Annotated in this window: 60 protein-coding genes, 2 tRNA genes and 1 riboswitch (1 of these 63 running past the window's edge); of the genes, 28 read left to right on the plus strand and 34 right to left on the minus strand. The window is 63.1% G+C overall.

Annotation, left to right across the window (positions count from 1 at the left end; all coding sequences use genetic code 11):
- Both QMG83_RS09960 and QMG83_RS09965 read left to right on the plus strand, forming a co-directional pair.
- Positions 1 to 1,732, plus strand: partial view of a glycoside hydrolase family 38 N-terminal domain-containing protein gene (locus QMG83_RS09960; protein WP_283505207.1) — the 3' portion only. 1,388 nt of this gene lie to the left of the window's left edge; the window shows 1,732 of its 3,120 coding nt (coding positions 1,389-3,120); the start codon falls outside the window, past its left edge; it ends in the stop codon at positions 1,730 to 1,732.
- 91 nt (positions 1,733 to 1,823) lie between these two features.
- Positions 1,824 to 3,026 (plus strand): ROK family transcriptional regulator, encoded by a 1,203-nt coding sequence (locus QMG83_RS09965; RefSeq protein WP_283505557.1) that lies wholly within the window; start codon positions 1,824 to 1,826, stop codon positions 3,024 to 3,026.
- 39 nt (positions 3,027 to 3,065) lie between these two features.
- On the opposite strand, the gene QMG83_RS09970 is transcribed toward QMG83_RS09965, so the two are convergent.
- The 5 genes from QMG83_RS09970 to QMG83_RS09990 all read right to left on the minus strand — a co-directional run bounded on the left by QMG83_RS09970 (position 3,066) and on the right by QMG83_RS09990 (position 10,226).
- Positions 3,066 to 6,065, minus strand: a complete 3,000-nt coding sequence (locus QMG83_RS09970) for an alpha-mannosidase (RefSeq protein ID WP_283505208.1) — start codon at positions 6,063 to 6,065, stop codon at positions 3,066 to 3,068.
- Positions 6,066 to 6,137: 72 nt separating this feature from the next.
- On the minus strand, positions 6,138 to 7,034 hold the full coding sequence (locus QMG83_RS09975) for a carbohydrate ABC transporter permease (protein ID WP_283505209.1): 897 nt from the start codon (positions 7,032 to 7,034) through the stop codon (positions 6,138 to 6,140).
- 4 nt (positions 7,035 to 7,038) lie between these two features.
- The gene (locus tag QMG83_RS09980) at positions 7,039 to 7,989 is read right to left on the minus strand and encodes a carbohydrate ABC transporter permease (protein ID WP_502949024.1); all 951 of its coding nucleotides are present in this window, start codon (positions 7,987 to 7,989) and stop codon (positions 7,039 to 7,041) included.
- Positions 7,990 to 8,048: 59 nt separating this feature from the next.
- Positions 8,049 to 9,407, minus strand: a complete 1,359-nt coding sequence (locus tag QMG83_RS09985; protein ID WP_283505210.1) for an extracellular solute-binding protein — start codon at positions 9,405 to 9,407, stop codon at positions 8,049 to 8,051.
- Between the two features lie 138 nt (positions 9,408 to 9,545).
- Entirely contained in the window at positions 9,546 to 10,226 is a 681-nt protein-coding gene (locus QMG83_RS09990; RefSeq protein WP_283505211.1) for a DUF8185 domain-containing protein, read from the minus strand.
- A gap of 21 nt (positions 10,227 to 10,247) precedes the next feature.
- On the opposite strand from QMG83_RS09990, the gene QMG83_RS09995 reads away from it, so the two are divergent.
- The 4 genes from QMG83_RS09995 to QMG83_RS10010 all read left to right on the plus strand — a co-directional run bounded on the left by QMG83_RS09995 (position 10,248) and on the right by QMG83_RS10010 (position 14,741).
- Positions 10,248 to 11,111 carry an acyl-CoA thioesterase gene (locus QMG83_RS09995; protein WP_283505212.1) on the plus strand — a complete coding sequence of 288 codons (864 nt, stop codon included), beginning with the start codon at positions 10,248 to 10,250 and terminating at the stop codon, positions 11,109 to 11,111.
- 378 nt (positions 11,112 to 11,489) lie between these two features.
- On the plus strand, positions 11,490 to 12,788 hold the full coding sequence (locus QMG83_RS10000; RefSeq protein WP_283505213.1) for a quaternary amine ABC transporter ATP-binding protein: 1,299 nt from the start codon (positions 11,490 to 11,492) through the stop codon (positions 12,786 to 12,788).
- A complete protein-coding gene (locus QMG83_RS10005) occupies positions 12,785 to 13,747 on the plus strand; it encodes an ABC transporter permease (RefSeq protein WP_283505214.1) in 963 nt (320 codons plus the stop codon). The genes QMG83_RS10000 and QMG83_RS10005 overlap by 4 nt, the downstream gene beginning before the upstream one ends.
- Positions 13,748 to 13,868: 121 nt before the next feature.
- Complete coding sequence (locus QMG83_RS10010) at positions 13,869 to 14,741, plus strand: glycine betaine ABC transporter substrate-binding protein (RefSeq protein ID WP_283505215.1); 873 nt, start codon at positions 13,869 to 13,871, stop codon at positions 14,739 to 14,741.
- Between the two features lie 33 nt (positions 14,742 to 14,774).
- On the opposite strand, the gene QMG83_RS10015 is transcribed toward QMG83_RS10010, so the two are convergent.
- The 5 genes from QMG83_RS10015 to QMG83_RS10035 form a co-directional block, all read right to left on the minus strand.
- On the minus strand, positions 14,775 to 15,209 hold the full coding sequence (locus QMG83_RS10015) for an acyl-CoA thioesterase (RefSeq protein WP_283505216.1): 435 nt from the start codon (positions 15,207 to 15,209) through the stop codon (positions 14,775 to 14,777).
- Between the two features lie 44 nt (positions 15,210 to 15,253).
- Positions 15,254 to 16,936 (minus strand): energy-dependent translational throttle protein EttA, encoded by a 1,683-nt coding sequence (gene ettA, locus QMG83_RS10020; RefSeq protein ID WP_283505217.1) that lies wholly within the window; start codon positions 16,934 to 16,936, stop codon positions 15,254 to 15,256.
- A 35-nt stretch (positions 16,937 to 16,971) separates the two neighbouring features.
- Positions 16,972 to 17,472 (minus strand): DUF6993 domain-containing protein, encoded by a 501-nt coding sequence (locus QMG83_RS10025; RefSeq protein WP_283505218.1) that lies wholly within the window; start codon positions 17,470 to 17,472, stop codon positions 16,972 to 16,974.
- A gap of 104 nt (positions 17,473 to 17,576) precedes the next feature.
- Positions 17,577 to 18,089, minus strand: coding sequence for a single-stranded DNA-binding protein (locus QMG83_RS10030; protein ID WP_283505219.1), 513 nt, complete (start codon positions 18,087 to 18,089; stop codon positions 17,577 to 17,579).
- 197 nt (positions 18,090 to 18,286) lie between these two features.
- Positions 18,287 to 18,499 (minus strand): methyltransferase, encoded by a 213-nt coding sequence (locus tag QMG83_RS10035; RefSeq protein WP_283505220.1) that lies wholly within the window; start codon positions 18,497 to 18,499, stop codon positions 18,287 to 18,289.
- A 118-nt stretch (positions 18,500 to 18,617) separates the two neighbouring features.
- Between QMG83_RS10035 and QMG83_RS10040 the strand changes: the two genes are divergently transcribed.
- From QMG83_RS10040 to QMG83_RS10055, 4 genes are all read left to right on the plus strand, one after another.
- A complete protein-coding gene (locus QMG83_RS10040) occupies positions 18,618 to 19,625 on the plus strand; it encodes an aldo/keto reductase (RefSeq protein WP_283505221.1) in 1,008 nt (335 codons plus the stop codon).
- A 76-nt stretch (positions 19,626 to 19,701) separates the two neighbouring features.
- Entirely contained in the window at positions 19,702 to 19,959 is a 258-nt protein-coding gene (locus QMG83_RS10045; RefSeq protein ID WP_283505222.1) for a hypothetical protein, read from the plus strand.
- 65 nt (positions 19,960 to 20,024) lie between these two features.
- Positions 20,025 to 20,642 carry a hypothetical protein gene (locus QMG83_RS10050; protein WP_283505223.1) on the plus strand — a complete coding sequence of 206 codons (618 nt, stop codon included), beginning with the start codon at positions 20,025 to 20,027 and terminating at the stop codon, positions 20,640 to 20,642.
- A 406-nt stretch (positions 20,643 to 21,048) separates the two neighbouring features.
- Positions 21,049 to 21,357, plus strand: a complete 309-nt coding sequence (locus QMG83_RS10055) for a potassium channel family protein (RefSeq protein WP_283505224.1) — start codon at positions 21,049 to 21,051, stop codon at positions 21,355 to 21,357.
- Positions 21,358 to 21,397: 40 nt separating this feature from the next.
- On the opposite strand, the gene QMG83_RS10060 is transcribed toward QMG83_RS10055, so the two are convergent.
- The 7 genes from QMG83_RS10060 to QMG83_RS10090 form a co-directional block, all read right to left on the minus strand.
- Positions 21,398 to 21,473 (minus strand) — tRNA-Arg (locus QMG83_RS10060).
- A 38-nt stretch (positions 21,474 to 21,511) separates the two neighbouring features.
- Positions 21,512 to 21,838, minus strand: a complete 327-nt coding sequence (locus QMG83_RS10065) for a thioredoxin domain-containing protein (protein ID WP_283505225.1) — start codon at positions 21,836 to 21,838, stop codon at positions 21,512 to 21,514.
- Positions 21,807 to 22,082 (minus strand): oligoribonuclease, encoded by a 276-nt coding sequence (locus QMG83_RS10070; RefSeq protein WP_283505226.1) that lies wholly within the window; start codon positions 22,080 to 22,082, stop codon positions 21,807 to 21,809. Before QMG83_RS10070 ends, QMG83_RS10065 begins: the two co-directional genes overlap by 32 nt.
- A 40-nt stretch (positions 22,083 to 22,122) precedes the next feature.
- The gene (locus tag QMG83_RS10075) at positions 22,123 to 23,256 is read right to left on the minus strand and encodes a PP2C family protein-serine/threonine phosphatase (protein WP_283505227.1); all 1,134 of its coding nucleotides are present in this window, start codon (positions 23,254 to 23,256) and stop codon (positions 22,123 to 22,125) included.
- Positions 23,257 to 23,342: 86 nt separating this feature from the next.
- Positions 23,343 to 23,759 carry an ATP-binding protein gene (locus QMG83_RS10080; protein ID WP_283505228.1) on the minus strand — a complete coding sequence of 139 codons (417 nt, stop codon included), beginning with the start codon at positions 23,757 to 23,759 and terminating at the stop codon, positions 23,343 to 23,345.
- The gene (locus tag QMG83_RS10085; protein WP_283505229.1) at positions 23,752 to 24,087 is read right to left on the minus strand and encodes an STAS domain-containing protein; all 336 of its coding nucleotides are present in this window, start codon (positions 24,085 to 24,087) and stop codon (positions 23,752 to 23,754) included. Before QMG83_RS10085 ends, QMG83_RS10080 begins: the two co-directional genes overlap by 8 nt.
- A complete protein-coding gene (locus QMG83_RS10090) occupies positions 24,087 to 26,012 on the minus strand; it encodes a glycosyltransferase family 2 protein (RefSeq protein WP_283505559.1) in 1,926 nt (641 codons plus the stop codon). The genes QMG83_RS10085 and QMG83_RS10090 overlap by 1 nt, the downstream gene beginning before the upstream one ends.
- A gap of 266 nt (positions 26,013 to 26,278) precedes the next feature.
- Here QMG83_RS10090 and orn point away from each other — a divergent pair, with 266 nt between their 5' ends.
- The 6 genes from orn (at position 26,279) to QMG83_RS10120 (ending at position 28,949) form a co-directional block, all read left to right on the plus strand.
- Positions 26,279 to 26,899, plus strand: coding sequence for an oligoribonuclease (gene orn / locus QMG83_RS10095; RefSeq protein WP_283505230.1), 621 nt, complete (start codon positions 26,279 to 26,281; stop codon positions 26,897 to 26,899).
- 74 nt (positions 26,900 to 26,973) lie between these two features.
- Positions 26,974 to 27,049, plus strand: a tRNA-His gene (locus QMG83_RS10100).
- A gap of 54 nt (positions 27,050 to 27,103) precedes the next feature.
- Entirely contained in the window at positions 27,104 to 27,394 is a 291-nt protein-coding gene (gene clpS, locus QMG83_RS10105) for an ATP-dependent Clp protease adapter ClpS (RefSeq protein ID WP_283505231.1), read from the plus strand.
- Positions 27,391 to 27,945: a DUF2017 domain-containing protein gene (locus QMG83_RS10110; protein ID WP_283505232.1), complete on the plus strand. Its 555-nt coding sequence runs from the start codon at positions 27,391 to 27,393 to the stop codon at positions 27,943 to 27,945. Before clpS ends, QMG83_RS10110 begins: the two co-directional genes overlap by 4 nt.
- A complete protein-coding gene (locus QMG83_RS10115) occupies positions 27,932 to 28,291 on the plus strand; it encodes a metallopeptidase family protein (RefSeq protein WP_283505233.1) in 360 nt (119 codons plus the stop codon). Before QMG83_RS10110 ends, QMG83_RS10115 begins: the two co-directional genes overlap by 14 nt.
- Positions 28,292 to 28,364: 73 nt before the next feature.
- Positions 28,365 to 28,949: a hypothetical protein gene (locus QMG83_RS10120; protein WP_283505234.1), complete on the plus strand. Its 585-nt coding sequence runs from the start codon at positions 28,365 to 28,367 to the stop codon at positions 28,947 to 28,949.
- 6 nt (positions 28,950 to 28,955) lie between these two features.
- On the opposite strand, the gene QMG83_RS10125 is transcribed toward QMG83_RS10120, so the two are convergent.
- From QMG83_RS10125 to QMG83_RS10160, 8 genes are all read right to left on the minus strand, one after another.
- On the minus strand, positions 28,956 to 29,501 hold the full coding sequence (locus QMG83_RS10125; RefSeq protein WP_283505235.1) for a nucleoside/nucleotide kinase family protein: 546 nt from the start codon (positions 29,499 to 29,501) through the stop codon (positions 28,956 to 28,958).
- Positions 29,488 to 30,237 (minus strand): energy-coupling factor transporter transmembrane component T family protein, encoded by a 750-nt coding sequence (locus QMG83_RS10130; protein WP_283505236.1) that lies wholly within the window; start codon positions 30,235 to 30,237, stop codon positions 29,488 to 29,490. The genes QMG83_RS10125 and QMG83_RS10130 overlap by 14 nt, the downstream gene beginning before the upstream one ends.
- Positions 30,234 to 31,700, minus strand: coding sequence for an ABC transporter ATP-binding protein (locus QMG83_RS10135; protein ID WP_502949032.1), 1,467 nt, complete (start codon positions 31,698 to 31,700; stop codon positions 30,234 to 30,236). Before QMG83_RS10135 ends, QMG83_RS10130 begins: the two co-directional genes overlap by 4 nt.
- Entirely contained in the window at positions 31,664 to 32,287 is a 624-nt protein-coding gene (locus QMG83_RS10140) for an ECF transporter S component (RefSeq protein ID WP_283505237.1), read from the minus strand. Before QMG83_RS10140 ends, QMG83_RS10135 begins: the two co-directional genes overlap by 37 nt.
- 25 nt (positions 32,288 to 32,312) lie before the next feature.
- A riboswitch (TPP riboswitch) is annotated at positions 32,313 to 32,423 on the minus strand.
- A 32-nt stretch (positions 32,424 to 32,455) separates the two neighbouring features.
- The gene (locus QMG83_RS10145; RefSeq protein ID WP_283505238.1) at positions 32,456 to 33,256 is read right to left on the minus strand and encodes an ABC transporter permease; all 801 of its coding nucleotides are present in this window, start codon (positions 33,254 to 33,256) and stop codon (positions 32,456 to 32,458) included.
- A gap of 8 nt (positions 33,257 to 33,264) precedes the next feature.
- Positions 33,265 to 34,191, minus strand: a complete 927-nt coding sequence (locus tag QMG83_RS10150; RefSeq protein WP_283505239.1) for an ABC transporter permease — start codon at positions 34,189 to 34,191, stop codon at positions 33,265 to 33,267.
- A 7-nt stretch (positions 34,192 to 34,198) separates the two neighbouring features.
- Positions 34,199 to 35,365, minus strand: coding sequence for an extracellular solute-binding protein (locus QMG83_RS10155; protein ID WP_283505240.1), 1,167 nt, complete (start codon positions 35,363 to 35,365; stop codon positions 34,199 to 34,201).
- Between the two features lie 31 nt (positions 35,366 to 35,396).
- A complete protein-coding gene (locus tag QMG83_RS10160) occupies positions 35,397 to 36,434 on the minus strand; it encodes an ABC transporter ATP-binding protein (protein WP_283505241.1) in 1,038 nt (345 codons plus the stop codon).
- Positions 36,435 to 36,536: 102 nt separating this feature from the next.
- On the opposite strand from QMG83_RS10160, the gene QMG83_RS10165 reads away from it, so the two are divergent.
- Together QMG83_RS10165 and QMG83_RS10170 are read left to right on the plus strand one after the other, a co-directional pair.
- Positions 36,537 to 37,268 carry a FadR/GntR family transcriptional regulator gene (locus tag QMG83_RS10165; protein WP_283505242.1) on the plus strand — a complete coding sequence of 244 codons (732 nt, stop codon included), beginning with the start codon at positions 36,537 to 36,539 and terminating at the stop codon, positions 37,266 to 37,268.
- A 2-nt stretch (positions 37,269 to 37,270) separates the two neighbouring features.
- Entirely contained in the window at positions 37,271 to 37,981 is a 711-nt protein-coding gene (locus QMG83_RS10170) for a cache domain-containing protein (protein ID WP_283505243.1), read from the plus strand.
- 19 nt (positions 37,982 to 38,000) lie between these two features.
- On the opposite strand, the gene QMG83_RS10175 is transcribed toward QMG83_RS10170, so the two are convergent.
- Together QMG83_RS10175 and QMG83_RS10180 are read right to left on the minus strand one after the other, a co-directional pair.
- On the minus strand, positions 38,001 to 38,507 hold the full coding sequence (locus QMG83_RS10175; RefSeq protein WP_283505244.1) for a DUF1697 domain-containing protein: 507 nt from the start codon (positions 38,505 to 38,507) through the stop codon (positions 38,001 to 38,003).
- The gene (locus QMG83_RS10180; protein WP_283505245.1) at positions 38,504 to 39,352 is read right to left on the minus strand and encodes a glycosyltransferase family 2 protein; all 849 of its coding nucleotides are present in this window, start codon (positions 39,350 to 39,352) and stop codon (positions 38,504 to 38,506) included. Before QMG83_RS10180 ends, QMG83_RS10175 begins: the two co-directional genes overlap by 4 nt.
- Before the next feature lie 215 nt (positions 39,353 to 39,567).
- Here QMG83_RS10180 and glgX point away from each other — a divergent pair, with 215 nt between their 5' ends.
- The 4 genes from glgX to QMG83_RS10200 all read left to right on the plus strand — a co-directional run bounded on the left by glgX (position 39,568) and on the right by QMG83_RS10200 (position 46,103).
- Positions 39,568 to 41,682, plus strand: coding sequence for a glycogen debranching protein GlgX (gene glgX / locus QMG83_RS10185; RefSeq protein ID WP_283505246.1), 2,115 nt, complete (start codon positions 39,568 to 39,570; stop codon positions 41,680 to 41,682).
- Positions 41,679 to 43,985, plus strand: coding sequence for a malto-oligosyltrehalose synthase (gene treY / locus QMG83_RS10190; RefSeq protein WP_283505561.1), 2,307 nt, complete (start codon positions 41,679 to 41,681; stop codon positions 43,983 to 43,985). The genes glgX and treY overlap by 4 nt, the downstream gene beginning before the upstream one ends.
- Positions 43,986 to 45,710 (plus strand): malto-oligosyltrehalose trehalohydrolase, encoded by a 1,725-nt coding sequence (gene treZ, locus QMG83_RS10195; RefSeq protein ID WP_283505247.1) that lies wholly within the window; start codon positions 43,986 to 43,988, stop codon positions 45,708 to 45,710.
- Positions 45,711 to 45,821: 111 nt separating this feature from the next.
- Positions 45,822 to 46,103, plus strand: coding sequence for a hypothetical protein (locus tag QMG83_RS10200; RefSeq protein ID WP_283505248.1), 282 nt, complete (start codon positions 45,822 to 45,824; stop codon positions 46,101 to 46,103).
- Between the two features lie 26 nt (positions 46,104 to 46,129).
- Here QMG83_RS10200 and QMG83_RS10205 read toward each other — a convergent pair whose 3' ends face one another.
- The 3 genes from QMG83_RS10205 to QMG83_RS10215 form a co-directional block, all read right to left on the minus strand.
- Positions 46,130 to 46,963, minus strand: a complete 834-nt coding sequence (locus QMG83_RS10205; RefSeq protein ID WP_283505249.1) for a DUF3097 domain-containing protein — start codon at positions 46,961 to 46,963, stop codon at positions 46,130 to 46,132.
- 54 nt (positions 46,964 to 47,017) lie between these two features.
- Positions 47,018 to 47,704 (minus strand): M23 family metallopeptidase, encoded by a 687-nt coding sequence (locus QMG83_RS10210; protein ID WP_283505250.1) that lies wholly within the window; start codon positions 47,702 to 47,704, stop codon positions 47,018 to 47,020.
- Positions 47,705 to 47,851: 147 nt separating this feature from the next.
- Entirely contained in the window at positions 47,852 to 48,259 is a 408-nt protein-coding gene (locus QMG83_RS10215; RefSeq protein ID WP_283505251.1) for a VanZ family protein, read from the minus strand.
- 134 nt (positions 48,260 to 48,393) lie between these two features.
- Between QMG83_RS10215 and QMG83_RS10220 the strand changes: the two genes are divergently transcribed.
- A complete protein-coding gene (locus QMG83_RS10220) occupies positions 48,394 to 48,966 on the plus strand; it encodes a TIGR03086 family metal-binding protein (RefSeq protein ID WP_283505252.1) in 573 nt (190 codons plus the stop codon).
- Here QMG83_RS10220 and QMG83_RS10225 read toward each other — a convergent pair.
- Complete coding sequence (locus tag QMG83_RS10225) at positions 48,956 to 50,431, minus strand: DUF7059 domain-containing protein (RefSeq protein WP_283505253.1); 1,476 nt, start codon at positions 50,429 to 50,431, stop codon at positions 48,956 to 48,958. The genes QMG83_RS10220 and QMG83_RS10225 overlap by 11 nt on opposite strands.
- A 36-nt stretch (positions 50,432 to 50,467) precedes the next feature.
- Positions 50,468 to 50,848 carry a VOC family protein gene (locus QMG83_RS10230; protein WP_283505254.1) on the minus strand — a complete coding sequence of 127 codons (381 nt, stop codon included), beginning with the start codon at positions 50,846 to 50,848 and terminating at the stop codon, positions 50,468 to 50,470.
- A gap of 193 nt (positions 50,849 to 51,041) precedes the next feature.
- Between QMG83_RS10230 and QMG83_RS10235 the strand changes: the two genes are divergently transcribed.
- From QMG83_RS10235 to QMG83_RS10245, 3 genes are all read left to right on the plus strand, one after another.
- A complete protein-coding gene (locus QMG83_RS10235; RefSeq protein ID WP_502949025.1) occupies positions 51,042 to 51,578 on the plus strand; it encodes a TetR/AcrR family transcriptional regulator in 537 nt (178 codons plus the stop codon).
- Positions 51,579 to 51,608: 30 nt separating this feature from the next.
- Positions 51,609 to 52,103 carry an FBP domain-containing protein gene (locus tag QMG83_RS10240; RefSeq protein WP_283505255.1) on the plus strand — a complete coding sequence of 165 codons (495 nt, stop codon included), beginning with the start codon at positions 51,609 to 51,611 and terminating at the stop codon, positions 52,101 to 52,103.
- A 76-nt stretch (positions 52,104 to 52,179) separates the two neighbouring features.
- The gene (locus QMG83_RS10245) at positions 52,180 to 52,662 is read left to right on the plus strand and encodes a pyridoxamine 5'-phosphate oxidase family protein (protein ID WP_283505256.1); all 483 of its coding nucleotides are present in this window, start codon (positions 52,180 to 52,182) and stop codon (positions 52,660 to 52,662) included.
- 28 nt (positions 52,663 to 52,690) lie between these two features.
- Here QMG83_RS10245 and QMG83_RS10250 read toward each other — a convergent pair whose 3' ends face one another.
- Positions 52,691 to 53,179 carry an SRPBCC family protein gene (locus tag QMG83_RS10250; RefSeq protein WP_283505257.1) on the minus strand — a complete coding sequence of 163 codons (489 nt, stop codon included), beginning with the start codon at positions 53,177 to 53,179 and terminating at the stop codon, positions 52,691 to 52,693.
- Positions 53,180 to 53,269: 90 nt separating this feature from the next.
- On the minus strand, positions 53,270 to 54,625 hold the full coding sequence (locus tag QMG83_RS10255) for a glucose-6-phosphate dehydrogenase (RefSeq protein ID WP_283505258.1): 1,356 nt from the start codon (positions 54,623 to 54,625) through the stop codon (positions 53,270 to 53,272).
- A 36-nt stretch (positions 54,626 to 54,661) separates the two neighbouring features.
- On the opposite strand from QMG83_RS10255, the gene QMG83_RS10260 reads away from it, so the two are divergent.
- Together QMG83_RS10260 and QMG83_RS10265 are read left to right on the plus strand one after the other, a co-directional pair.
- A complete protein-coding gene (locus QMG83_RS10260; RefSeq protein WP_283505259.1) occupies positions 54,662 to 55,423 on the plus strand; it encodes an alpha/beta hydrolase in 762 nt (253 codons plus the stop codon).
- Positions 55,424 to 55,488: 65 nt separating this feature from the next.
- Positions 55,489 to 55,929 carry a hypothetical protein gene (locus QMG83_RS10265; protein WP_283505260.1) on the plus strand — a complete coding sequence of 147 codons (441 nt, stop codon included), beginning with the start codon at positions 55,489 to 55,491 and terminating at the stop codon, positions 55,927 to 55,929.
- Positions 55,930 to 55,943 lie beyond the last annotated feature (14 nt).

The following is a 55,943-nucleotide window of genomic DNA, read 5'->3' on the forward strand; positions in this document are numbered from 1 at the left end:
CGACCTGGACACCATCAGGTTGTTGAATGAATCCACCGGCTTTCCCTCCGTCGGCTGCTCCACCATGTCTGAGTATGCGACGCAGCTACTCGCCAGCGGAGCGGCGCTGCCGGAGCACCACGGCGAATCCGATCACGTGTTTGAGGGATGCTACGTCAGCCAGTCCGGGGCCAAGCAGATGAATCGCACCAGCGAGAATCTGCTGACGTCGGCAGAGACGCTCGCCGCCCTGGCCGGGCTTGCGGCGGGGACTGAACTGGATGCCGCCTGGCGCACCGTGCTGCATCACCAGTTTCACGACATTCTGGGCGGATCAGCGGTCGCGGGCGCCTATCTCGACCAGTCCGTGGATGCCGACGCCACTGCCAGCGTCGCAGCTCGACTCTCCGCTGACTCGATCGCCGTGCTCGCGTCGGGCATCGCCGAGGATCAGATCGCACTCACCAATGCGCTGGGCTCGCCGCGAGTCGAGGTCGTCGAGATCCCCGCCGGCCTCGCGGGCGACGCCACCTCCGCGACGAGCGGCGGGGCTGAGCTTCCCGCCCAGCGCACCGCGGATGGCGGACTCGTGGTTCTCGCGGAGCTGGGAGCTTTCGAAACCCTGGCCGTCGAGCTTGGCGGGGAGGTCAGCTCTCTCGCTCCGGTGCGGGTCGATGAGGTCGCTGGCGGGTTCTCCGTCACGACGTCGACGTGGCGAGCACGAGTGGATGGGGCATCCGGAATCGTCGTGTCCCTGGTCGACGTGGCTACCGGCGAGTTGCTCGTCGGTCGCGGTGAGGTGCTCAGCCCGGAAAGCATCCGACAGCACCGCCATGATCTGGGCCTCGGAGCCCTCGTCGTCACCCACGAACTGCCGCACGAGATGTCATCGTGGGTCACCGACCGGGCCGACAGCGAGCGCACCCTCATGTCGGGTGCGACCACCACGGTGGTCGAGGTCGGGCCTGTGCGCGCGGTGCTGGAGACCGGGCACAGTTTCGGCGCATCCCGTGCGATCGTGCGCACCACGTTCACAGAGGGTGTTCCGTGGATCGGCTTTGACGTCGAAGTGCATTGGGAAGAGCCGGGCGGGGCGGAGTTCGGAGTGCCCGGACTCTCGGTGTCGTTCGGCAGCCGCATCCCTGCCACCGAGCTGTGGACTGAGTCGCCATTTGCTGCGGCGAGATCGCGGCCGGACGGCTACCTGCGTCCCATGCTGCGCTGGGCCGACCTTGGGTCGGCCGACGGTGGTCTGGCTGTGGCCAACGACTCGAAATACGGAGTCGAGGCGCTGGGCCCACGCATGCGCGTACCCCTCGTGCGAAGCGCTTACGATCCAGACCCGACAAGCGAAGTAGGCCACGTCACCACCAGCAGCTTCAGGGTCATGCCCCATCTGGCCGGGTGGCGTGAGGTCGATGTCGTCGGGCTCGGCGCGGGGCTCAATCAGCCCGTACACGTCTCGGCCGGACCCGGCGGAACTGCCGCAGACATCACCCTCCCTCGTCTCGAAGGTGATTCCGGAGTTGTCATCGCCGGAATGCTTCAGACGGCAGCTGGCACACTGATCCGACTGGCGGAAACCACCGGTCGCCCGTGTGGCGCGACACTGTCCGGCCTTGGCCGTCGCCGCGTCTGGGCGAGCGATCTCCTGGGGGAGCGCACCGATCCGGTCGACTCCCCCGACGGTGAAGCTTTCCTGCAGTTCGGCGCCTTTCAGGTGCGCACCCTCCTGCTGGAGACCGGCGCATAGACAACCACTAGTGTTCTGACAGATGCATCGGAAAGGCACGACCGTGGACAAGAAAGACCCAGTGGGCCGCAGGGGCACGAACCTGCCCGCGATGGGCGACTTCAACCAGTCCGTCATCCTCGACGCGATCCGCAGGGCGCCCACCGGGCTCAGCCGCGTCGAGCTGTCCAAATCCACCGGACTCGCGCCCCAGACAATTTCGAACATCTGCCGCAGACTGCTCGACACCGAACTCATCGTCGAGGCTGGACGGGAGAGCACCGGGCCGGGAAAGCCTCGCACGATGCTGCGGCTCAACCCGGAAGGCCGTTACGCGCTCGGAGTTCACCTCGATCCGACCTTCATCACCATCGTCATGCTCGACCTGACGGGCTCAGTGGTTGCTCGCGAACGCAGGAGAACGCCCACCGTCACCAATCCCGAGAAAATAATCTCTCAGATCAGCTCATCCCTGAACAAGATCATCGACCGTTCCGGCGTGCCACGCGACAAGATCGGTGGACTGGGAATCGCGGCTCCCGGGCCGATCGATCGGGACAAGGGCACCGTCATCGATCCCCCGCAGCTCATCGGGTGGCACCGTGTTCCGCTTCGCGACGCGCTCGCCGAGGCGACCGGTCTTCCTGCCTTCCTCGACAAGGATGTCACCGCCGCCGCTATCGCCGAGATGTGGGCAGGCGGGTTCAACGGCGTCGGAAGCTTCATCTTCTTCTACATGGGAACCGGCATCGGTGCAGGGCTCGTCGTCCATGACGAAGTGGTGCGCGGAAGCTCCAACAACGCGGGCGAGATCGGACACATCGTGACCGACCCTGCTGGGCCGCCCTGCTTCTGTGGTCTCCGTGGCTGCATCGCCGTGTCGTGCCTTCCACAGTCTCTCGTGCAGGAGGCCGAACTTCTGGGCGTGCTGGATGACACCTCGATGGGTAGCGATACCCACACGATCGACGCACGTTTCACCGAGCTGTGCAACGCCGCGGCAGACGGAAACGCCGTCGCACTCGAGATCATCGAACGCTCAGCCGTGCGCATCTCCCGGGCCGTGGCCGTGGTGGCGAATGTGCTGGACGTCGATCGCATCGTCTTCGGCGGTCCGTTCTGGAAGCGTCTCAGCGAGCTCTATCTTCGCCGGGTGCCCGAGTTGCTCGAGGAGGCCCGTGTCACGCGCAGCATCCATCGCATCACCGTCACCGGCAGCGAGCTGGGCGAGGATGTCGCGGCCATCGGTGCCGCATGCCTCATCCTGAACCACACTCTGACCCCACACCCTGAGGCGCTGCTTCTCTCGGGGTAACGCCGGCAATCCGGCCGACGCCACCCGCGATCAGCAGGCCTACCGCGAGAAACGTAGGGTCACTAGCTGGAACGGCCGGAGTGACAGTGACACCGTCGACTCGGTGTTTGAGCTCACCGCACTCTGGTCGATCGCACGCTCGAGAAGGTCCGTTTCCGTCACCGACGTCCATCCGAATTCTGTCGACAGAGTCGTCGAGGTTCGCGACCCATGTGCCTCATACAGCCGCACGATGACGTCACCGGATCGGTCGTCGGCAAGCTTCACCGCTTCAACGACGACGCCTGGTTTGTCCACCGCGATGAGCGGAGCTGGAGCACCCGAGCCGCGGATCGTCCGCAGCGGCAGGTTCAGACGGTACCCCTCCTCCACAGCTTCGGGGATTCCTGCCCCCGCGCGGATCGACACGACGAACGTGTGCACGCCCTGATCGCACTCGGGATCCGGGAAGAGAGGCGCCCTCAGCAACGAGAGGCGCACCACGGTTGCCGTCGCTCCATCAGCCATCTCTGAACGACGGATGTCGTGACCGTAGATGGAATCGTTCGCGACGGAGACCCCGTAGCCGGGCTCGCCGACCTGCACCCAACGATGCGCAACAGTCTCGAATCGAGCCGAGTCCCACGACGTGTTGGCATGGGTGGGGCGATAGAGGTGGCCGAACTGGATCTCGGATGCGGCGCGATCCGCGTGGACATCGAGAGGGAACGACAGCTTGAGCAGCTTCTCACGCTCGTGCCAGTCCACGGTGGTGGTGATGTCAACCGACGCCGTCGTCGCGCTGAGCGTGATGAGTTGCACCACTCGCGAGGTCCCGAATTCCCGTTCGACCCGAACAGCGTCGCCCTGGCTCGTGACACTCACGACATCAAGAAGATCCTGGCCATCCTGCTTGTAGCTCTCATCGATGTCCCAGGCGTCCCACTGGTTGGGCAGATCCCGGAAGAGCTGAAGCACGTTGGCTGCGGCACCGGCAGGCACCAGTTCGCGCCCGGCGACGATGTCAAAGAGCGACACGATCACCCCCCGTGAATCGACACGGACGCGAACCAGAGTGTTCTCGAGAACGACATCGTCGCCGTCACGTCTGGACTCGCACGCGACAGTCGCAGTGGCCGAAGCGCCGCCCAGCGCGGGAACACCATCGAGCGGGAACGGGCCAGCGTTGAAAGCGAACTCGACGTCGCCCGCTCCTGCGATCGACGAGAGTGACGCGCCGATCAGCCCATTCAGTGTCTCTGCGACCTCGGCGTACTGGCGCTCCGCTTCCTGATGCACCCAGGCAATGGATGATCCGGGCAGGATGTCGTGGAATTGCTGCAGGAGCACAGTGCGCCATGCGGTTTCGAGCGCAGCGTATGGATACTCGTCATCACCGAGCACGGATGCTGTAGTGGCCCACAGCTCGGCCTCGCGCAGCAAATGCTCGCTCCTGCGGTTGCCCAGTTTGGTGTTCGCCTGCGACGTGTATGTGCCGCGGTGCAGCTCGAGGTACATCTCTCCGGTCCACACTGGCGGGTGTGAGTATTCCGCTTCGGCCTTCTCGAAGAACTGGCGGGGGCTCGACAGGGTCACCTGCGGCGACCCCTCGAGGTCTTTGGTTCGCGCGGCGGCGGCGAGCATCTCACGCGTGGGTCCGCCTCCGCCGTCGCCCCAGCCGAACGGAACGAGCGAGGTCTTCGCCATGCCCTTCTCGGCGTATTGGGACTGAGCAAGCGCGAGCTCGGAGGCCGAAAGTTCCGACATGTAGGTATCGACGGGCGGGAAATGGGTGAAGATGCGAGTGCCGTCGATTCCCTCCCACAGGAACGTGTGATGCGGCATCCGGTTCGTCTCGTTCCAGGAGATTTTCTGGGTCAGGAACCATTTCGATCCTGCCGCCGCGACGATCTGTGGGAGCGCGGCCGAATAGCCGAAGGAGTCCGGGAGCCACACCTCGAGAGGCTCGATCCCGAATTCCTCCATGAAGAACCGTTTTCCATGGATGAACTGGCGCGCGAGCGCCTCGCCGCCCGGCATGTTGGTGTCTGACTCGACCCACATGCCACCGACCGGCACGAACCGGCCGGCGTGCGCCTGTGCCTTCACGCGCTCGAACAGGGCTGGGTAGTGCTCCTTCAGCCACAGGTACTGCTGGGCAGAGGATGCCGCGAACACGAAATCGGGGTCCTCTTCCATGAGCGCGAGCACGTTGGAAAAGGTTCTGGCGACCTTGCGCACGGTCTCTCGCACCGGCCAAAGCCATGCGCTGTCGATGTGGGCGTGGCCCACAGCGGCAAGCTGGTGCGCGCTGGCGTACGCGGGCTGGGCGAGAACCCCGGCAAGCTCAGCACGACCGGCCCCTGCAGTCCCCGCGATATCGTCTGGGTCGATTGCGTCGACCATTCGGTCGAGCGCGTACATGATCTCCGCACGGCGAGGCAGGGTCGCTGGCAGGGTGCGCATGAGACCACCGAGGCTCCACACATCCTGAAGCAGCTCCCACACCTCGACGTCGAGCAGCCCCAGTTCGAGTCGGCGCAGGCGGTAGAGCGGATCTTTTCCCGCTGTCGCCTTGTCGCCGTGCGCCGTGGGAGCGAACGTGAAGTTGCCGGCGACGTTGGGATTCGCGGCCGCCTCAAGGAAGAGGTCGACTGCAGTGCCAGCCGCACCCAGGGGCACGTAGGTGTTTAGTGGCTCGAGCGACTTGATGATGTCGCCATTCGGTGAATAGGCGATGGCCTCGGCCTGAAAGCCCGGGGTGGCCGTGCTGAAACTGAGGTTGACGACGAGCTCGGGGCGCGTACCCTTCTGGTCCCAGCTCGCAGGGATCTCGCCCGTCACGTGCAGCCACGTGGTGCCCCAGGGCGCACCCCACTGCTCTCCCACGGCGAAGGGGCGGTATGTGGCCTCGCGCGCGTGCGCGAAGGGCACTGGCTCATCCGGAACATCCCAGGTCGCTATGTCCACCTGAGCGGTTTCGCGGTACATGGCAGGAGTGATGCGTTCGCGAACGAAGCGCTCGATTCTTGCCTCGATGAGGGCTGATTTGTCGTGCATGGACCGTCCTTGTGTCAGGCCGAGAGTTCGGCCGTTGTGCTGGAAGTTGTGAGGGCTCGCCGATCTGCGTCGCTACCCCTTGACCGAGCCGGCGAGTGCGAATGACCCGCCGATTCCGCGCGAGACGATGACGTACAGCACGATGACGGGGATCGAATACAGCACCGAGAATGCTGCGAGCTGCCCGTAGGCGATCGCGCCGTACTGCCCGAAGAAGCTGTAGATCGACACCGCGGCGGGCTGCTTGTCCGGTGACAGCAGCAAGATGAATGGCACGAAGAAGTTTCCCCACGCCTGCAGGAACACGAAGATCCCCACCACGGCGATACCTGGACGCATGAGTGGAATGACGACGGAGCGCAGGGCGCGCATCGACGATGCGCCATCCATCCATGCCGCCTCCTCGAGACTGATGGGCACAGAGTCCATGAAGTTCTTGGTCATCCAGATCGCCATGGGAAGCGACGACGACGCCAGGAAGAAGATGGTGCCCGGCAGGGAGTCGAGCAGGTTCAACTGCACGAAGAGGCTGTACACCGGCACCATGATCGCCGTGATCGGAAGGCTCGTGCCGAAGAGCACTCCGTACATGAAGGGCTTATTGAATCGCGACTGGTATCTCGACAACGGGTATGCGGCAAGAAGGGCGGCGATCACTGTGACGACCGCCGCGCCCGTGGAGAGCAGCAGGCTGTTCAGCAACGGGATGAAGGTGAGCTCTGGGCTGAGTACCGCCACGTAGTTGTCGAGCGAGAACGCCTGCGGTATCTGGGTCTGGTAGGTCGCGCCGGTATCCAGCGAACCAAGGATGAGCCAGCTCAGCGGCAGCAGGAAACACGCTCCCACGATCACCAGCACGATGTTGGCGAGCAGCTTTGACACTGATTTGCGCGGCGAGGCGACGGAGATCGGAGTTCGTGTTCCTGACACACCGGCCACGGCCTGCGAAACGGTTGCGGTTGACGTCATGGGATCAGTCCTTTTCCGGACGGAGGGCACGAATGTAGACGATGGAGAACACGGCCCCAACGAGCAGCATCACGGTCGCAATGGCTGTGCCGTATCCGATATCGCTGAATTTGAAGGCCTCCTTGTACGCAAGGATCGGCAGGGTGGTGGAGAGATTGCCTGGACCTCCCGATGTCATGACGTAGATGAGCGTGAAGACAGACAGAGTCGACAGGGTCACGAGCATGAGTGTCGTGTTGATGGTGCGTTTGATCATCGGGATCGTGACATACCGGAGCCGTTTCAGGCCGCCGGCACCGTCGATCTTGGCGGCTTCGGTGATCTCCGGTGGCACGTCGTTCAACGCCGCCTGATAGATCAACATCGAGAATGCCGTGCCGCGCCACACGTTCGCGAGGCACACCGCGACCATCGGGTACGTGTAGAGCCAATTGATGGCCGGAATCCCGATGCCGGCCAACAGCTGGTTTAAAGTTCCGTCTTTACTAAAATAGGCGTAGCTCACGAACGCGGCAACGATCTCCGGAAGCACCCAGGCCGTGACAACGATCGTTCCGACGAGGCCGCTGAGAAACTTGTTCGCCTTTTCCATGATCAGTGCGAGGCCGAGACCGAGCACCGTTTGCGAGATCACCGCCGACCCGAGGACGAAGATGACCGTCAATCCCACCGACAACGGGAAGGTCGGGTCGGCGAACAGCTTTCGGTAATTATCCAGGCCGATGAAATCGACGTTGACGGCGTGGGGGCCGGTGAGCGCAGCGTTCGTGAGCGACCCGTAAAACGACCAGATGATCGGCCCCAGCAGAAACACTGCCATCAGTGCGATGGCCGGAATTAGTGGGATTTTTCGGACGAGCTGGGTGCCCCAGCCCCGGAGGGGTCGGGAGCCGTTCGGCTCCTTCCCCCTCCGGCGCGGTGCCATCGAGACGGGCGACACGGTTTCGGTTGTCATAGACGCTCAGGTTCCTTCGTCATGTTGTGCCTTGCCTCATCGTCCGGCCAGGGAAACGGCTACTTCTTGGTTATCTTGTCGGCTCCGACGACGCCCTCCACCGCTGCGTCATACGCTGCGGCGGCGTCCTTGGGACTCGCCTGGCCGGTAATCACCGCCTCAGTTGCTTCCTGTGCCGCCGTCGAGATCTGTGCGTAGTCGCTCGTTGCCGGGCGGAAGTGCGTCACGGACACCGCGTCCGTCACCGCCTGCACGAACGGGTTGGCAGCCACATATGAGGGATCGGCGGCGACATCATCGCGGACGGCAATCTGGGCATTCTCGTTGTCGTATGCGAGGGCATTCTCGAAGCTCAGTGCCATCGTCAGAAACTCGAACGCCAGATCGGGGTTCTTTGACTTGGCGCCTACCGCCAGCGTCCATCCACCCGACATGCTGACTCCACCGGGAGCCTGCCCATCCTGTGTCGGGAACAGCGCAGTGCCCATGACCTTGTCGTAGTCGGCCCACTCATAGGAACCACCCTTGACCCAGAACGACGGGGTGTACGAGCCTTCCACGGTCGCGCCGAGCATGTCCTTCGGGAAGAGCTCGCCGAAAACGCTCTTCCACACGTTGCCGTCGAGTGCCTCTGCTGGAGTGACCGCCAGCCCCTCGTCGTAGAGCGTCTTCAGGAATTCGAGCGAGTCGATGAATCCCTGGGATCCAACCACCCATTTCTGGGATTCGCTGTCATAGAGAGAGTCAGCCCCGAGGTCTGTTCCGTAAAGCAGCTCCCAGAAGCCCTGCATCACCGTGCCTTCGCCGGTGCCGGTTCCCGCATACAGGTTGAACGGCACGACGCCCGGCTGCGTTGCCTTGATCTTCCGAGCAACATCCAGGATGTCAGCCCAGGATTCTGGCTGCCACGGCGTGCTGACCCCTGCTGCCTCAAGCACGTTCTTGTTGTACCAAATCACGCGCGTATCAGTGCCGAGCGAGACCGAGTAGATACTCCCGTCATCGCCAACGCCGGCGAGTTTCGCGCCGTCATTGAACTGCGACCAGTCATCCCAGCCGGCGACGTACTCGTCGAGGTTCAACAGGTATCCGGCCTCAGCGTCAGAACGCACATTCGAGGTGTCTTCGTAGAAGACATCAGGTGCGGTGTCCGCGGAACGCTGCGAGAGTGCGAGCTTCGTTTTGTAATCGTTGTCGTCAGCAGCGATCGGCTGCAACTCGACGGTGACGCCTGGGTTTGCCTTTTCGAACTCCGCCTTCACGCTCGTGAAGAGCGTGTCGAGCGCAGTGAAGGAATCGGTCTTTTCGTAGACGACCTTGATCGTCTTGTCGCTGGACTCACCCCCAGCCGAACATGCGCCGAGCACAAGTGCCGCCATTGCTGCCACGGAAATTGCTGAGACTACTCTCTTTTTCATGGTGCTCCTTTGCTCCATAGATGCATCACAGGGTGCTCTCGTAATAGTACATCGAATGGATATACATTCCCTAGCGCGAACCGGGCATAGCGAGGCTCCACCGACGAACCGTTACGAAGGTGTGACTCAGAGGACGCTTTAGCGCGAAAGACTCCAGGCGCGCCGCTTGACCAGGACGTGGCCACCGCGTGTGGTCAGTCGAGTCCAGGGACCTGTCTCGTAGATCGACACGGAGTCGCCGTCGCTGAGGAACCCCAGGCTGAAAGCGGCGAAAGCTGCGCCCGCTGGAACAAAATCGAGATCGTCGATGGACCGCCCCCAGATCTCGGTTCGCACCCGCTGCACGATCTGCTCCCCCGTTCCCGTCGGGATGGCTTCGGCGATCTCATCGATGCCAGCGCGGGCCGCCGCCTCGAGGACGGCGGCGTCTGTCGACTGGATGCTCTGCCACCCACCGCGCGGCGGAGAAATCGCCGCCCACGTCACAGTGTTCACTTCCATGGGCAGCGTGATGGTTACCCGATCATCCGGGCTGGCGTTCGCCGCCTCGATCTGCCCCTCTACCCGCATCAACAATGACCGCACAGGGACCACCGCATCAAACGTGTCGTCCGCGGCGACAGCAAATGTTCGAAGTCCGAGCACGGTTGGGCTCTCGTCCAGAAGACCCGCAGGGTGCAGCACAGAGACGTAGACCGCCAGCACTCCCGACCCGGCAATGAGGCGCACAGAGCCATCGTCGACGCGCATTGCCCTGCCAAGAAACACGTGCAGATCCCCCAGCGCAAGGGAGTCGGTGAGGGTGAAAGATCTGCTCATAGGTCTTCTAAACTACAGGGCATGAGCGACCCACTGGCCGGACTACTTTCTGCACTGGACCTGACCGACACGGGGGCACGCACAAGCGAAGACATCTTCACGGGTGGCAGTCAGTGGCAGCCGCACGGTCGAGTCTTCGGTGGCCAGGTGCTTGCACAGTCGCTCATCGCCGCGCAACGCACTCTGCCCGATGAGCGCGCCGCGCACTCGATGCACGGCTACTTCCTTCGACCCGGCAGTCTTGATCGACCGATTACGTTCTCTGTTGACCGAATTCACGACGGCCGATCGTTCTCGACTCGGCGGACGCAGGCATATCAGGACGGAAAACCCATCCTGTCTATGATCGCCTCCTTTCAGGACCCGGATGTCGGGCTCGATCACCAGGTCGACATGCCCGATGACATCCCCGACCCAGACTCCCTGCCCACCGCCGCTCATGTGTTGAAAGACATCGACCACCCCGCCGCCAGGGCCTGGGGCTCTGACCGGCCTTTCGATATTCGTCACGTCCCTGCACCCATTTACCTGACCGTCGAAGGCCATCACGTCGCTCACCAAGCCGTGTGGCTCAAGACTGTCTCCCCCATGCCAGACGACGAGAACCTCCACAGGGCGGCACTCGTCTACGCCAGCGACTACACGATTCAGGAGTCGGTAATTCGACGTCACGGCCTGCCCTGGGTCACCCCCGGTCTCAAGGTTGCCAGCCTCGATCACGCAATGTGGCTGCACCGCTTCGGGCGGGTCGACGAGTGGAACCTGTACGTGCAGGAATCCCCCAACGCGGTCGGCGGGCGAGGACTTTCTCAGGGACGAATTTACAACCGTGCCGGAGTGCTTCTGGCCAGCGTGGCCCAGGAGATCATGGTCAGAGTGCCGTGAGACGACGGCCCATTAGCTAACAAAGCTATAACGTCCTATCGGCCACGATATACCGCTGTGGTACCGATCCGAAGGCCCGGAACACCCGCAAAAAGCTCCCATATGATGCGCGGTGGTCGACGGGAGCCTCGATCCCGGCTACCGTTGATAAAGGCCCAGCAGGGCGGATCATCCAGATCTGCCGCGGGCTTGAACCATCCAGCAGGCCGCGACCACGACGCTTAGAACAGCTTTGGTCGTACGGTCGATGCACGCCGAACCGTCCCATGACGGATTCCACCGCCGGAGGCTGCCTACTGCAGTCACGCCGCGACATCGCGTGCCCGACCCGGACCGTCAACCGAAGAAGCAGCGCGCTGCGCGTGCCTCCAGGAGAACGTGACCGACAACATTGCCGTCCGCGCCAAGAACCTTTACAAGGTCTTCGGTCGCCGCCCCCAGGAAGCCGTGCAGAAGCTGCGCGCAGGGGCAAGTAGAACAGACATCGCCGAGCTCGGCACCGCCGCAGTTATCGACGCCAGCTTCGAGGTCAAGAAGGGCGAGATCTTCGTCGTTATGGGCCTCTCCGGGTCAGGAAAGTCGACCCTCATCCGCATGCTCAACGGCCTGTTGGATTCGACAGCCGGCAGTGTAACGATCAACGGCAACGCCGTGACGGGTATCTCACCCAAGCAGCTGAGGTCCGTGCGACGCACAAGCGTCTCCATGGTGTTCCAGCACTTCGCTCTCTTCCCGCACCGCACCGTGCTCGATAACGTGGCTTACGCCCTTGAAGTGCAGGGCGTTCCGCGCGCCGAGCGCCTCGAGCGTGCGGGCCGCACCGTCGAGCTGGTCGGGCTCGCGGGCTGGGCCGATCGCATGCCATCAGAGCTGTCCGGCGGTATGCAGCAGCGTGTGGGTCTCGCCCGAGCGCTCACTGCCGACACCGACGTGCTTCTCATGGATGAGGCGTTCAGCGCACTCGATCCGCTCATCCGCCGCGAAATGCAGCAGCAGCTTCTCGAATTGCAGCATGACCTCGGCAAGACCATCATCTTCATCACCCACGACCTCAACGAGGCCATGTTCATCGGTGACCGCATCGCGGTCATGCGCGATGGACGCGTCGTGCAGGTGGGAACGCCGGAAGAGATCCTGACCGATCCGGCCAACGACTACGTCGAGCAGTTCGTGCAGGATGTGGATCGCGCTCGCGTGCTCACCGCGGCGAGCGTCATGGAGCCAGCGCGATCGACAGTTCTGGCAACGGCAGGACCACGCGCCGCCCTCAAGACGATGCGCGACCTGCAGACCTCTGCCGCGTTCGTGCTCGGCCGTGACCGCAAACTCCAGGGCGTCGTTCGGGACGGTGAAGCCATGAAACTCGTGCGCACCGGCAACTCCGATCTCGCCTCGATCATCAGCGACGACTACGCCGCTGTCGATTCGACAACCTCCCTTTCCGAGCTCTTCGTGCCGTCCGTCGAGAGCACACTGCCTCTCGCCGTGATCGATGAGCGCCAGCGGCTGGTGGGAGTGATCCCCCGCGTCACGCTGCTCGCCGCCCTGGGCAACGTGAGCACTGATACCGCGGAAACCCCGGTGCTTGACCCTCCGCCCACGGTCGAACCGGCAGCGATTACCGCTGCCCTGCGCGTTGCCGACGAGACAATGTCCATGACAGGAGGAACCCGATGAACGACTTCTTCCGCCTCCCCCTCGGCCAGTGGGTCGAAGATGGCATCGACTACGTCACCGCGACTTTCGGCTGGTTCTTCGACGCCATCCGATTCATCATCAGTGGTGCACACGACAGTGTGAACCTCCTTCTCACATCGCCTCCGTTCTGGGTTCTGCTGATCATCTTCGCGGCCATCGCCTTTGCCGCACGTGGTTGGGTTTTCGCCGTAGGAACTGTGCTTGGCTTCGGAATCATCCTCGGTGTCGACCAGTGGGATAACGCCATGGATACCCTCGCGCTAGTGCTGGTGGCGGCCCTCGTGGCAGTGCTCATCAGCGTGCCGCTCGGGATCCTCGCGGCTAGCAACCGTACGGTGTCGACGATCCTCAAGCCCGTCCTGGACTTCCTGCAGACCATGCCGGCGTTCGTCTATCTGATCCCGGCGCTCATCCTGTTCAGGATCGGCGACGTTCCCGGAATCGTTGCGACAGTCGTCTTTGCGATTGCCCCTGGGGTGCGACTCACCGAGCTCGGCATTCGCGGTGTTGATTCGGAGATCGTGGAGGCGGGACACGCTTTCGGCGCATCGCCGTTCCGCATCATGCGTCAGGTGCAGCTTCCGCTGGCCCTGCCGTCGATCATGGCCGGAATCAACCAGGTCATCATGCTGTCGCTGTCCATGGTCGTTATCGCGTCCATGGTGGGAGCGAATGGCCTCGGGCAGCCGGTCATCCGGAGCCTCAGTCGCGGCGACGTTTCGCTCGGTTTCGAAGCCGGGCTGTCGGTTGTCGTGTTGGCCATCTTCCTGGACCGCCTCACCGCATCGTTTGGCAGGGGAACGGGATTCCTCGGATTCCTGCTCAACTCGATGAAGCCGCAATCCCGGAGCGCCACGGCAACGGCCGCTCCTTCCACCCCAGCGGATGCCGCGGCCACCGCCGCGCCCGCAGAGCTTAGTTCCTCAGCTCGCCAGTAATTCTCGCGTGCCGTCGGCACACGAGAACCATGCAACACCATGTGCATGCACCTCATGTCATCTACGCTCGCGCCCTTTTGGCGAGCAGAACAGGACAACAATCATGAAGAAACAGCTCAAAATGGCTACGGCCATCGGCGCCACGGCGCTCCTCGCACTCACCGCGTGCGCATCCACCCCTGCCGGCGACAACGCCAGCGGCGCGGACAGCAAAGACCTCAGCATCGGAGTCTTCAACGGCTGGCCAGAGGGCGAAGCGGTCTCGATTCTCTGGAAGACGATCCTTGAGGAAAAGGGTTACAACGTCGAGCTCGAGTATGCCGACGTGCTCCCCGTCTTCTCAGCGCTCAGCACCGGCGACTACGACATCACGCTTGACGGCTGGCTGCCGATCACCCACCAGTCGCTCATGGAGGAATATGGCGACAGCATTGGTGACCTCGGTGCCTGGAACGACGAGGCTGTACTGACCGTCGCCGTGAACGAGGATGCACCGATCGATTCACTCGAAGAGCTCGCCGACAACGGAGACCTCTTCGACAACCGGATCGTGGGCATTGAGCCCGGTGCCGGCCTGACAGAGGCCGTCGCCGACCGCACCATCCCCGCCTACGGCCTGGATTCGTTTGACTTCCAGACCTCGTCCACTCCGGCCATGCTCGGAGAGCTCAAGGCTGCATTGGCCGCGGGCGAGAACGTTGCCGTCACCCTGTGGCGTCCACACTGGGCATACGACGCCTTCCCCCTGAAGGACCTCACCGACCCTGAGGGAACTCTGGGCGACCAGGAGTCATTGCACACCCTGTCTCGCGATGGCTTCGAGGGCGACTACCCCGAGCTCACAGAATGGTTCTCAAACTTCACGATGAGCTCCGAGCTGCTTTACTCGCTCGAGAACGTCATGTACAACGAGTACGAGGGCACCGACTTCGAGCCGATCGTGGCGAAGTGGATCTCCGAGAACCAGGACTACGTCGACGGCCTGACTTCCTAGGCTTCACCACGTAGCCACCGACGCGTGCGGCCGCTACGCCCTGGATCGCCTCGTGAATATCACGGGATCCTCGGTGTAGTCGGCCCACGCGTCGCGGCACGTGTCAGGCAGTCTGGTGGGACGCCCATCTGCTGCCGTCACCGTGACCATCGTCACCACACACCGTGCGTACAGCACGCGCGGCTCGACTCCTATGGGTGAGTACACCTCGTAGCACATGTCGAAACTTGCACCGCCGATAGCCCCAAACCACACTTCGAGCTCAGCCGGAGCCCGTGAGTACGGCATCTGAGCAAGGTACTCGGTCTCCAGCCGCGCAACGACCGTCATCACCACTCCGACCGCAGGATCGAGCACTGCTGTCGGCAGGTTCTCTGCCGGATCCTCGCTGCGCCAGATCACGCGCACCCGAGCCTCTTCGACAAGTCGCAGGATCACGACATTGTTGATGTGCCCATAGGCGTCCATATCGCCCCACCGGAGGGCGATCGGAACGCTGACCCTGGCGATGATTAGTCCCTGGTGAGCTTGCGGTACGCGCTGCGGTGCGGTTTGGCCGCATCCGGGCCGAGTCGCTCGATCTTGTTCTCTTCGTACGACTCGAAGTTCCCCTCAAACCAGTACCAGTTCGCCGGATCGTCCTCGGTTCCCTCGTAGGCGAGGATGTGCGTGGCAATTCGGTCGAGGAACCACCGATCGTGAGTGATGACCACAGCGCAACCGGGGAACTCAAGCAGAGCGTTCTCGAGGGATCCGAGAGTCTCGACGTCGAGGTCGTTGGTCGGTTCGTCGAGCAGGAGGAGGTTTCCGCCCTGCTTGAGCGTCAGCGCGAGGTTCAGACGGTTGCGCTCACCACCGGAGAGCACCCCGGCCTTCTTTTGCTGATCCGGGCCCTTGAACCCGAACTGCGACACATAGCCACGTGACGGGATCTCGGTCTTGCCGACCTGGATGTAGTCCTGGCCGTCGGAGACGACCTCCCACAGGGTCTTGTTCGGGTCGATGCCGCCACGGTCCTGGTCGACGTAGGAAATATCGACAGTCTCGCCGATCTTCAGGTCACCACCGTCGAGGGGCTCAAGACCCGTGATGGTCTTGAACATCGTCGTCTTACCGACGCCGTTCGGGCCGATGACTCCGACGATGCCGTTTCTGGGAAGCGTGAAGCTCAGGTTGTCGATGAGGACGCGCTCACCGAATCCCTTCTTGAGTTTCTTCGCATCGATAACCTGGGCACCGAGCCGCGGGCCGACAGGGATGACCAGCTCTTCGAAATCGAGCTTTCTGGTCTTCTCCGCCTCACTGGCCATCTCTTCGTAGCGCGCGAGACGTGCCTTCGACTTGACCTGACGGCCCTTCGCATTGCTGCGCACCCATTCGAGTTCGGACGAGAGGCGCTTGGCGAGCTTCGCATCCTTCTTGCCCTGCACCTCGAGACGAGCACCCTTCTTTTCGAGGTAGGTCGAGTAGTTGCCTTCGTAGGGATACAGGTGGCCGCGGTCGACTTCGGCGATCCACTCGGCAACGTGGTCGAGGAAGTACCTATCGTGAGTGACCGCGAGGACCGCTCCGTGGTACTGCGCAAGGTGCTGCTCGAGCCACAACACACTCTCGGCGTCGAGGTGGTTGGTGGGCTCGTCAAGCAGCAGCAGGTCTGGTTTCTGCAGCAGCAGTTTGGTCAGCGCAACGCGGCGCTTCTCACCACCGGAAAGCTTGTCGACGGGCGAGTCGCCGGGGGGCGTGCGAAGTGCATCCATCGCTTGCTCGAGCTGCGAGTCGAGATCCCACGCGTCAGCGGCGTCGATCTCTTCTTGCAGGGAGCCCATCTCGGCGAGCAGCGCGTCGAAGTCAGCGTCCGGCTCGGCCATTTCCAGGCCAATGGCCGAATGACGGTCGACCTTGTCCTTGATCGCCCGTACGCCGTCCTGCACGTTTTCGAGCACCGTCTTCGTCTCGTCCAGCTCTGGCTCCTGCATCAGGATGCCCACGCTGAAGCCCGGGCTCAACCGCGCCTCGCCGTTGCTGGGGGTGTCGAGGCCCGCCATGATCTTCAGAATCGTGGACTTGCCCGCGCCGTTGGGGCCGACCACCCCGATCTTCGCACCGGGAAGAAATGACATGGTGACGTCGTCGAGGATGAGCTTGTCGCCGACCGCCTTGCGGGCGCGCACCATGGAATAAATAAATTCGGCCATGACCCCATTCTATGGAACGCAGTCGGGCCCGACTTCTACCAGTCGATCGTGCGCGTGCGCCCGATCAGGCAGGAGCCGGTGGTGAGCTTGGGGGCGAGTATCGTGCTGTAACCCGACGCGCTGTACTGTCCGACCAAGCATTCTTCACCCAGAAGCACTGAAAAAATCAGGGAATCGACCGGGAGATTAATCGCGGTCCGGTCCGGAGTGATTTGCATCGCCGCTTTATCGAACCCCACGCTCACCAGGTTGTCGATGACGCCCCTGCCCTCAGGGATGACGCTGCCGACCTGAGTGAAGTAGTTCTGATTTGCCAGGTCAAAGATCGGTTTGTTCTCTTCTGCAGTGCCACCCGGCACGAACACCGGTTCCGCTGGTGGGGCCGGCGTCGGCGTTGGGTTGTCGTCGGGTACCGCGGTAGCAGTCGGAGTCTTCGTCACCTCGGGTGCTGGCGTGGCTCCAACGCAGGCACTCAGACCCAGTGTCAGAGCGAGGGCCGCCGCTGTCAGAGCCAGGGATCGCGCAACAATGCCCATCGTTGAACGCTCCCCCAGCCTGATCAATGTGTGTGGATCTCTTGGGGGCACAAACCCGCGCAATCGATCAGGGCGAGTATACGGTCGCTGGCGAGGGAGGAGTGTCAGAAAGGCACCGGCAGCTCCTCTGCCTCATCCGGAATTGGGGCGTCAACATCACCCGAATTGTCGACGCTGTTCGAGGTGGCCGCAGCCCAGGATTCGGCCGGCGTACCGTCGCTTCCGGCAGGCATCGCGGCGTCCTGGGTGGCGCGGCTGGACGAGATGGTGCGCGAGAACACCGACGTGCCCCACGACAGGTCATGGCCTATCGACTCCGCCTCGATGTCAACCGTGGTTCCCGTGCGCTCCCCGTTCTGCCACTCGCGAATCTTGAGCCGCCCTGACACAACGACCCTGTCGCCCTTTTTGATCGATGACGAACAGTTCTCGCCGAGTTGACGAAACGCGGTGATCGTGTACCAGTTCGTGTCGACATCGATCCACCGTTCCTGCGCCCGGTCAAACCGGCGCTGGGCGGATGCGAGCCGGAACGACGAAATCGTGAGGCCCTCATTGGTCACGATGTGCCTGGGGACTGTGGCCACGAGGCCGGCCAGTGTGATGTTGTCAGTCATGTTCGCTCCATCTGCAAGGGACTCGGCATGGAAGGTCGTCCATGCCGGAACCGAAGCCCGGGGTCGGCACTCGTGCCGGGAAGCCGCCCCGGGCCTCGATGAGCCCAGTGTTGTCGCGATGCGAACGCAGAAACGCCGGCATTTCCCATGTGGGGAAAGCCGGCGCTCCGGGACGTTCTGGAGGAGAGGAGGATTGGTTAGTGTTCGCGGAACTCCGGCCATTCTGCTCCGGGCAGAAGAGCGGCATGAAGCGCACTCTTCGCGATCTCGAGCGTGGGATATGACGCCCTGAAATCGGCATCGGCCACGAGCTTGAAGGTGTAACCGTCCTCAACCCTGTGGATCGAGCCAACCGCCCCGGCCGGCCCGAAAGCCACCCATGTCTGCCCCGTCAGTGTCTTTTCACTCATCGTTGAGCTCCTTTCGTACACATCAGATTTGGAGTACGTAGCTGACGTTACGCCGAACAGAACTCGAAAGACAGGAGGTTCGAAAGATCGCGATGCTGGCGGCCCTTATTGTGGAAGCATGCCCTATGACGCTGCTCACGACCGTTACGAATCAATCGACTACGCAAGGGTGGGTCGCAGCGGGCTGAGGCTGCCGAAGATCTCGCTGGGGATCTGGAACAACTTCGGCTACGACCGCCCGCTCGACACCCAGAGAGCGATTATTCGTCGGGCGTTTGACCTCGGCATTGCCCATGTTGACATCGCGAACAACTATGGCCCTCCTCCCGGATCGGCCGAGAGCAACTTCGGCACAATCTTTGCTCAGGATCTCGCGCCGTACCGTGATGAGCTCATCATTTCGAGCAAGGCCGGGTATCGGATGTGGGATGGCCCGTATCAGGACATGGGATCACGCAAGTACCTTCTCTCGTCGCTTGACGCGAGCCTGAAGCGCACAGGGCTCGAGTACTTCGACATCTTCTACTCACACCGGCCGGACCCGGAGACTCCCATCGAGGAGACCATGGGTGCGCTGGCCAGTGCTGTCCACTCCGGCAAGGCTCTCTACGTCGGCGTATCGAACTACAGCCCAGAGCAAACCCGCGCGGCACAGGCGGCTCTGGCCGTTCACAACGTGCCGCTGACAATCCACCAGCCCCGCTACAACATGTTCGACCGTCACATCGAAGATGGTCTCTTTCCGGTTCTCGATGAACTCGGCATGGGAAGCATCGTGTTCTCGCCGCTGGCGCAGGGCCTCCTTACTGACCGCTACCTCGGTGGAATCCCCAGCGACTCGCGCGCGGCAAACAGCCCCTTCCTCGGCGCCTCCAACATCACCGATGAGTATCTCGAGCGGGTTCGCGGGCTGAATGCGATCGCTGAGGAGCGCGGGCAAAGCGTTGCGCAACTCGCGCTGTCCTGGGTTCTGCGTATTCCACAGGTGACGTCTGCTTTGATCGGGGCGAGCAGCGTCCGGCAGCTCGAGAACAACCTCGCATCGCTCGACCAGCAACCACTCACCAATGACGAAATCGCCGCGATCGACCAGTTCGCGGTGCACGGAACGGGCTCCCCCAGCTGAGGTAGCAAGATTGTATGAATGTCGGCGGTAGAACATATCTTCGAATGTAGAGATCGCCCACATTCGAGGAGACATTGTGACCACGCTCGACTTCGTTGGAACCCACCACATCGACTCTGCTGGCATCCGCGCCGGCATCGCCATAATTCAGCTGCACAACGACTTGTGGCGGGTGACGCGGCCAGACGGTGACGTGGTCGGCTACATCGAGCGCAGCCAGACTCCATCCGGCTCGCGGTATTTGGCAAAGAGGATGCTCCAGCGTCAGCGTAGGTTCCTCCCGATTGGCGAGTTCTGGGGACTTGACGATGCGCTGGATTGCTTCAGGTTCTGAGGTCGGTGCCGCGACTCGCCCAAGGCTTCCGTGATCCGCATCCCGCGCGGGGTTACAGTGCCTGCATGGTGCAGCAGTGGTGGAATGACATTGTCCGTTGGTTCAACTCGGATGGCGGACAAACCGTCGTGACGAGCGCAATCATCCCGTTCGTCGCGATCGTGGTCGGCGGGGTTGTTGCCGGGCTGATCGCGCGAGGCGCAATAAAGCGACTCCTTGCCCAGCAGGACCGGGAGCAGAAGGCCGCTGCCGTTGCTACCCTCATTGCCGCGGGTCGTCGTGCAGCCACTTGGAGCACCTTGTCCGCACCGGAGAAGGATCACGTCGAACACCAGTCGACCGAAGCCGAGGTTCGAGTGCGACTGCTGCCCGTTCTCGGCGCCACGCTGGCCGCGGACTGGGCGGTTCACCAGCTCGCGACGATGAAGAGGAACTCCACAAACTACAGCTTCCAGGCCGAACAGGACCTCTCCGACTTCCAGGATGGCCTCATTGCCTGGCAGTCCAAGCCTGCGCGCGCGAAGAAGCTGTTTGCTCAGGATCTCGCAGCGTGGAAGTACGAGACAGCCGCCATTCCCTCCGAAGAGGAGCAGCTTGCCAGCAAGCAGCGCGAATGGTCTGCGTCGCAGCCTGCATCCACTAACTCGGCAACCGCCGTAATCCCGGAGCCAGCCAGCAAATAGCGCGCTCATGGCCCATCGCCCGCCGGAAGCGGCTCAGGCGGGTCACGGAGTGAATTCTCGCGCGAGATTCTGTTTATGACTTTCGAACGCTGGAAAAACCTCACAGAATGGCCGCTGGCTGCGGCTGCGCTCATTTTCCTCGGCGCCTACGCCTAGACGGTTATTGCGAACATCTCCGGACCAGCCAGCGCGCCACTCGAGTTTGTGATGGCAGCCGTTTGGGTGATTTTCACCGTCGACTACGTCGTCAGCCTTGCACTGGCCAAGCCTCGCGGTCGCTGGTTCGTCACCCACCTATACGACCTACTCATTGTTGTTTTGCCCGCGCTTCGGCCCTGCGCCTACTGCGCCTCGCGACCCTAATCTCGGTCCTGCACAGAACGGCGGCAGTGCGCTACGTGGTCGAGTGACAATTTATGCCGTCTCGGCCTCTGTACTTCTTGTCCTGGTCGCGGGCCCGGCGGTGCTCGATGCGGAGCAGAATGTGAGCGGCGCGAACATCACAACCTTTGGTGATGCGATCTGGTGGGCTTTTTCGACGATCACCACAGTGGGGTACGGAGACTATTTTCCCGTCACGCTCGTCGGCCGCCTTGTCGCGGTTGGGCTTATGGTCTCCGGCGTCGCCTTGCTCGGAACAATCACAGCAACAATCGCAAGCTGGTTCATAGAGCTCGTACGTCAACCGGAAAGAACGCCGGACTCGGACTCCTGACCCTCCGATGGGCTCGTGAACGACGGTATCGTCACGAATATGGTGCCCTCGGCAGGATTCGAACCTGCGACCAAGAGATTAGAAGGCTCCTGCTCTATCCCCTGAGCTACGAGGGCGGGAATCGTCCACAACGATACCGCGTGGACGTGGTGCGTCAGACCGCTTTGGCCAGGGCGACGAGCACCTGGTTCACGGTGGGTATGCCCTCAGCCCTGAATACCTCGGTGCCGTCGTCCGCAACGACCACCACCGTTGGGGTGACTCTGACGCCAGCCTTCTCGGCCTCGGCCGCATCGCGCACCACGTCAAGCTCGGCAATTTTTGCAGCAGGAACGAGCGCCGCTACCTCAAGGAGGACACCGCGCGTCACCATGCACGGCTCACAGAAGTTCGAGGAAAAGAAGAGAAGATTCACCGTAGCTGGAACGTCGCGGAGGTCGCCGGAATTCCTAAGCGTCGTAGCGCTCTTCGACGGCTTCAATGGGATCACTTTCATTCTGGTCCCAGGTGTACGTAACCTGCACCTGCTCGCCAACGTGCTTTGCGACGGGTGAGATGTATTCCAGCTGGGTCTCCTTGCCATCGAAAGCCGCTATCACCGTAATTGCGGTCTCCCACGTGCCGTCGGTGCTGATGCGAGTATCGGAGCGTCCGTCGTAGGGTCCACCGGTGTAGAACACGACGTATTCGTCGCCGCGGGTAATTTCTGGAGCTGTGTCGGTCATCCCTCAGTCTTATCAGACCACGCTCCCGATTCGCTCCGAACTAGTACGCAACGCTCCGAACGACCACGACTGTGACGTCGTCGGGCTGGGAGCCACCGGTCAGCGCCACGAGGTTGTCCACGACCTCCTGGGATGTGCGCGACCTGCGCACGATGCCCTCAACCTCGGTGAGCGCATCGAGAGAGCCGTCGAAGAGGTCGAGCACGCCGTCACTCAGCAGGATCAGGGTGTCGCCGACATTGAGCTTGACGGAGTGTTCGCTCCACTGCGCCTCAGAATCGACGCCGAGCGGAAAGTCGTTGGTGGAAAGCCGCTCTGCGGTGCCGTCGCGACGCACAATCACCGAAAGACCGTGGCCGGCATCGACATAGGTAACAACGCCGGTATCCATGTCGAGGCGAGAATGGAAAAGCGTGACGAACACACCCGACTCGTCCAAATCGGAGTCGAGGATTACTGCGGCACTCTCGACCGATGTAGCGAGTCCTTCATGGCGCGAACCGGCCCGGAGAACCGCTCTGACCGTGGCAGCGATGATCGCGGCACCGATCCCCTTGCCCATGACGTCGCCGAGCGTGAATACGGCCCCCTCCCCGACGGGATACCAGTCGAAGAAGTCACCACCGACGGCCTGTGCCGGACGACAATCGCCGGCAACGTCGAAGCCGGGCAGGCTCAACAGTCGTTTAGGAAGGAGACCGCGCTGCACCTGGGCTGCACGATCGAGCTCGCGGCTGGCATTGAGCTCACCCTGAATCCACCTGGCCACATCTGCGAGGAGCGATTTCTCAGTCTCGAGAAAAACCCTGGGTCGAGTGTCGAAAAGTCCGACAGCGCCCACTCGTTCCCCGCCAGGACCCATCAGGGCGTGACCCGCCCAGAAGCGTAAGTGTGGCTCACCCCAGACGTATGGGTGACCATCGAAACGGGGATCCGCCTGGGTATCGCGCACAGTGACGGTTCCTGCGCCGCTAGCGTCGATGATCTCCATGAAGGAATCCTTGCGCGCGACCTCGGTGCGAACGACGCCCGAACTGGCCTTCACCCATTCGCGTTCCCCCTCGAGGATCGAAATCGCAGCTGAGCGCACGCCGAAAAATTGCTGCATCAAGCGAGAAACGATATCGAGGCGACTCGTCAGCGGATCGTCGTCAACGACTACGACCGTGTCCATTTCCTCTGCGCGCTTCCGCGATACCTCGTCGATAACTTCCAGAATCGACGGTCTGCCCGACCGCCCAGCGGTCTCTCGCCCGTAGATCATGAACGTAGATTCCTCGAGATTTTCCAGCGATTAACCAGACCCACCCTGTCGTAATGGAACTCGTCGACCAACGCCCGGATGATCGGAAGACCTCTGCCGGACTCGCAGAGACCGTCCGGCATCTCGGTGTTATCGAGGTCGAGGTCTCCGCCCGGCTGCCCGGAGTCACGGAGTTCGGCGTCAATGCGGTCGGGGGCGATCGTCACGGTAAGGCTGCAGGAGATTCCGAGGCCTGCATCGGCGTGAGCTATGACATTCGCCGCAAGTTCGACCAGGGCCGTTTCGAAGCTGAAACGGTCAATCATCTCGACGTTCGGCGCAGTGGCCCAGACATCCTGCATCAGGTCCTGAACGGTGTTTATGTCGTCGGGCGGCGACGACAAATCCATGCGATGCGTGGTGACCTCAACCACGGGGAAAGGCTGCGTCAATGTCGGCATATTCGGCGAGAACACGATCCATGTTGGTGAGCTTCAGCACGAGCTGAACCTGCTCAGTCGGTGCCACCAGCCGCAGGTCTCCACCTGACTGGCGTGCAGTCTTCAGCCCAGAAATGAGAGCGCCGAGCCCCGACGAGTCGAGGAACGTCACTGAACTCAGGTCGACGGCTACCCGCGTGCTTCCGTCAGCTACCGCCGCCGCGACAACCTCGCGGAAACGCATCGCCGTCACCATGTTCAATCGGCCCGCGACGCTGAGAACGGCGACGCCGTCCCCGTGATCCGAGAGGGTGTATTCCATTAGTTGCCTTCCTTGCCCGCAAAGCCGCGATAGCGAACCGCCGGGATGATCACGCTGAGAATGACGATGTCGTAGACCACCCACGCGAGATTGACAATAGTGCCGACAGGCTCACCATCCCCGGTGATCAACCGCGTGATTCCGATAATCGAGGCGATGATGAGGACAACTCCGACTATCAGCTGGTAACGCACGAGACGCCACTGGCTCCCCGTCTCGTTCTTGGTCTTAGAGGTGACCACGAATCCGAGCGGGCGCCCGAAGAAAACGTTCGCAGCGGCCGTCGTCGTCGCCGCGATCCAGATCGGGAATAGGGCGAGGCTGTACTGCTGGCCCCTCCACGTCGACATGCCTCGACTTGAGAACAAGAAGAGCATCTGGTTGATGACGAGGAACGGGATGAAATGGTAGAAGAAATCTTCAGCCATCGTCGTCACGGGCAACACTCCGAATACGAGGAAGATCACGGGAGCGGCGAAGTAGATGATTGCCGCGTAGCCGGTGAGATACGTCCACATCGTGCTGAAGTACATGAGCCGCTGCGCGATTGAGAGGCCCTTCTGCACGAGCGGGTTCTCGCGAATGAGCACCTGCATCGTGCCCTGCGCCCAGCGCAGACGCTGGGTGAGCGACGTACCGAGGTCTTCGGGCGCGAGCCCCCACACGAGAGTCTCGTGGTGGTAAATGCTTTTCCAACCGAGGCCGTGGAGACGCATCGAGGTGGCCATGTCTTCGGTCACCGAGATCGTCGCCAGGGGCATGAGGGGCTGCGCCTCGTCGTCGCGGTCGACATCGATCGACCGGATGAGTGCCTGAATCGACTCGAGTGCACCGAGGGGGGTGAGATCACGCGATGCCAGCGACTGAACCGCGGCGTCGATGTCGCTAAACGCTCCCCAGTCCCCGTCGTCGTCACCCTGCAATTCGCGAATGGCGTCGAGGTCCCGCGCGAGCTCGTCAAGGTCGTACGAAACGACGCTGCGGGACGCGATGTCGACGCGTCGTTGCAGGTTGTAGGTGACAGTTCCGATCGGCGCGCGCCCGGCGATCGCCGTTCGCGCTTCCGCGACCGCGGACGCCACTCCGGCGAGAGCCTGCTGCGTGGCCGGATGTGCGGCATCCGCCGACCGCCTGGCTTTGCGGATGACGCGATCCGCACCCCTGAGTGCCACGGAGACCGAATGCTCGAGCTCGGTCACATAGCGTGTCACGCCGAGCATCATGAGTGCCTCACGGCGAAGCAGGGCATTTGACCCGCAGAAAAAGGCGGCGTTCCAGCCGTCCTTGCCCTGCTGCAGCGGCCCGTAGAAGAGCGGCGCGTGGCTGCCGAGCGGGTCATGTGCCGGCACATTCCAAAATTCCTGAGGAGTCTGCACGAGCGCAACTTGCTCGTCATTGAAGTGGCCGAGTGTGCGGTCGAGGATGTGCTTGCTAGGCACCTGGTCGGCGTCGAGGATGAGCATGAACTCCCCTCCCGTGGCCATGAGCGCGTTGTTGAGATTGCCCGCCTTGGCGTGCCTGGGGCGATTGCGCCACGATTCACCACGGGTGATGTAGCCGACACCGATCTCGTCAGCCACCGCCCGCATCTCATCGCGCGCCCCGTCGTCCAGAATCCAGGTCAAGTGGGGGTACGTGATATCGCGCGCCGCGATTGCGGTGCCCCTGACGAGCTCGATGTCCTCGTTGTATGTCGTAATGAACACGTCGACGGTCAGGCCGGCTGGTGCTTCTGGCGATTGCGGGCGCGTGCGCGCACGCCACATGGTCAGGCCGAAGAGAGAGACATCTATCAGGCTGTAGGTCTCGGCGGCGACCAGGGGAATCGCGATCCACCACGCGTCAAAGTTCAGCGAGAACGTCCAACGCCACAGGATGTAGTTGAGCCCCGCAGCGATCGTCAGGACCACGAGAATGCGCAGCATGAGCAATCTGCCCGAGCGCTCAAGCACGCCCGAGCGCACAGCACGTACGCTGTCGATGATCGCCACGAATGTCCCCCCGAAGTATTTCCGGCCCCCGCCGGAATTGCGTAACGTATTCGCTTTTATTACGCACTTGACACTCTACCGGCCCTCGTGCACAGGTCGTTCCACCCCTTTCGGGGCGTTGCGCAGCACAGTTTCTGACCCTCGAGACTGCACCAACGGTGGCAGGCGAGCGCGTCGACGCCCAGAGGTAGGCTTGCCCCATGGCTTCCAACGCTGACCTTTTGGTCTGGATCGACTGCGAAATGACCGGGCTCGACATCACCGTCGACGAACTGGTGGAGGTAGCAGTGGTGATCACTAATTACGATCTCGTGCCGCTCGACCCTGGATTCTCCATTGTCATCAAGCCCGACCAGACGGCGCTCGACAACATGGGCGAGTTTGTTCGCAACATGCACACCGAGAGCGGGCTTATCAACGAGATCGGCCAAGGAGTTTCCCTCGCAGATGCCGAGTATGCCGTGAACGAATACATCCTGAAGTTCGTTCCGCTGCCGAGCAGTGCTCCGCTTGCGGGAAACACGATTGGCACCGACCGCGCCTTCCTCGCCAAATACATGCCGCGCGTCGACAGCCACCTGCACTATCGAAGCGTCGACGTCTCGTCGATCAAGGAGTTGTCTCGTCGCTGGTTCCCCCGCGTGTACTTCAACGCTCCCTCCAAAGACGGCGGGCACCGGGCGCTTGCCGACATCCGTGAGTCGATCCGGGAACTCGACTACTACCGCAAGGCCGTTTTTGTGCAGGAGCCCGGGCCAACTACTGACCAGGTGCAGGCAATCTCGGCTGAGGTCGTGCAGGAATTCGCTCAGCGTCTCTAGCCGGTTTTTTGATTTGCCTGACAGGCCTTAGACTTGTCAGGTTGCTCGGCACGAATAGTGCAGGGCATTGCATGGTGGGCGTAGCTCAGTTGGCAGAGCGCTGGCTTGTGGAGCCGGATGTCGCGGGTTCGAGCCCCGTCGTTCACCCCATCGGAAACGGTCTGACCCAGGTCAGGCCGTTTCTTTTTTCTCCGGGAGGTTTGGATGTCGATTCCCACCCTCGAGCGTGAGACCGACCTCGATGCGGCACAGCAGCCCGACACACCCTGGGTCACGATTGTGTGGAACGATCCGGTCAACCTGCAGACCTACGTCTCCTACGTGTTCCGCACCTACTTTGGCCACCCTCGCGCCGAGGCGGAACGGCTGATGCTGCTCGTCCACAACGAGGGCAGGGCGGTTGTTGCCTCAGGAGGCAGAGAAGAGATGGAGCGCCACGTCGAGGCCATGCACGACTTCGGTTTGTGGGCAACGCTGACGCGGGATGGCTCGTGAGACCCTTCGAGATCCGCGGCACCGTCATCGTCGCGACACTTCATGAGGTCGAGTCCGAGATGCTGTGCCAGCTCGCCGGCCAGCTCGCCGAATTGCTGGGCGACAGGGCGAGGACAGACCGCAGCGACTCCCCCGCGGGTTCCGCCGCCGCGCTGCTGGCGCAATTGGGCATCGGCGGCTCTGCCTCTGCTCCCCTGGATCCGGCCCTGGCCCGCCTGCTTCCCGATGCATACCGCAATGACCACACGGCGGCCTCTGAGCATCGTCAACTCACCGAGCTGGGACTCGTGGACCGTAAGATCGCCAACGCCGAGGCCGTCGTGGCAAGTCTCACCAACGATCCTGTCGAACTGACCGACGCCATCGCTCAATCGTGGCTCCGGACACTTACCGACCTCAGGCTCACCCTCGCGGCACGGCTGCATATCGAGGACGACGGAGATGAGGGCACCGGCGATGACGCCATGCTGGACGTGTACGACTGGCTCGGCTACCTGCAAGGAACTCTGTTGGAAACGATCGAGCACCGCGAGGTGAATGGTGAACTCTGATGAGCTCGACGCTGAGCAGTTCGAGAGGCTGGTCATAGACGAGCTCGATCTGCTTCCTGACGACATGGTCGATGGCCTCGAAAATGTGATCTTCGTCACGGAGGATCGTCCCGAGGATGGGTCGCTCGACATACTCGGGCTCTACGACGGGGTGGCGCTCACGGAGCGGGGAAACTACGGTTTCGGTGAATTGCCGGATCGAATCATCCTGTATCGCGAATCGTTACTCAATCTTTGTTCCAGCATCGACGAGCTGAAAGAGCAGGTGCACGTCACGCTCGTGCATGAGATAGCCCACTTTTACGGGATCGACGACGCCCAGTTGCACGACCTCGGCTGGGGTTGATGGGCGCGTAGCTTGCCCGGCGCCCGCCGGGGCAACGTAGGATTCGAGAAGTTGGTTTTGATCAGGAGGCACCGTGTTTTCGACACAGCGAGCGACATCGGTCGTGCTGTCTGCGGCAATCGTCGTGGGGCTTGGCGGCTGCTCACTCATTGAGCCTCAGGGCACCGTCGTGCCCCTGACCGGCCTTGCCGCCTGCGCACAGGGCAACACCTGGAATCTTGATATGACCAAGCTTGCCGAAACGGTAAAAGCCAACATCGCCGCCCAGGGATTCGGGGTCGAAATAACCACCGCTGGCAAGCAGGTGATGGTCTGGGATATCGATGGCGCCGTGGTGATCGACTCTGACTACACCCTGACGATCACCTCAGCCCCGGCTCCTGAGCAGGTGCAAACTGTCACCACAACTCACGTCGGCAAAGCCACCGGCGCCTCGTACATCACCGAAAATATCGCCATCCCACGCGACTGGGATGCGACAGGTACCGTCATCAAGACTGTCGGCGACCTCGACGGCACGCCGATCGATCCCGTTCCGTTCTCCGTGCTCAATGCTGACCTCAACGATTCGGTGGGCGTCGAACTTACCTGCGACGGTGAAACACTCACCACCCACCCTCGAGGCAGCTCGATCACGCAGACCTGGACCAAGGGCTAAACGGGTTCACTGCGTGTGACGGGTGGCGCGGCGAACGCTCCCGAGGGCCTCGATCGTGTCGGTGCCGTCGACCCGCAGCGTTGAAAGCCGACGAGGATTCTCTCGGGAAATGAAAAGCTCCTCCTGTGCTGCCCAGCGATCCCAATAGGGCGCGTACGCGTCGCCATCTCGCTCCAATGCCCGCACCTTGCGAGTTGCGTCATCCAGCTCGACCCACACCGCGACATCCACCAGCGGCCGTGACGTGCTGCTGATGGCCCCGACTCCTTCAATGATGATCGGAGCGGATGCGTCGAGCTGATGCCAGGCGCCCGGCGCCCCTGCCGCCCAGTCCCAGGCTCGCCAGCGCAATGTGGTGAGGATCGAGGCGACCACCCTGCTCCCCTCGTCCAGCCCATCCCAGCCCGGATAGAGGTCGTCGAGCCTCACCAGCTGGGATCCCGGCCAGCCGTCCGCGAGCGCGCGCGCCAGCTCCGTCTTGCCGGAACCGGACCGACCGTCAATGAGCACCCGAGTCGCCGGCCCGCCGGTCGAGAAGCTACGGGCCGACAATGAAGTTCCACCGCCCCGACAGCACTGCTGCGGCGATCGCCACCAGCCCGATCGACAGGCCCGCTGCCATAACGAGCCACTCCCGCGACCCCCACGGCGATTCCCTCGCCCACGTCCGTTGAGCGGGGGCACCGAAGCCGCGTGCCTCCATGGCCGTTGCCAGAGCACTCCCGCGGCGGATGGACAACACGAACAGCGCGAAGGCCTGACCTGCGATGCGCCGGATGCGCCCGGTGTCTGCAACCCCTCGAGCCCGGCGCGCGAGCTCGAGCGATCGCCAGTCCTCCATGAAGAGTGGGACGAGGCGCATCCCGGCAAGAGCGCCGAGTACGAATCGGGCCGGCAACTTCGCGCGCTGGGCGAGACCGTCGGCGAGGTCAGTGGGGTCGATGCTCACGAACAGCACCACTGCCGGGAGCCCGATCGCCAACACCCTCAGCACCGTCGCGATCGCGAGGGTGATCGATCCATCACTCACGCGAGCGAGGGCGAACTCGAAGTAGATGGCTCCGTCGGTCTGGCCGTACAGCGCGATCGTGACACCAGTGAGCGGAGCTGCGATCCACACCGGCAGGGTGCGCAGCCAGAACACTCTCGCTTTCATGCGGATGAAGGCGAACACGACAAATTCGAGCGCCAGCGCCACCGTCGCAGACACCCAGTCGATGGTCAGCACGAGGCAGATGGCGAGCAACAGTGCGGCAGCGAGCTTGGCCACCGGGTTTACGGTGGTCATGAGAGTGTCACCGTGGCGTCGGCAAGGGCATCCACCAGATCCAGGTCATGGGTGATTGTCACAACGGCCGTGCCGTCGTCGACGAGACCGGCGAGCAGCGCAACGAGTTCGCTCCAGGTACGCGAATCCTGTCCGAAGGTCGGTTCGTCGAGCACCAGCACCCTGGGTCTGGTTGCCAAAGCTGTGGCAACACTCAACCGGCGTTTCTCGCCGCCAGACAGAGTGAACGGGTTTGCCTCGGCAAGCGACGCGAGCCGAAGGCGGTCGAGCAGTTCGGACACTCGCGTACGGGTCTCGCTGTCCGACAGACCGAGAGCTTTCGGACCCACCTCGAGTTCGGCGCGCACCGTCGCGGCGATGAACTGGTGCTCCGGCTGTTGGAACACCGTGCCGATGCGCGTCAACAGCTGCCGTGATCGCCACTTGATTGGATGCGGCCCCGCGTCGCCTGCCAGTTCAGCGCCCGCGACGACCTCGCCACCCACCGGCGGCAGCAGCCCCGCCAGGGTGAGCCCCAGCGTCGACTTTCCGGCGCCGTTCGGGCCCGTGATCGCCAGAGTGGCACCGCCGCACACGCGCAGGTCGATCCCCTCCTGCACCGCCATGCGTGACCGCCCCACACTGAGTTCACGCGTCTCGAGCATGAGCTGTTCAGCAGCCCTGTGCCGTCGCGCTGGACGTGCTGGTGGATGCCCGGCAACCCAGACCCCACCGGCGGCGAGTTCTGCACCCCGGGCTCCCAGCACGGAGCCTGGGTCACCATCGGCGATCGCCCCTCCACCGGTCTCCAGGACGACCACCCGATCCACGACGCCCTGCCAGACCGCCACGCGGTGTTCGATCACGATGAGGGTTGCACCGGTCAATTGCGCCACCCGCACCACAGCGTCTCTGACCTCGGTCACACCCTGTGGGTCGAGATTGGCGGTGGGCTCATCGAGCAAAATCAGCCCCGGCTGCATTGCGATGACCCCGGCGAGCGCCAGCCGCTGCTTCTGCCCTCCCGACAGCGCCGAGGTCGAGCGGTCGAGCGCAACGTCGAGCCCCACGGCGTCGAGCGCTTCATGGACGCGCCGCCACGTCTCGTCCCGCTGCACGCCGAGGTTCTCGCAACCGAATGCCACGTCGTCGCCGACTCTGGCGAGAATCAGCTGGCTGTCCGGATCCTGCAGCACGAGCCCGGCACGACCGGGCGCCGGCGGCCGCCCATCGACGAGCATGGTGCCTTCGCGCTCACCCTCATCGTCGGCGAGCACGCCGGCGAGTGCCTGAAGCAGGGTCGACTTGCCCGCGCCGGATTGCCCGAGGAGCAACACGCGCTCCCCCGGTTCGATGGTGAGGTTCAGGTCGCGGAGAGCCCAGGCGAGCCTGCCCGCATGGCGCCACCCCCACCCGGTGATGGTGACGCCAGCGGGGACAACGACGCTCAGACCCGTTTCGCGATCTCGCGCCCGGCCGCGAATCGATGGAGAGCGCCGGTGCGGGCAAGACCGCGCATGGCCAGCCACGACAACAGCCCGGCGATCAGTGCACCACCCACCATGGCTGAAATTGTGTAGACCATGACGAACGGGGTGTCTGAACCGGGGTACCAGAGCGTAAGGTCGGTGACGGCCATGCCCAGGCCAGCCCCGACTCCGGCAAGGATCGCGACACCCACCCGCCAGTTTGTGTAGAGGAAGATCGCGAAGACCAGCTCGGCACCGAGCCCCTGCACCGCTCCGCTGACCAGGGTGAGTGGGCCCCACTGGTTGCCGATGAGAGCAGACACTGTCGCCGCGACCATCTCGCCGTACAGCGCGGCTCCCGGCTTGCGCACGACGATGGCGGTCAGCACTCCGGCGAACAGCCAGAAGCCGCCGCCAAGTGCCTGAAGGCCGGGCAGTAGCGCGGCGAGGGGGTCGGTCACCGGGTTGGATGCGACGTTCCATGCGACGAAGACGAGTCCGCTAGCGACGCCGATAACGCTCGCCACGACGATGTCAACGACCCGCCAGCGGAATCGGGAGGGCGTGGTTGTAGCCGGTGGTGTTGTCAGAGTGGTTGTCATTTCGTGCCTTTCGATTGAAATGGCACGGGTTTCGAGATTGCCTCCCTGCGCTGGCATGATCCAGATCAGGTTCGACGGTCGAAGCTTGGAGAAGCTTCCTCTCAGCCCGGCTCACCGGACTCCCGTGTTCAGCAACCATCCTATGCCGAGCAGAAGCAGACGGTGACGCTACTTCTGAGCGCTCTCTGCCCCCGCGAGCCGCTGGGCGAAGTAGATCGGGACGATCGACACCAGCACCAGCACCACCGCGATCACGTTGACAATGGGTGCCTGGTTTGGCCGGAACAGGTTGTTGAGAATCCAGATGGGCAGTGTCGACATCCCCGGCCCGGCCGTAAACGTCGTCACGATGATCTCGTCGAATGACAGGGCGAATGCCAGCAGGCCACCCGCGAGCAGCGCCGAGCGGATCTGCGGGAAGGTAACGAGCCTGAACGTTGTCCAGATGCCGGCGCCCAGGTCAGCTGATGCCTCCTCCAGCGATGTACCCGTGCGGCGAAGCCGTGCGATGACGTTGTTGAACACTGTCACGATGCAGAACGTCGAGTGAGCGATGACGATGGTGACGAAGCCGAGTTGCACATCGATGATGGTGCGAAAGAAGTTGTTGAGCGCGATGCCAGTGACGATGCCGGGCAATGCGATGGGCAGGATCACGAGCAGGCTCACGGCATCCCTGCCGAAGAAGGTGAAGCGCTGCAGTGCCAGCGAGATGAGGGTGCCGAGCACGAGCGCGATCGCGGTAGACACGACGGCGATCTGCACGCTGGTACCGATCGCCTCCATGGCTCCCGCATTCTGGAACGCTTTTCCCCACCATTCGAGGGTGAAGCCCGGCGGGGGCCACGTGAGGTTCTTGCTGGTGGAGAAAGAGTTCACAAAGACCACGAGCAGCGGAAGATAGACAATAGCCAGCACGACACCCGTGACGACCCCGAGCGAGATTCGTGCGGTTCGACTCAAACGCATCGCTGCTCCTAGAGGCTTTCGAGCGCGCCGCTGCGGCGGGCTGCGGTCAGATATACGACCATGATGGCGATCGGGATGGTGGCGATTGCCGCGGCCAGCGGCAGGTTGTTCGCTGCCCCAACGTTGGTGAAAACGAGGTTGCCCAGCAACTGGTTCGCACCGCCGACGATGTTCACGGTGATGTAGTCGCCCAGCGACAGCGAGAAGCTAAAGATGGACCCGGCGATGATCGCGGGCCAGAGCATGGGCAACACGATGCTCACGAGCGTCCGTCCGGTCTTCGCGCCAAGATCGCTCGAGGCTTCGAGCAGGGAGTCTGGCACGCGCTCGAGGCCCGCGTAGATCGGCAGAATCACGTATGGCAGCCAGAGGTACGACAGGGTGATGACGATTGCGGGGATGCCGTACCCCGGGGTCTGGCCACCGAACGGTGACAACAACCATTCGAGCAACCCGCCCTCGGACAACACGGAGCGCCACGCGTACGCCTTCACAAGGTAGCTCGCCCAGAGCGGCATCAGGACGGCGATCACCAGGATGCGCCGCAGTCGGGGGCTGGCGACTTTCGCCATGAAGAACGCAATGGGAAGCGCGATCACGATGTCGACGATGGTCACGAGCAACGCAATCCCTACTGTGCGCAGGGTGACCGCCTGGTACACGGCCCCCGTGAACACCGTGACGAAATTATCCAGTGTCCAGGTCGTCGACACCTCGCCCGTAAAGGAGTCAACCGACCAGAACGCTGTGACGAGCAACGCGGCAAGCGCCACGATGTACACGAGACCCAGCCACAACAGGGGCGCAGACAGCAGCAGTCCCAATCGTGCCCTGGCGTGTTGGCTCAGGAATACCGAGACCCTTCGCGCCGGGGTGTGGCGATGTGGCGGGATTCCCGCCCTCTCGATGAGCGGCGAAGCCGCGTTGCTCGTCATGCGTGAATCAGCCCTTAATCTCCGACCACGCGGTTGCCCACGCGGAGTAATCGGTGCACTTCACGTCGGTACGGCCATCGAGGCAGTCCGCTATCGGAGTCGACCAGTACCAGATCTGCGATGCGTAGTCGGCGTCGCCGGCGTGGAAGGCTTCGCAGTCATCGCGGAAGTCACACGCCGCGATGCTGGACGGCGCCTCGCCGAAGTACGCGGTTGCCTGCGCATTGGCTTCGGGGCTGGCGATGTAGTCGAGCCACGCGTATGCGCAGTTCGGGCTCTTCGCTTTCGACGCGATCATCCAGGTGTCGGACCACCCGGTGGCGCCTTCTTTCGGAAGCACGACCTCGGTGTTTCCCGTGGAGACGGAGTTCTGGATCACCTGCCATGTGGTGCCCACCACCGAGTTGCCGGTCTCGAATGCCTGAATCTCCTTCAGATAGTCACTCCAGTACTCGCCGACGGAGGCGCGCTGCGTCTTCAGAAGGTCCACTGCAGCGGCGAGCTGAGTTTCGTCCAGCGAGTAGGGGTTGGTGATGCCGAGATCGGGCTGGGTCGCCATCAGATAGACAGCCGCATCCGCGATGTAGATGGGCGAGTCGTACGCAGTCACCTTGCCGGCATTCGCTGCAGCGTCGTCGAAGACGGCGCTCCATGAGTCGAGACCGTCAGGGAAAACGTCCGTGTTGTACATGAGGAGGTTGGCGCCGTAGCCGTGCGGGATTCCGTAGCTGACCCCGTCCACGCTGTTCCACGACTTCTCCTTGAGGAAGTCGAAGATGCCGTCGTAGTTCTCGAGTAGATCGGTGTTGACCGGAGCAACCTCGCCGGATGCCACCAGGCGCAGGCTCGCGTCGCCGGACGCCGCGATGACGTCGTATCCGCCGGTCTTCATGAGGTTGAATGCCTCATCCGACGTGCCGTACGTCTTGCTGCTGACGGTGCATCCGGTCTGCTCCTCGAAGGCGGACACCCAGTCGACTGTCGGGTCGTTGGAACCGTCTTCGACATATCCGGGCCACGCGAGGATGGAGACGCTGCCCTCGAAGTCCCCGAGCTCGTCGGCGGCACTACCGCCGTCGCTCGAGCCCGAGGTGGTGCCACAGGCGGTAAGAACCGCAACCGAGGCGATGGCAAGGCCGGTGAAAATCGCCGACCTTCGTGCTGTGTTGTTCATTGCTGCTCCTTGTACTGACTGGATTTTCGGATCAGGCGGGGATCGGGGCGAGCGAGACGACGTCGGTTCTTGCGAACTCTGCCCTCACCTTCTGGCCCCGGCGGTCATTCCCGGACAGGGATGACACGTTTTGCTCGAGCACGCTGAGCTGCTGGCCCGACGCCAGCGTCACTAGCAGTCGCGTGCTCGTACCGAGATAGATGACTTCCGAGATCGTTCCGTCGAGGCTCACAGTGCCTTCCGGCACGGCTGAGCCTGCCCCCGCGAGCGTGATTTTCTCTGGGCGGATCGAATTCGTGCCCGGAACTCCGAGCACCTCTCGGGATCTGTTCTCGTCGAAGATGTTTGAGGTGCCCACGAAGGACGCGACGAAGCTGGACTGGGGTCGCTCGTAGATCTCGGTCGGCGTTCCGAGCTGCTCAATCCGCCCCTTGTTGAACACCGCGATGCGGTCGCTCAGCGTGAGCGCCTCCTCCTGGTCATGAGTGACGAAGATGAAGGTGATTCCGAGAGAGCGCTGCAGTTCTTTCAATTCGACCTGCATCTGTTCGCGCAGCTTCAGGTCAAGCGCGCCGAGGGGTTCGTCCAGCAGAAGCACTTTGGGCTGCACGACGGTTGCCCGCGCGAGCGCGACCCGCTGCCGCTGGCCGCCGGAGAGCTGGCTCGGTTTCCTGTCCCCAAAACCCCCGAGGGCGACCGACTCGAGGGATGCCGCTGCGCGCTCGAGGCGCTCCTTCTTGCCCATCCCCCGCACCCGGAGCCCGTAGGCCACGTTCTCGCGCACCGTCATGTGGGGAAAGAGTGCGTAGTCCTGAAAGACGGTGTTGACGTCGCGGTCGAAGGGTGAGCGGTTCGTGACGTCGTGACCCTGGAGCTCGATGGTGCCGGCGCTGGGCATCTCGAAGCCAGCTATGAGCCGCAATACCGTGGTTTTTCCCGATCCCGACGGGCCCAGCATTGAGAAAAATTCGCCCTCGGCGATGTCGAGGTCGAGGTTGTCGACGGCGTTCACCGAGCCGAATGCCTTGCTCAATGCTGTGAGTCGAATCGCGGGTGTCGCTGTTGTCACGCCGGGCCTCCCTGCCGTTCTGTATAAATCATATGGAAGCAGATGTCTTAATCATTCCCGGGATGTTACGGTCGTGTCACGAATCGATCATTCGAGGAGACCGTGCCTACGCCCCATCGCCCCGCTACAGCTGCACGTGCCGCCGTTTTCGCGCCACTTGCCGGTGGTGGGCGCGCAGAACTCGTGGCGCAACGCCTCACCGACGCGATCGAGCTGGGCCTCCTTTCCCATGGCGAGAAGCTTCCGAGCGAAGCGGACATGGCGCGTCAGTTCGGCGTGGCGACCGTGACGGCTCGCGAGGCGCTCGAAGCCCTTCGATCCCGCGGACTGGTCGAAACGCGACGGGGCCGAGACGGAGGAAGCTTCGTGACGTCGGGCGCTCAGGCCCGATCCGGGATCGCGGCTCGCGTGGAGGCACTCTCCAGAGTCGAGATTCGCGACATGGCCGCCTATTACTCCGCCATCGCCACGATGGCCGCTGAGCTTGCCGCCGACCGCGCGACAGCGGACGATGTCGCCCACCTGCGAGAGCTTGTCACGGCAACCGATATCGAAAGCGACGCGTCCTCCCGTCGGGGCGAGGCCGCCTTCCGACTCGAGATCGCAGCACTGTCGCAATCGGCGCGACTGGTGGCAGAAGAGTTGCGGCTGCAGGCGGAGTTCGCTCCGCTGTTGTGGCTGAGCCTGAAGGAACAGCCCCATCGCGACCTCAGCAGGGAATCGCACCTCGCCGTTGTGGCTGCCATCGAAGAATTCGATGGAGGATTGGCCAGACAGCTCACCGCGCGGCACATCATGCACTCCGTAGAGTGGCTGCTGGAGGCGAAAGGATGATCGTGGAACGTGTTGACGACGTAGCGGCGACCGCTATGAGCGACGTCTTCGATTCCGTATTCGCCCTGATCGACGACTGGCGGGCAGCGGTCGGGCATGCGCTGGTCGAACGCAACGGCGTGGTCACCGCAGCAGAGATCGATCACATCACCGGGCAACTCGTCGTACCCCGCCTCTCTCACCATAAGGCCCTGATCATCGGCGGAGGTTTTGTCGCGGCGCGAGGATTCCTTGCTGACACCGACTGGCACCTGGCGTGGTGGCTGGGCAGCGGCAATACCTTCCGTGCGGAACCGGACAATCCGATCCCCCGTCGCCTGCAGGCGGAAGAGGATCCCACCTCTGACACGTTCCGCGACTACACGGCCCTCGAATGGTGGCGAGTACCTGCCGCGACCATGGCGCGCCACATCACCGGGCCCTACGTCGACTACCTCTGCACCGACGAGTACACCCTCACCCTCACGATGCCGGTCAGCTTCCGCGGCGCGATGGTCGGTGTAGTGGGAGCAGACCTTTTCGTCAGCGATGTCGAACGAGCCCTGCTGCCAGCGCTGCGTTCGATCGGAGCGCCCGCCACCCTCATCAACGCCTCCCGTCGCATCGTCGTATCGACAGACCCACACCGGCCGACCGGCACGATCCTGCGCGAGCACGTGGGCACCGCAGAACTGGCCTGCGGCGACACCGGCCTGCTGCTCGTCGTCGATTGAGCCATCGGTGGTTGCGCTTCTAGTCGAGAAGTGCGAGCAGTTTCGAGACGGTCCTGAGGTTTCTGGCTGTGGAATCCCGGCCGACTTGGCGCCAGAATGCCGGCTTCAACCTCGTGTGCGAAACGCCGTCTGGCAGGTACTGGTACACGGCCTCAGCCCCGACGGCGACGAGCTCTGAGCCGAGATCGTCTGGCACGCTGACCTCGTCCGGCACGGTGCTCATGAAGGTGATTGTGAGTCGCGACTCGTCGCCGGTGAACGGGAATGCGTCGGCGATCCGGCGAAATTGCACCGCATCGACAATCAGGATGCTGGTGGTGACCCCGGTCTCGTCGGCGACGCGCTGCTGGAGGGCCGCCGCATCCACCTTGCCCCTGAAAACCACGTTGCCGCTGTTGAGCAGCGTGACCACCTCCGTCGCTCCCGCCTCCTCGAACGCGGAGCGCAGCAGCGCCATCGGCACCTTCGTCGTTGGCCCGACGTTGATTCCCCTCAGGAGTGCGACAGATCGCGAGGCCGGACTCATTCCGGTGACTCTGCGTCGTCTCGTCGCTGCTCGTTGGCCTCTCTGAACAATTCACCGGCTCGCATGGCCTTCAGCGCGGGATATGCCGACATCAGCACTGCCATCGGGGCGCGCAGTGCGATGTTGTGAACGTTGTGCTTCTGGTAGGTGCGCTCGAAACGCATCACATAGTCGTAAAACTCGCGCGGATTGTCGTCGAGGCGCCGGGCCGACATCCCGGTGACCATCTCGGAGGAGTATGCGACCTTCTGGGCATGCTCGTGCAGGTGGATCGACAAGTCGATGTCCTCATGGAGTTCGTCATCGGGATCGAGGCACGCCTCAGATCCGATCAGCTGCCAGGCCGTAGCACGCAGTGCCATATTGCTGCCGAACAGCAGGTGGTAGTCCTGCGCCAGAACGATCAGAGCCCGTCGGACAGCGTCATCGGCGATGGCGCCGAACCGACGCAGGGGCATGTCGTAGTAGATCACCGGTCCGGTGCACGCCGCGACCTCCGGGTCAGCGAAAGCCTTCTGAACCTCCTCTACCCAGGTCGGCTCGAGCACCGAATCCGAATCGATGCGGCCCAGGATGTCGCCGTGCGCGTGGTCAAGGCCGAAGTTGCGGGTGGGGATGATCCCCTGCGCCTCCTGCTGCTGGAGGTAAATGAGCGGTGCCTCGGGAAACGCGACCTGCAGCGCCTTGACGACGGCGGCTGTGCCATCCGTCGACATGTTGTCCACGACGATCACCTCGAACGCGGGCACGGTCTGCTCGAGCGCGGCAAGCACGCACGCCTTAATGGTGTGTTCTTCGTTCCACGCCGGGATGACGATCGAGACGGTCGGTCGAGGCGAATCCATGCTGCCAACCTACCGGAGGGGCCCATTTTCGGCCCAAGCCTGACCTTTACCCCGTGATCAGATTTTGCGCAACCCCCCACCGAGCCATTCCCGCGTGTTGCCTGCAAACGAATACCACTTCGCCAACGGGGCCGGCCCTCTTCTCTCACTCCGGTAGCGTTAACGCCCATGACTCCCCCGCAGCACCACACTCATTCCTTTCGGTCGACTGAGTCATGGTAGAAAGCTGGCCAGGGACGGCCTATCCTCTTGGCGCCACCTTTGACGGCAGCGGAACGAATTTCGCTCTGTTCAGCGAGGCCGCTGAAAGAGTCGAGCTGTGCCTCTTCAACGACGGGGAAGAGATCCGCGTCCCCTTGACCGAGGTCGATGCCTTCATCTGGCACGCCTACCTGCCGACGGTGCAGGCCGGGCAGTTGTACGGGTACCGCGTTTATGGCGACTACGACCCCGAGAACGGGTCGCGCGCCAACGGGTCAAAACTGCTGCTCGATCCGTACGCCAAGGCCACCAGCGGTGACATCGACTGGGATCAGTCTCTGTTCTCCTACAACTTCGGCGACGAAGATTCCGTGAACAATGACGACTCAGCCAGTCACATGATGCTCGGCGTCGTGGTGAACCCCTACTTCGACTGGTCGGGCGAATCGTCACCGAACATCGCCTACAACGACACCGTGATCTACGAGGCGCACGTCAAGGGTCTCACCGCAACACATCCCGATATCCCCGAGGAGCAGCGCGGAACCTACTCGGCCATCGCGCATCCGGCCATCATCGAGCACCTCCAAAAACTCGGAATCACCGCCATTGAATTGATGCCCGTGCACCAGTTCGTCAACGACTCGGTACTTCAGGATCAGGGCCTGTCGAACTACTGGGGCTACAACACGATCGGGTTCTTCGCTCCGCACGCCGCATACTCGTCGACCGGCGATCGTGGCCAGCAGGTGCTCGAGTTCAAGAGCATGGTGCGTGCCCTGCACCATGCCGGCATCGAAGTGATTCTCGATGTGGTCTACAACCACACGGCAGAGGGAAACCACCTCGGGCCCACGATCTCGTTCAGGGGCATCGACAACGCCGCTTACTACCGCCTCGTCGACGACGACCAGAAGCACTACATGGACTACACGGGCACCGGAAACTCGTTCAACGTGCGGCACCCTCATTCGCTGCAGCTGATCATGGATTCCCTGCGCTACTGGGTCACCGAGATGCACGTCGACGGATTCAGGTTCGACCTCGCCTCCACCCTCGCCCGCGAGTTCTACGACGTCGACAAACTCTCGACCTTCTTCGAGCTGGTGCAGCAGGATCCGGTGGTCTCGCAGGTGAAACTGATCGCCGAGCCCTGGGATATCGGCCCGGGCGGCTATCAGGTGGGCAACTTCCCTCCGCAGTGGACCGAGTGGAACGGAAAGTACCGCGACACCGTCCGCGACTTCTGGCGGGGCGAACCCGCCACCCTCGGCGAGTTCGTGAGCCGCTTGAGCGGATCACCCGAGCTTTATGAAACGTCGGGGCGACGCCCGGTGGCATCCATCAACTTCGTTACAGCGCACGATGGGTTCACCATGCGCGACCTCGTGTCGTACAACGAGAAGAACAACCAGGCGAACGGCGAGAACAACAACGACGGCGAGTCACACAACCGCTCGTGGAACAGCGGAGTCGAGGGCGAGACTAAGAACCGCGCTGTGCTCGCGATCCGGGCCCGTCAGCAGCGCAACTTCATCACCACACTGTTCCTCTCGCAGGGCGTGCCCATGCTGCTTCACGGTGACGAGATGGGTCGCACGCAGCGCGGGAATAACAACACATACGCACAGGACTCCGAGCTGAGCTGGGTGAACTGGGCGGAGGCTGACGAGTCGTTGGTCGCCTTCACGTCGATGGTCGCCGCGCTGCGGGCGAATCATCCGGTCTTCCGCCGGAAGCGATTCTTCACGGGTCGCCCGGTGAAGCGTGCCGAGGGCGAGCCATTGATGGATGTCGAGTGGCTGTCGACTGACGCGACCGCGATGACTGACGAGCATTGGGAATCCGACTACGTCAAGTCGCTCGGCATGTTCCTGAACGGTGACGGTATCAGGGGCCGGGATGCCCGGGGCCAGGACATCACCGACGCGAACTTCCTGCTGTACTTCAATGCGTCAGAAGAGGGAGTCACGTTTCAGCTGCCGTCAGCGGAATACGGCGCCAAATGGGATCTCGTGCTCGACACCACCACCGCGAAAGCTCCCAAGGGTGTCTTCGCTGCTGGCGGGTCGATCACCGTTGGCGGACGCGCGATCATGGTGTTGTGCGCACGTAAGGAGACCTCCTGAACATCCCGATCTCGACCTACCGCCTGCAGATCAGAGCTGGCTTCGATCTGGATGCCGCGGCAGAGCTTGTCGACTACCTCGCGCTGCTCGGGGTGGACTGGGTCTACCTATCGCCGATCCTCGCCGCCGAGCAGGGATCGGACCACGGTTATGACGTCGTGGATCACTCGTTCATCGACGCCTCCCGGGGTGGCGCGGCGGGGCTCGAAAAGCTGTCCGCCGCTGCGCACTCTCGCGGCATGGGCGTGCTCGTTGACATCGTGCCGAACCATGTGGGGGTTGCGACGCCATCGGCAAATCCGTGGTGGTGGGATCTCCTGCTGCGAGGCCAGGACTCTCGCTACGCGGAGGCATTCGATGTCGATTGGGATTTCGGAGATTCGCGCATCCGCATCCCCGTTCTCGGCGACGAAGACATTCCGCAGCTGTCGATCGTAGATGGGCAGCTCGCCTACTACGACCAGCGGTTCCCCATCGCCGAGGGCACGGCCGACGATGGCGCTGACGCCCTCACCGTTCACGACCGGCAGCACTACGAGCTGGTGAACTGGCGCCGCGCCGACGCCGAACTCAACTACCGCAGGTTCTTCGCGGTGAACTCCCTCGCCGGCATCCGGGTCGAGGTGCCGTGGGTCTTCGACGAGTCACACGCAGAAATCGTCCGCTGGTTCGACGAGAAGCTCGTGGATGGTCTAAGGGTTGATCATCCGGACGGCGTGCTCGACCCTGGAACCTATCTCGATGACCTTGCCAGGGCAACCGGATCCGCATACGTGCTGGTGGAGAAGATCCTAGAGGGCAGCGAGCGGATGCCGCCCCATTGGCAGGCCGCAGGAACCACGGGCTACGACGCTCTCGGCGACATCGACCGCGTGCTCGTCGACCCCGCCGGGCGTCATCGCCTCGACCGGCTCGACGCAAGCATCGACGACGCGCCGAAACAACCCTGGCTCGACCTCATCCATGACACGAAGCGGGCGATCGCCGACGGAATCCTGCGATCGGAAATCCTGCGCATCGCCAGGATGCTCGCCGACGAGACAGGTGACCTGACGACGGGACAGGCCGACGACGCTATCGCCGAAATCGCCGCATGCTTCCCCGTCTATCGGTCGTACCTGCCGCACGGCATGGAACATTTCGAGGAGGCCCTCGAAGATGCGAGACATCGCCGGCCAGATCTCGACGAGGTTTTCGACGTGCTGGTTCCGCTGCTGAGCGATCCGTCGAACCCGGCCGCGCAACGCCTGCAGCAGACCACCGGCATGGTCATGGCAAAGGGCGTCGAAGACACCGCGTTCTACCGGTATTCCCGGCTCGCATCGCTGACCGAGGTGGGCGGCGATCCTTCCGAGTTCTCCATCACCCTCGACGAGTTTCATTCCCGCCAGGAGGATCGCCACGCGGTGTTCCCTGCCTCGCTCACGACGCTCAGCACTCACGACACGAAGCGCGGCGAGGATGTTCGGGCACGCATCGATGTGCTCTCGGAGATTCCCGGCGAATGGCGGTCAACCCTGACCAGCCTGCGTGAGCTGGCACCACTCGGCGATGGACCACTCGAAAACCTCCTGTGGGAGTCGATCGTCGGTACCTGGCCGGCGTCGCGCGAGAGGCTGCATGCCTACGCCGAGAAGGCCGCACGGGAGGCCGGTAACTCCACCGGCTGGGCAGCGCCCGACGAAGATTTCGAGCTGAGGATGCACGCGCTCATCGACAGCGCATTCGACAACCCGGCCGCGGCGGAGCAGCTCGCGGCCATCGTCGAGCGGGTGTCGCAGCCAGGGTGGTCCAACTCCCTGGCGGCCAAGCTCATCCAGTTGACCGCACCTGGGGTGCCCGACGTTTATCAGGGCAGCGAACTGTGGGAGACCTCGCTCGTCGATCCAGACAACCGCCGGACTGTCGACTTCGGCCTGCGTCGGCAGTTGCTGGCCTCGATCGATGGCGGCGAGCATCCACACATCGATGCGACCGGTGCCGCAAAGCTTTTGGTGACCACCGCCGCTCTGCGGTTGCGCAGGGATCGTGCGGAACTTTTCACGCGCTACGCCCCGATCTCGGCTATTGGTGAGGCAGCCGACCATCTCATCGCCTTCGACCGCGGCGGTGCCGTGACGCTGGCGACGCGCTTGCCGATCGGGCTCGACGCTCGCGGTGGGTGGGGATCGACCACCGTGTTGTTGGCGCAGCGACCTATTGTTGACGTGATCACGGGAGCCGAATACGAGGGCGGCGAACTCGAGTTGAGCGTGCTGCTGTCGCAGTATCCGGTTGCGTTGCTCGCAACAAGGGAGGTCTAGATGCCATTCCAGCTATGGGCGCCTCGAGCCCACCGCGTGACGCTCGTGCTCGGGTCACAGAGCGTCAGCCTGGACGCGGTCGGCGACGGCTGGTGGTCACCCCGTGGACGTGTCGAGTGGGCTGAGGGTCTCGACTACGGCTACCTGATCGATGACGACTCGACTCCGCTGCCAGACCCGCGTTCGCGCAGGCAGCCGTGGGGAGTTCACGGTCTTTCGCGCACCGTCGATCCGGCCTCGTACGAGTGGTCAGACTCCCAATGGGCGGGCCGCGAGCTCAAGGGCGCCACGATCTACGAACTGCACATCGGTACTTACACGCCAGAAGGAACGCTGGATTCCGCCATCGAAAGGCTCGATCATCTGGTCGAACTCGGCATCGATTTCGTTGAGGTACTCCCGGTCAACGGCTTCAACGGAACGCACAACTGGGGCTACGACGGTGTGCTGTGGTACACGGTGCATGAAGGCTATGGCGGTCCCGCCGCTTACCAGCGGTTCGTCGACGCCTGCCATCAGCGGGGGCTCGGCGTCATTCAGGATGTCGTCTACAACCACCTCGGTCCGAGCGGAAACTACCTCCCACGGTTGGGCCCGTACCTGGACGACGCCAGCTCGAATACGTGGGGTACGACCGTCAATCTGGCCGAGCCGGAGGTGCGCGAGTACATCATCCGCAACGCGCTGATGTGGATGAACGACTACCACGTCGACGGGCTCAGGCTGGATGCCGTACACGCCCTGGTGGATACGCGAGAGAAGCACCTGCTGGCGGAGCTGGCAGAGCGCACCGACAGCCTCAGCGAGGCCATCGGGAGACCGCTCACGCTCATCGCCGAGTCGGACCTCAACGATCCGAAGATGATCACGCCGCGAAGCGAAGGCGGCTATGGAATGACAGCGCAATGGAGCGATGACTACCACCACGCCGCGCACGTGAACCTAACCGGGGAGACGAGCGGGTATTACGCCGACTTCGACTCGCTCGAGGCCCTGGCCAAGACGATGACCCGTGGGTTCTTTCATGATGGAACGTACTCATCCTTCCGGGAGCGCAATCACGGAGTTCCGATAGACCTGAGCGCCGTGCCGACCTGGCGCCTCGTCACCTTCACCCAGGATCACGACCAGATCGGCAACCGCGCCGTCGGGGACAGACTTACCGCGCAGCTGAATGCGAACCAGCAGGCCATCGCGGCGGTGCTGACCCTGCTCGGTCCGTTTACTCCGATGCTGTTCATGGGTGAGGAGTGGGGCGCCACGACTCCGTGGCAGTTCTTCACGTCGCATCCCGAGCCCGAACTTGGCATCGCGACGGCAGAGGGTCGTATCGCCGAATTCGAGAAAATGGGTTGGGACGCCGCAGTCGTACCCAACCCTCAGGATCTGGCTACCTTCACGAACTCCCGGCTCGACTGGTCCGAGCTGGAGGAGCCCGCGCACGCACGGATCTTCGCGCTCTACCGCGAGCTCGTGACGTTGCGCCGTGAGCTGCCGGGGCTGACTGACCCCGACTTCTCCTCCGTCTCCTGCTCCTTTGACGAAGGCGAACGGTGGTTCAGGATGGACCGTCCCGGCGTCAGCGTCGCGATCAACTTCTCCGATCAGGACGCCGATGTGCCCGCGCCCGCCGGCACTATCGTGCTGGCCACCTCGGGATCGCCGGAGCACCAGGGTGAGTCGATCCGCCTCGATGCCCAGAGCGCGGCAGTTCTGCGCACCTGAATCCCGTCGGGACGTCCCGATCGTACTCCTGCGTCATAAAGTGTCAAGACGTTTACTTGGTGGCGTTTCGGTGGTCGAATGGGTTCGCACCCCCGACCGAAAGGCGAATCAGTGTCGATTAGCGAACTCCCCCACGCAACGTCCCACGCTCGAGGTACTGCCTCGGCAACGCAACCCCGCCCCAGGCAAGAGGAACCTTCGATCGCGCTCTTACGCGACGATGTCTATGCCGTCCTCGATGAACACACCACCATGGGGTTCGTCGAACGTATCGAGAACGTCTACGTCGCGATGGCGGGCGACCGTCAGCTCAAGGCCGTTGAGATCGGCCAATCCCTCTCGTGGGACGTCGCCGTCGAGATGGTGTGCATAGCGTACCGACGCCGCCACTAACGCAGGGTGTTCGACGACGGCCGCGGTCAGGTCGTGACGAAGTCGATGAGCTGCTCGACCCTGCCCAGCAACTGCGGCTCGAGATCGGCGTAGCTGTCCACCCTCGAAAGGATGTGTTGCCACGCGCGGGCAATGTCGGCTTGCTCTGCGTGCGGCCAGCCCATCGCCTCGCACACACCGTGCTTCCACTCTGTTCCTCGCGGGATTACGGGCCACGCTTTCATTCCAAGCCGTGCTGGTTTCACCGCCTGCCAGACGTCGATGAAGGGATGTCCGACCACGAGGACGTGCTCGCGTGAAGTGCCCCGGTTGACGGCATCCGCGATTCGTGATTCTTTCGACCCGGCGACCAGATGGTCGACCAGCACCCCGACCTTGCGCCCAGGACCCGGAGCGAAGTCACGGATAATCGCTTCGAGATCGTCCACCCCGGCGAGATACTCCACCACCACACCCTCGATGCGGAGGTCGTGACCCCAGACCTTCTCGACGAGTTCGGCGTCATGGCGACCCTCGACGAAAATACGACTCGGAAGTGCAACTTTGGCCCGATGTCCCTCGACGGCAACCGAACCGGATGCGCTTCGCATCGCCGGCTGAGCCTTCGGCGCAGGACGCACCAGCTTCACGGGAGCGCCATCGACGAGGTAACCGGCACCGAGTGTGAAGGTGCGGATAGCACCCACACGATCCTCGAGTTCGATCATGCCGTTGGCATAGGCGACGATCGCGCCAACGAAGCCCGTGCCGGTCTCTTCCAGAACGAGACCGCGTTCGATCGCGAGTTCTGGAATAGGAGCGGGGCCCCGCTGTTTCTTGAACCCCGCGAGAACATTATTGCCGTACCGGTCGTCACTCACCGGTCGAGGCTAACCGACAGCCCGCTGCAATCGACGGAGACCCACCGCTCATGCCTAGGCGTTGACGTGAGCCGACAGCCAGGCGTACGGGTCGATGAAGGTGCCATTCACGATGATGCCGAGGTGCAGGTGGGCTCCTGTCGACTCCCCCGTCGATCCGACCAACCCAAGACTTTGGCCGCGGGCGACGGTGTCACCGACGTTGACGGTGATCGAGGAATCCAGCATGTGTGCGTAGAGGCTCGACACGACCTGCCCGTCGATCACGTGCTCAACGACCACCTTGTTGCCGTAGCCCGTGGAATCCCACCCGGCCTCGGTGACAACTCCGGCCGCGATCGCCTCGATGGAGTAGCCGGAGCCGGGATTGAAATCGGTGCCCTTGTGATCCGTGGAGCATCCCGAGCACTCCCTGGTACCGAAGGTGCTGCTGATCGGGGTCGAGGCTGGCACAGACCACTGCACGACTGAAAACTCGGTCATGGCGAAATCATCACGCACCGGCGGGGCAACGACGGCAGGTGACGTGGTCAGGGATTGCGACTGCGCGGCCGCCCGCGTCACGTCCAGGGCGAAGGCCGCTGGTGCGGGCGACGGGATGCTTGTGAGCAACCCGACTGCCGCGACTGCAGCAACCAGCACCACGCGGCGCTGCGACCGGATAAAGCCGAGAAAGCCGGGACGGCGGCGCGCGGCGGCGCGGCGAGGGGACGAAATGGGCGTGTTGAACTCTTGTGACAAAGCGACTGATCTTTCGAGGTCGGCGCGGCAGACAAGGCGACGCGCACGTGCATCAACGGCACGAAACGGAGTAGTCAGCACCCGGTGGGGTGCGGGGGCGGTCTCGAAGGGAACGCAATCCGGCGGTGTAGTCGCGCCGGGGTTCACTCAGTCCTGGGGAATTTCCCTGTGACCAGCCTGCGCGATAACCCTGTGTGATTCATGTGTACGCATGAGCGGCGAGCGCGGGGCGGTCAGCATAGCCGCCAGCGCGATGCCTGCGATCGCGCCAATGCAGGACCAGGCAACGTCGCTGAGTTTGGCGTATCCCGTTGGCATCCAGACGGACTGCGCGGCTTCGATCCACACGGCCATGAGCAGGCTGAAGGCGAAAGCCGCCCACCAACGACGACGCCCGAGCATCAATAACAGCAACACTCCGACCGGCACGAAAGCGATGACGGGCCAGAACCATTGGTCCCGCGACGACGCCGAACTCGGCATGAAGGTGGCGAACACAAGAAGTGCGAGGTACGCGACATTGACGCAGAGCAGCATCATCCGTTTCACAGGCACCTGCTCAGTATTACCCGACGTCCTGCGGGGAAGGTGTGAGAAGAGTGAACGCATCATGGGAGCGACGCATTGTTCGGGAATCTCGGGGCCGAGCCGCCGGTTGTTACGCTCGATACAACATCCGGAGGTAACCCATGGCATTCGATTGGCTCGAACTGCAAAGGCGCGCTCATCGTGGATTCGCGACACGGGTTGCGGCCGTCACCGAGTGGGATGCAACGACTCCAGACACCGAATGGAGTGTGCGCGACCTCGTGGTCCATGTCATCGAGGAGCAGCAGTGGGTTCCCCATCTCCTCGCGGGATCATCGATCGCAGCAGCGAAAAAGGAGATCGACCCTTTGCGTGACGACCTGCGGTCCGAGTGGAGGCTCTACTCATTCGCCGCCATGACCGCGTGGGAGTCGACCCCGCGCGCGACGATGGTGCGGCTGTCGCGTGACATCGTCACCATGGAGGATTACCTTCGAGAGCAGGTGTCCGACGTAGCCATCCACACCTGGGATCTGGCTCGGGCGATCGGCGCCGACGAACAGTTGGACTCCGAGTTGGTGGATGCCGTCTGGACCGTATTCGAGCCCCAGAAAGACACTCTCGCGGCGAGCGGCCTCTTCGCGTCGCCGGTGCCGATCCCGGATGATGCGCCTCTTCAGGCCCGGCTTCTCGCCATCACCGGTCGCGACCCGCACGGGCGGATTATCGGGTGAGTAGCCCGGTCAGCACCAGCTCGCGCAATTGGGGTATTAGCTCCTGGGTGAGCTCGACCTCGTCGACCTCCAGAAGCTCCGCCACTGCAGCGCAGATCGCGCCGATGGGCAGCGTGCCATCGCACGCGCCGACCACGGCAGCGAGTCCCGTTCCAAGCTGAACCGTGCGGGCGAAGCCCGCGCCCTGCCGCAGGTCCATCACCGTGGGGTGCTCGTCGCCGGGCCAGTAGTGCCGCTGCTCTGTCACGTCGGGAGCGACGGTGAGTGCGACGCGAGCGAAGGCCGCGTCATCCAGCGTCTGCACCCAGTCGTGCGTGTCAAACAGAGCGGCGATGTGCACGCCCAGCGAATCGGACACCGGCCCGTCGAGCCGTTCAAAGCGTCGCAGGGTCGGCCCTCCCGTCACGGGCCGGCGAAGCGTCACGTACCCGAAGCCGACCTCGGTGACTCCCCTCGCCTCGAAATCGTCGAGCCAGGCGGTGTACAGCCGGTCGAATTCGGCGCCGGGAAGGGTGCCACCGTCACGGATCCACGTCTCCGCGTACCGCTCAACCGTTTGTCGCTCACGTTCAATCACCCAGGCGTCGAGCCCAGTGAACCGCACCCACTGTTCCACCCGAGCGAGACCGTCGTTCGCGCCGTACTCCCAATTGCCGAGGAGCTGCGCGACTCCCCCGGGAATGAGCGTCGACTCGACATCTTTGACGACGGACGCCACGATGCCATCGCCGACCATTCCGCCGTCCCGGTACTCGTACGCTGGCACACCGTCGAGGCCGCGAGGCGTGATGACGAAGGGCGGGTTCGAAACGACATGGCCAAACTTTTCCCCACGAACGGGGTCGAAGAGACTGCCGAGGCGCAGTTCGATATTGGTGATGCCGTTCAGCTCGGCGTTGAACGCGGCAAGCTCAAGGGCCCGCGCCGAGATGTCTGTCGCAATCACCTGCGTCGCGTGACGGGCGGCGTGCAGCGCCTGGATCCCACAGCCGGTGCCAAGATCGAGCGCGCGATCGACGGGCCGCGAGATCATCAGGCCGCTGAGGGTGGTGGATGCCCCACCCACCCCGAGCACGTGATTCTCAGGGATCGCGGTGCCGAGGGCGAGTTCACCGAGATCGGACGCGATCCACCAGCTCACCACTCCCCGACCGTCCGCGAAGGAGTAGGGGCGGAGGTCAAGCAACGGCACACCGTCGGCCGTGACGAGACCGAGTTGAACGGCTCCGGCCAGCCCGAGCGTCGGAAGGGCCGCCTCCACGTCGGCGGCGGGAGCCGGCAACCCGAGCACGAAGACCGTGGCCAGCGTCGACAGTGGCGTGGTCGACGTGATGTGTCTCAGCGCCGGGACACGCTGGCCGCGGTGGAGGGCGGCAGCGGCATCCTGACCCCACAGGTCGGCGAGCGCGTCGACGGTGAAATGGGCACTCGAAAGGTCAGCCGCGAGGTCGGCTAGGGCTGTCACTCGTCCATTCAACCACCACCGCCGGGGCGGCGGCGCTCAGGCGACGAGCACCGACAGCACGTTGCCCGCCGGATCTTTGAACCAGCAGATCAGCGGCCCCTGGTTGGCCTCCGTCGGCCGGGCAATGCCACGCTCATCGGTGAAATCGTCATAGATCTTCGTCACGACGCCGCGGGAGTTCAATTCGTCGACGGCAGCGTCGATGTCGGTCACGGGGAAGTTCAGGATGGTGAAGGTCGCTGGAACATGGTCGTCTTTGGGATAGATCATGACCACCCCGCCAGTCGCCAGCCGCAGGTTGAGAAAGCCCATCGCGTTGTCGTCGACGGTCAACCCCAGAGTGTCGCGGTAGAAGGTTCTGGCCGCGTCGATGTCGTCGACGGAGAAGCCACTGAAGGCCGGAGACTCTGAAAACACGATATTTCTCCCAACAGCGCCGGTGGATATGTTTACACCGTAAACACTGCCATATGATTGCTGGAACGTCTAGCAAAAGAGGCTCACCATCACGAATGCAATCGCCGGTCGCCCGAACTATCATCATGGCGACCTCCGGCAGGCCCTGCTGACCGCGGGCATCGAGCTCGCGCGCGACGGCGGCCCCGACGCCGTGGTTCTTCGCGAAGCGACCCGTCGAGTCGGGGTCTCCCCCAACGCCGCGTACCGACACTTCGCCGATCGCGACGCATTGCTGGCCGCCGTCAGCGACGCGGCGCTTGCCCTGCTTGCGACGTGCATCGATGAGATTGTCGAAAGGATCCCCGAGGGCGACCCCGACGTTGTCGCGCGGGCGCAGCTGCGGGCAGTCGGCACCGAGTATGTGAGCTTCGCGCTCGATAACCCCGGCCTGTTCCACGCTGCCTTCTTTGTGGCATCCGACCTCGAGAGCTCGAGCGCCCCGAGCAAATCCGGTCGAAGCGGCCGCTCCCCGCTTGCCCTGCTGACGGCCGCCCTCGACCTGCTCGTGTCATCGGGCGCCATGCCCTCCGAGCGCAGGCCACAAGCGGAATTCCTGGCGTGGTCATCTGTGCACGGCTTTGCCCTGCTGCTCATCGATGGTCCGCTGCGAGCGCTGCCCCGAGATCAGGCTGACGTCGTCACCCAGCGACTGATCGACATGGTGGAGGCCGGTTTCACCTGCCCGTGATTCCATTTCGGCCGTAGGTAGGGTGGAAGGGTGAAGCCACTCACTCCTGCAGACATCCGCGCGAGCTTCGTCAACGCCACCCACGGCGAGGTCGAGCGAGTGCCCATGCCCGGCCTGCACGACGTGATCTGGGCCGATCGTGAATACCTGGGCTGGCGAGACCAGCAGGCGCATCAGCGCGCCTATTTGGTGCACTGGGTCGACGACAGACCGGTCGGAATCCTGCTGCGTGCGTCAGAATTCTCCCTGCAACCTGGCATCGCAGCAATGTGCTCCCTGTGCCGGATCACGCGGCGGTCCCACGAAATCAGCCTCTTCTCAGCGCCCCTGGCCGGGCAGGCCGGCCGCGACGGAAACACCATAGGAACGTACCTCTGCGACGACCTGGCGTGTTCGCACCTGATCCGGATTCTGCCGCCGCCGCATCCGATGCAGCCAGCACCTGAGGAGGTACTCGCGGCGAGAACCAACGGTCTCATCTCCCGCGTGCAGGCCCTCACGGCAAACGTGATGAGGTCGGCGTGACCGCACTGCGGTAGACCCGAGCCGTCTGACCGGTCAACCCCTGTTCACTGACCTCCGGTGGAGGCAGTGTGGATTCATGACACATGATGACGAGCTGAAGAAGATCAACGACATTATTAACGGCACTCGATTTGCGACCGTCACCACCCGAACCTCCGACGGAGATCTGGTCAGTCGCCCGCTCGCCGTCCTGAGCCATGATTTCGAGGGAACCGTGTGGTTTTTCACCCAGGATCCGAGCCCCAAGACGGCGGACATTGCCCATGACGCGCACGTCAACGTTGCGTACTCCGACGGGCCGAGCACCGTCTCGCTCGCCGGGATCGCGACGGTGAGTCGCGATCAGGCCCGGATCGACGAGTTCTGGAATCCGTGGGCGGAGGCCTGGTTCGAAGGGGGCCGGAAAGACCCGACGGTCGCCCTGCTTCAGGTGGATGCCACGAGCATCGAGTACTGGGACATCGACAAGCCCGCCATCGCGCGTGCGTTCGAGGTCGTCAAGGGGCTGATCACCCAGAAGGCGCCCGATGTCGGGGAGAGTCGCACCGTGGAGCTGTGAGAGATCGCGCGCGACCGAAACTACCTTGCTACGCGCTCGATGACGCGGACTGCCTGGATACTTCGCTCGCAATCGGCGGCAACACTTTGTTCATGTAGGGCCGCCACAGCAGTTTCACGATGAGACCGACAACCCAGCTCCTGCCCGGCTTCCCAAAGAAGGTGTAGGTCCAGCTGATCCGGGTTCCTAGCTCGACGCGCTCGAAACGCCACTCAGCCCTGGCACCCGAGATCAGCATCCCGAACAGCTTCGTGAAGCCGCTGAGTTCGTAGGCGAAGTATGTTGGCGAATCCGTATTCGTGATTGTCTCGACCACCTGGCCGCCATCCGAAAGCTTCAGGGTGCGTGTGCGACCGATGGTGTCCCACGTGCCGCTCTGGTCTTTCACCGCCACGACGGCGGGGAGCAGCCCTGACGCTGGGTAAAACTTCGTCGGATCCAGCGGACCCGAAATCTCGTAGGCCTGCTTCGGGTTGGCCTGTGTGATCGCGACGGCTGTCGCGCTTGTGCCGGGCATAGTGTCCCTTTCGGTTTGACTGCTGTTCGGAGCAGCCCGTGAGTTCGATGGGATCGTCGACGAACATTCCGGCCGAGCTGGCTGCTGAGGCTACGAGGCCCCTGGACCACTCGATCCCGCCGGATACTCCTCGAGCTCCACCGCGTCCTTTCGCCATGCCGCGAGCGCTGGGGCGATAATCCTCCAGCATTCTTCGGCGACGTCACCGCGCACTGACAGCGTCGGGTCGCATTCGAGTAATCCGGCAAGCACTTCGCCATAGGCGCTGAGATCTCCCGCACCGAAGTCGGCGTGCAGGATGCTCGGCTCCAACGTGAACGGATCGCCCTCGCCGTTGATCATCAGGTCGATGTCGACGGCCGCCGGCTTCATCGACATCCGCAACCGCGACGGCACCGGGGCGGGCGTCAGGCCGGTGGGGAGGTGAGGCACCTCCTTGAACGTGACCACCACCTCCTGTTTCGCATCACCGAGCGCCTTGCCGGATCGCAACAGGAACGGCACCCCAGCCCAGCGCCAGTTTGCGATCTCGAGGGTCACCTCGGCGAGAGTTTCGGTCTTGCGCGACGCGTCAACGCCGTCCTCGTCCGTGTAGGCCGGCAGTGAGCGACCGTTAATTGTGCCGGCCGCATACCGTGCCCGTCGACTCGACGTGCCATTCTTCGTTTTCATGCTGGTAGCCCGCAGGACCTGGGCCATTGCACCGCGCAGGTCGTCCGCGTCGAGACTGGCCGGGGGCTCCATCGTTGCGAGGGCGAGCACGAGCAGCAGGTGGCTCTGGATCATGTCAACGAGCGCGCCGGCCTTGTCGTAGTAACCCGCGCGATTCTCGAGCGCGAGAGATTCGTCGAATACGATCTCGACCTTTTCTACGTTCTCGGCAGAGAATAAGGGCTCGAATATCCGGTTGGCGAACCTCACGCCAATCATGTTCAGCACCGTGGACTTGCCGAGGAAATGGTCGACCCTGAACACCTGGTGCTCCGGAAGCATCTTCTGCAGGAGCCGGTTGAGCGACTTCGCGGTGCGCAAGTCGGTGCCGAACGGCTTTTCGAGGGCGAACGATATTCCGGCGGGCAACGTCATCGTCGACAACGCCGTGCAGGCGGCGATCGTCACCGCTGGCGGAAGCGCAAAATAGAGAGCAACCCGACCCGGCGCCTCGGCGAGAACCGCGGCGAGATCGTCCTCATTCGTTACATCCGCCCTGAGATAGCGGGACTTCCCGGCCACCTCCCTTGCGAGCGCGGACGGGGTCGCGGCGAACGCCTCATCCACTTTCTTGTGCCACTCAGAGTCAGCAACATCACCCCTGTCGACACCGATGAGATTGATCGAAGCTCCTCGGGTGGAGGCGAGCAGGGAGGCCAGTCCCGGCAGCAACAATCTGGAGGTCAGGTCACCGTGGGCGCCGAGAATTACGAGGGTGTCGATGCGATCGGTCATCCCGCCGACGATACTCCGTGCGGATGACCGGGCAGAATGAGCAGCGTGAATATAGTTCTGCGTCGAGCACGTCGAATCTTCGTCGTGATTGCTGTGATCGTGCTGCTCGCGGTCGTCGCGTTTCTGTTCTATTCGAGCATGGTCATGGCTGGCGATCGGTCGCAGGCGATCAAGGTCTGGGACAACCCGGCGATCACTGTAACCTCGACCGACCATTCGGTGGTGCTGGAGCCCACGGGGGCCGCATCGGGAAGCGGCCTCGTCTTCATCCCCGGCGCCAAGGTCGACCCGTACGCCTACATGTACAAGTTGTCAGGAATTGTCGAATCGAGCGGCGTGACAGTGGTCATCACCAAACCGACGCTCAATCTCGCGTTCTTCGATCAGCGCCCACTGTCGCTCTTCGAGGATGACGCTCCCGCCGTCTCCCGCTGGTTCGTCGGCGGCCACTCTTTGGGCGGGGTGCGCGCCTGCCAACTCGCCGCATCGCCCGGGGCCGAGGTCGCCGGGCTGGTGCTGTTCGGAAGTTTCTGCGCCAACGACCTCTCAACCTCGACGCTGGAGGTGCTGTCGATCGGCGGCAACGCCGACGGCCTGAGCACGCCAGTCAAGATCGACAACGCGTCGACGCTCCTCCCGGCGGGGGCGGCCATCGTGCAGATTGACGGGCTCAACCACGCCGGATTCGGTGACTATGGCAGTCAGCCCGGTGACGGAGCCGCCACTCTCAGCAGCGAGCAGGAGCGGTCGGCTATCACCGACCTGCTCGAGTCTGTTCTCGCCTCCGGCGTGCACTGAACCGGCATTCCTGACACCCGTTTTGGCGGCAGCGGCGGACTCAATCGGGTCGCTAGGGTGTGCACATGCCATCGTCGCGCGTCGTTCTGGGGGAACTAGCACAAGCCGACGTCGATCGCCTGCTCGATGCCGCGATTCGACTCGCGAAACAACACCTCGCCGACGCGAGCGAGTTCGCACCCTTTGCGATAGTCGCGGGAATCGACGGCCGGCTACACGAGGCGGAGTTCGACCTCACGAGTCTGGGCAAGCACCCCGGGTCAGCGCAAATCGTGGACGCGACGACGACTCAACTGCGCGCGATCGCGCCCAACGCACGAGGTACGGCGCTCACCGTGAATACGCGGCTCAGCGAGCGGAAGACCGACGCAGTGGAAGTTCGCCTTGAGCACTACGAGGGCGGTGCGCTGTTGGCGCTGCTGCCATACAAACGGCCGAGGTTTAGCGGCGCTATCGACTTCGGGGATCTCATGATCTTCCCGGCCACGCCGGAGATCTGGAACTGACGAAGTCTCGTAGA

The sequence above is a fragment of the Salinibacterium sp. G-O1 genome (genome assembly GCF_030063305.1).
In the GTDB taxonomy this organism is placed as follows: domain Bacteria; phylum Actinomycetota; class Actinomycetes; order Actinomycetales; family Microbacteriaceae; genus Rhodoglobus.

Bases quoted from the DNA above. Each gene is read 5' to 3' on its own strand.
- QMG83_RS09965 (WP_283505557.1), top strand. From the start codon at position 1,824: ATGGGCGACTTCAACCAGTCCGTCATCCTCGACGCGATCCGCAGGGCG.
- QMG83_RS09970 (WP_283505208.1), bottom strand. From the start codon at position 6,065: ATGCACGACAAATCAGCCCTCATCGAGGCAAGAATCGAGCGCTTCGTT.
- QMG83_RS09975 (WP_283505209.1), bottom strand. From the start codon at position 7,034: ATGACGTCAACCGCAACCGTTTCGCAGGCCGTGGCCGGTGTGTCAGGA.
- QMG83_RS09980 (WP_502949024.1), bottom strand. From the start codon at position 7,989: ATGACAACCGAAACCGTGTCGCCCGTCTCGATGGCACCGCGCCGGAGG.
- QMG83_RS09985 (WP_283505210.1), bottom strand. From the start codon at position 9,407: ATGAAAAAGAGAGTAGTCTCAGCAATTTCCGTGGCAGCAATGGCGGCA.
- QMG83_RS09990 (WP_283505211.1), bottom strand. From the start codon at position 10,226: ATGAGCAGATCTTTCACCCTCACCGACTCCCTTGCGCTGGGGGATCTG.
- QMG83_RS09995 (WP_283505212.1), top strand. From the start codon at position 10,248: ATGAGCGACCCACTGGCCGGACTACTTTCTGCACTGGACCTGACCGAC.
- QMG83_RS10005 (WP_283505214.1), top strand. From the start codon at position 12,785: ATGAACGACTTCTTCCGCCTCCCCCTCGGCCAGTGGGTCGAAGATGGC.
- QMG83_RS10010 (WP_283505215.1), top strand. From the start codon at position 13,869: ATGGCTACGGCCATCGGCGCCACGGCGCTCCTCGCACTCACCGCGTGC.
- QMG83_RS10015 (WP_283505216.1), bottom strand. From the start codon at position 15,209: ATGGACGCCTATGGGCACATCAACAATGTCGTGATCCTGCGACTTGTC.
- ettA (WP_283505217.1), bottom strand. From the start codon at position 16,936: ATGGCCGAATTTATTTATTCCATGGTGCGCGCCCGCAAGGCGGTCGGC.
- QMG83_RS10025 (WP_283505218.1), bottom strand. From the start codon at position 17,472: ATGGGCATTGTTGCGCGATCCCTGGCTCTGACAGCGGCGGCCCTCGCT.
- QMG83_RS10030 (WP_283505219.1), bottom strand. From the start codon at position 18,089: ATGACTGACAACATCACACTGGCCGGCCTCGTGGCCACAGTCCCCAGG.
- QMG83_RS10035 (WP_283505220.1), bottom strand. From the start codon at position 18,499: ATGAGTGAAAAGACACTGACGGGGCAGACATGGGTGGCTTTCGGGCCG.
- QMG83_RS10040 (WP_283505221.1), top strand. From the start codon at position 18,618: ATGCCCTATGACGCTGCTCACGACCGTTACGAATCAATCGACTACGCA.
- QMG83_RS10050 (WP_283505223.1), top strand. From the start codon at position 20,025: ATGGTGCAGCAGTGGTGGAATGACATTGTCCGTTGGTTCAACTCGGAT.
- QMG83_RS10070 (WP_283505226.1), bottom strand. From the start codon at position 22,082: ATGACCGACACAGCTCCAGAAATTACCCGCGGCGACGAATACGTCGTG.
- QMG83_RS10075 (WP_283505227.1), bottom strand. From the start codon at position 23,256: ATGGACACGGTCGTAGTCGTTGACGACGATCCGCTGACGAGTCGCCTC.
- QMG83_RS10085 (WP_283505229.1), bottom strand. From the start codon at position 24,087: ATGGAATACACCCTCTCGGATCACGGGGACGGCGTCGCCGTTCTCAGC.
- QMG83_RS10090 (WP_283505559.1), bottom strand. From the start codon at position 26,012: ATGCTGCGCATTCTCGTGGTCCTGACGATCGCTGCGGGGCTCAACTAC.
- orn (WP_283505230.1), top strand. From the start codon at position 26,279: ATGGCTTCCAACGCTGACCTTTTGGTCTGGATCGACTGCGAAATGACC.
- clpS (WP_283505231.1), top strand. From the start codon at position 27,104: ATGTCGATTCCCACCCTCGAGCGTGAGACCGACCTCGATGCGGCACAG.
- QMG83_RS10115 (WP_283505233.1), top strand. From the start codon at position 27,932: ATGGTGAACTCTGATGAGCTCGACGCTGAGCAGTTCGAGAGGCTGGTC.
- QMG83_RS10130 (WP_283505236.1), bottom strand. From the start codon at position 30,237: ATGACCACCGTAAACCCGGTGGCCAAGCTCGCTGCCGCACTGTTGCTC.
- QMG83_RS10140 (WP_283505237.1), bottom strand. From the start codon at position 32,287: ATGACAACCACTCTGACAACACCACCGGCTACAACCACGCCCTCCCGA.
- QMG83_RS10145 (WP_283505238.1), bottom strand. From the start codon at position 33,256: ATGCGTTTGAGTCGAACCGCACGAATCTCGCTCGGGGTCGTCACGGGT.
- QMG83_RS10150 (WP_283505239.1), bottom strand. From the start codon at position 34,191: ATGACGAGCAACGCGGCTTCGCCGCTCATCGAGAGGGCGGGAATCCCG.
- QMG83_RS10155 (WP_283505240.1), bottom strand. From the start codon at position 35,365: ATGAACAACACAGCACGAAGGTCGGCGATTTTCACCGGCCTTGCCATC.
- QMG83_RS10175 (WP_283505244.1), bottom strand. From the start codon at position 38,507: ATGAGTCCGGCCTCGCGATCTGTCGCACTCCTGAGGGGAATCAACGTC.
- QMG83_RS10180 (WP_283505245.1), bottom strand. From the start codon at position 39,352: ATGGATTCGCCTCGACCGACCGTCTCGATCGTCATCCCGGCGTGGAAC.
- glgX (WP_283505246.1), top strand. From the start codon at position 39,568: ATGGTAGAAAGCTGGCCAGGGACGGCCTATCCTCTTGGCGCCACCTTT.
- treZ (WP_283505247.1), top strand. From the start codon at position 43,986: ATGCCATTCCAGCTATGGGCGCCTCGAGCCCACCGCGTGACGCTCGTG.
- QMG83_RS10220 (WP_283505252.1), top strand. From the start codon at position 48,394: ATGGCATTCGATTGGCTCGAACTGCAAAGGCGCGCTCATCGTGGATTC.
- QMG83_RS10245 (WP_283505256.1), top strand. From the start codon at position 52,180: ATGACACATGATGACGAGCTGAAGAAGATCAACGACATTATTAACGGC.
- QMG83_RS10250 (WP_283505257.1), bottom strand. From the start codon at position 53,179: ATGCCCGGCACAAGCGCGACAGCCGTCGCGATCACACAGGCCAACCCG.
- QMG83_RS10255 (WP_283505258.1), bottom strand. From the start codon at position 54,625: ATGACCGATCGCATCGACACCCTCGTAATTCTCGGCGCCCACGGTGAC.
- QMG83_RS10260 (WP_283505259.1), top strand. From the start codon at position 54,662: ATGAGCAGCGTGAATATAGTTCTGCGTCGAGCACGTCGAATCTTCGTC.
- QMG83_RS10265 (WP_283505260.1), top strand. From the start codon at position 55,489: ATGCCATCGTCGCGCGTCGTTCTGGGGGAACTAGCACAAGCCGACGTC.